The organism is Geodermatophilus sp. SYSU D01119 (genome assembly GCF_054049975.1).
In genome coordinates this window covers 1-40,518 of record NZ_JBJGYL010000036.1, presented here as the reverse complement: position 1 = coordinate 40,518, position 40,518 = coordinate 1, and the positions used below count along the sequence as shown (strand labels likewise).

At 76.7% G+C, this 40,518-nt stretch carries 38 protein-coding genes and 1 pseudogene; 15 read left to right on the top strand and 24 right to left on the bottom strand.

From position 1 onward, the window contains the following. Nucleotides 1–299: 299 nt before the first annotated feature. The 12 genes from tyrS to pheS form a co-directional block, all read right to left on the bottom strand. The gene (tyrS, locus tag ACI79X_RS21155) at nt 300–1,580 is read right to left on the bottom strand and encodes a tyrosine--tRNA ligase (RefSeq protein WP_457027388.1); all 1,281 of its coding nucleotides are present in this window, start codon (nt 1,578–1,580) and stop codon (nt 300–302) included. Between the two features lie 4 nt (nt 1,581–1,584). Further along, nucleotides 1,585–2,205 carry a DNA-3-methyladenine glycosylase gene (locus tag ACI79X_RS21150; RefSeq protein ID WP_457027387.1) on the bottom strand — a complete coding sequence of 207 codons (621 nt, stop codon included), beginning with the start codon at nt 2,203–2,205 and terminating at the stop codon, nt 1,585–1,587. Between the two features lie 14 nt (nt 2,206–2,219). Next, nucleotides 2,220–3,665, bottom strand: coding sequence for an argininosuccinate lyase (argH, locus tag ACI79X_RS21145; RefSeq protein WP_457027386.1), 1,446 nt, complete (start codon nt 3,663–3,665; stop codon nt 2,220–2,222). Beyond that, nucleotides 3,662–4,228 carry an arginine repressor gene (locus ACI79X_RS21140; RefSeq protein ID WP_457027385.1) on the bottom strand — a complete coding sequence of 189 codons (567 nt, stop codon included), beginning with the start codon at nt 4,226–4,228 and terminating at the stop codon, nt 3,662–3,664. The genes argH and ACI79X_RS21140 overlap by 4 nt, the downstream gene beginning before the upstream one ends. 13 nt (nt 4,229–4,241) lie before the next feature. Further along, nucleotides 4,242–5,189: an ornithine carbamoyltransferase gene (gene argF, locus ACI79X_RS21135; RefSeq protein WP_457027384.1), complete on the bottom strand. Its 948-nt coding sequence runs from the start codon at nt 5,187–5,189 to the stop codon at nt 4,242–4,244. Further along, a complete protein-coding gene (locus ACI79X_RS21130) occupies nt 5,186–6,376 on the bottom strand; it encodes an acetylornithine transaminase (RefSeq protein WP_457027383.1) in 1,191 nt (396 codons plus the stop codon). Before ACI79X_RS21130 ends, argF begins: the two co-directional genes overlap by 4 nt. After that, the gene (gene argB, locus ACI79X_RS21125) at nt 6,373–7,374 is read right to left on the bottom strand and encodes an acetylglutamate kinase (protein ID WP_457027382.1); all 1,002 of its coding nucleotides are present in this window, start codon (nt 7,372–7,374) and stop codon (nt 6,373–6,375) included. The genes ACI79X_RS21130 and argB overlap by 4 nt, the downstream gene beginning before the upstream one ends. Next, nucleotides 7,371–8,549: a bifunctional glutamate N-acetyltransferase/amino-acid acetyltransferase ArgJ gene (gene argJ, locus ACI79X_RS21120; protein WP_457027381.1), complete on the bottom strand. Its 1,179-nt coding sequence runs from the start codon at nt 8,547–8,549 to the stop codon at nt 7,371–7,373. The genes argB and argJ overlap by 4 nt, the downstream gene beginning before the upstream one ends. Continuing rightward, the gene (gene argC, locus ACI79X_RS21115; RefSeq protein WP_457027380.1) at nt 8,546–9,586 is read right to left on the bottom strand and encodes an N-acetyl-gamma-glutamyl-phosphate reductase; all 1,041 of its coding nucleotides are present in this window, start codon (nt 9,584–9,586) and stop codon (nt 8,546–8,548) included. Before argC ends, argJ begins: the two co-directional genes overlap by 4 nt. A 184-nt stretch (nt 9,587–9,770) precedes the next feature. Then, a complete protein-coding gene (locus ACI79X_RS21110; protein WP_457027379.1) occupies nt 9,771–10,586 on the bottom strand; it encodes an SDR family NAD(P)-dependent oxidoreductase in 816 nt (271 codons plus the stop codon). Next, a complete protein-coding gene (gene pheT / locus ACI79X_RS21105; RefSeq protein ID WP_457027378.1) occupies nt 10,586–13,063 on the bottom strand; it encodes a phenylalanine--tRNA ligase subunit beta in 2,478 nt (825 codons plus the stop codon). Before pheT ends, ACI79X_RS21110 begins: the two co-directional genes overlap by 1 nt. Continuing rightward, entirely contained in the window at nt 13,063–14,130 is a 1,068-nt protein-coding gene (gene pheS, locus ACI79X_RS21100; RefSeq protein ID WP_457027377.1) for a phenylalanine--tRNA ligase subunit alpha, read from the bottom strand. The genes pheT and pheS overlap by 1 nt, the downstream gene beginning before the upstream one ends. A 203-nt stretch (nt 14,131–14,333) precedes the next feature. On the opposite strand from pheS, the gene ACI79X_RS21095 reads away from it, so the two are divergent. The 3 genes and pseudogenes from ACI79X_RS21095 to ACI79X_RS21085 all read left to right on the top strand — a co-directional run bounded on the left by ACI79X_RS21095 (nt 14,334) and on the right by ACI79X_RS21085 (nt 17,613). Further along, nucleotides 14,334–15,176, top strand: coding sequence for an EamA family transporter (locus ACI79X_RS21095; RefSeq protein ID WP_457027376.1), 843 nt, complete (start codon nt 14,334–14,336; stop codon nt 15,174–15,176). Between the two features lie 30 nt (nt 15,177–15,206). Next, nucleotides 15,207–16,928: pseudogene (locus ACI79X_RS21090) on the top strand (EAL domain-containing protein); the annotation flags it as partial. Between the two features lie 58 nt (nt 16,929–16,986). After that, nucleotides 16,987–17,613, top strand: a complete 627-nt coding sequence (locus ACI79X_RS21085; RefSeq protein WP_457027390.1) for a diguanylate cyclase domain-containing protein — start codon at nt 16,987–16,989, stop codon at nt 17,611–17,613. Between the two features lie 437 nt (nt 17,614–18,050). On the opposite strand, the gene ACI79X_RS21080 is transcribed toward ACI79X_RS21085, so the two are convergent. The 7 genes from ACI79X_RS21080 to ACI79X_RS21050 all read right to left on the bottom strand — a co-directional run bounded on the left by ACI79X_RS21080 (nt 18,051) and on the right by ACI79X_RS21050 (nt 22,180). Then, a complete protein-coding gene (locus tag ACI79X_RS21080; RefSeq protein ID WP_457027375.1) occupies nt 18,051–18,233 on the bottom strand; it encodes a hypothetical protein in 183 nt (60 codons plus the stop codon). A 410-nt stretch (nt 18,234–18,643) separates the two neighbouring features. Further along, nucleotides 18,644–19,003: a mycothiol transferase gene (locus ACI79X_RS21075; protein ID WP_457027389.1), complete on the bottom strand. Its 360-nt coding sequence runs from the start codon at nt 19,001–19,003 to the stop codon at nt 18,644–18,646. A gap of 75 nt (nt 19,004–19,078) precedes the next feature. Continuing rightward, nucleotides 19,079–19,879, bottom strand: coding sequence for a TrmH family RNA methyltransferase (locus ACI79X_RS21070; RefSeq protein WP_457027374.1), 801 nt, complete (start codon nt 19,877–19,879; stop codon nt 19,079–19,081). Between the two features lie 169 nt (nt 19,880–20,048). Then, nucleotides 20,049–20,435 carry a 50S ribosomal protein L20 gene (gene rplT / locus ACI79X_RS21065; RefSeq protein ID WP_093579784.1) on the bottom strand — a complete coding sequence of 129 codons (387 nt, stop codon included), beginning with the start codon at nt 20,433–20,435 and terminating at the stop codon, nt 20,049–20,051. A 35-nt stretch (nt 20,436–20,470) separates the two neighbouring features. Further along, nucleotides 20,471–20,665, bottom strand: coding sequence for a 50S ribosomal protein L35 (gene rpmI / locus ACI79X_RS21060; RefSeq protein WP_457027373.1), 195 nt, complete (start codon nt 20,663–20,665; stop codon nt 20,471–20,473). 100 nt (nt 20,666–20,765) lie between these two features. Beyond that, the gene (gene infC, locus ACI79X_RS21055; RefSeq protein ID WP_457027372.1) at nt 20,766–21,368 is read right to left on the bottom strand and encodes a translation initiation factor IF-3; all 603 of its coding nucleotides are present in this window, start codon (nt 21,366–21,368) and stop codon (nt 20,766–20,768) included. Between the two features lie 290 nt (nt 21,369–21,658). After that, nucleotides 21,659–22,180, bottom strand: coding sequence for a PH domain-containing protein (locus ACI79X_RS21050; protein ID WP_457027371.1), 522 nt, complete (start codon nt 22,178–22,180; stop codon nt 21,659–21,661). 70 nt (nt 22,181–22,250) lie between these two features. Between ACI79X_RS21050 and ACI79X_RS21045 the strand changes: the two genes are divergently transcribed. The 4 genes from ACI79X_RS21045 (at nt 22,251) to ACI79X_RS21030 (ending at nt 26,802) form a co-directional block, all read left to right on the top strand. Then, the gene (locus ACI79X_RS21045; RefSeq protein WP_457027370.1) at nt 22,251–23,300 is read left to right on the top strand and encodes an MBL fold metallo-hydrolase; all 1,050 of its coding nucleotides are present in this window, start codon (nt 22,251–22,253) and stop codon (nt 23,298–23,300) included. A gap of 93 nt (nt 23,301–23,393) precedes the next feature. After that, a complete protein-coding gene (locus ACI79X_RS21040; RefSeq protein WP_457027369.1) occupies nt 23,394–24,125 on the top strand; it encodes a GAF domain-containing protein in 732 nt (243 codons plus the stop codon). Between the two features lie 17 nt (nt 24,126–24,142). Further along, nucleotides 24,143–25,582 carry a PP2C family protein-serine/threonine phosphatase gene (locus tag ACI79X_RS21035; RefSeq protein ID WP_457027368.1) on the top strand — a complete coding sequence of 480 codons (1,440 nt, stop codon included), beginning with the start codon at nt 24,143–24,145 and terminating at the stop codon, nt 25,580–25,582. Nucleotides 25,583–25,629: 47 nt separating this feature from the next. Then, complete coding sequence (locus ACI79X_RS21030) at nt 25,630–26,802, top strand: uroporphyrinogen-III synthase (protein ID WP_457027367.1); 1,173 nt, start codon at nt 25,630–25,632, stop codon at nt 26,800–26,802. A 66-nt stretch (nt 26,803–26,868) separates the two neighbouring features. Here the strand turns inward: ACI79X_RS21030 and ACI79X_RS21025 are convergent, their stop codons facing one another. Beyond that, nucleotides 26,869–28,254, bottom strand: a complete 1,386-nt coding sequence (locus ACI79X_RS21025) for a nitrate/nitrite transporter (RefSeq protein WP_457027366.1) — start codon at nt 28,252–28,254, stop codon at nt 26,869–26,871. A gap of 147 nt (nt 28,255–28,401) precedes the next feature. Between ACI79X_RS21025 and ACI79X_RS21020 the strand changes: the two genes are divergently transcribed. The 5 genes from ACI79X_RS21020 to ACI79X_RS21000 all read left to right on the top strand — a co-directional run bounded on the left by ACI79X_RS21020 (nt 28,402) and on the right by ACI79X_RS21000 (nt 31,878). Then, nucleotides 28,402–29,193: a hypothetical protein gene (locus tag ACI79X_RS21020; RefSeq protein WP_457027365.1), complete on the top strand. Its 792-nt coding sequence runs from the start codon at nt 28,402–28,404 to the stop codon at nt 29,191–29,193. A gap of 38 nt (nt 29,194–29,231) precedes the next feature. Beyond that, nucleotides 29,232–29,441: a hypothetical protein gene (locus tag ACI79X_RS21015; protein WP_457027364.1), complete on the top strand. Its 210-nt coding sequence runs from the start codon at nt 29,232–29,234 to the stop codon at nt 29,439–29,441. Between the two features lie 87 nt (nt 29,442–29,528). Next, nucleotides 29,529–30,053: a SigE family RNA polymerase sigma factor gene (locus tag ACI79X_RS21010; RefSeq protein WP_457027363.1), complete on the top strand. Its 525-nt coding sequence runs from the start codon at nt 29,529–29,531 to the stop codon at nt 30,051–30,053. After that, complete coding sequence (locus tag ACI79X_RS21005) at nt 30,041–31,450, top strand: hypothetical protein (protein ID WP_457027362.1); 1,410 nt, start codon at nt 30,041–30,043, stop codon at nt 31,448–31,450. The genes ACI79X_RS21010 and ACI79X_RS21005 overlap by 13 nt, the downstream gene beginning before the upstream one ends. Further along, complete coding sequence (locus ACI79X_RS21000) at nt 31,447–31,878, top strand: hypothetical protein (protein WP_457027361.1); 432 nt, start codon at nt 31,447–31,449, stop codon at nt 31,876–31,878. The genes ACI79X_RS21005 and ACI79X_RS21000 overlap by 4 nt, the downstream gene beginning before the upstream one ends. Nucleotides 31,879–31,882: 4 nt before the next feature. Here ACI79X_RS21000 and ACI79X_RS20995 read toward each other — a convergent pair whose 3' ends face one another. Beyond that, on the bottom strand, nt 31,883–32,671 hold the full coding sequence (locus ACI79X_RS20995) for an AraC family transcriptional regulator (RefSeq protein ID WP_457027360.1): 789 nt from the start codon (nt 32,669–32,671) through the stop codon (nt 31,883–31,885). 49 nt (nt 32,672–32,720) lie between these two features. On the opposite strand from ACI79X_RS20995, the gene ACI79X_RS20990 reads away from it, so the two are divergent. Then, a complete protein-coding gene (locus tag ACI79X_RS20990) occupies nt 32,721–33,188 on the top strand; it encodes a DUF2000 family protein (RefSeq protein WP_457027359.1) in 468 nt (155 codons plus the stop codon). A 170-nt stretch (nt 33,189–33,358) separates the two neighbouring features. Here ACI79X_RS20990 and ACI79X_RS20985 read toward each other — a convergent pair whose 3' ends face one another. The 3 genes from ACI79X_RS20985 to ACI79X_RS20975 are packed head-to-tail and all read right to left on the bottom strand — an operon-like array spanning nt 33,359 to nt 38,891. Beyond that, a complete protein-coding gene (locus ACI79X_RS20985; protein ID WP_457027358.1) occupies nt 33,359–33,766 on the bottom strand; it encodes a Rieske (2Fe-2S) protein in 408 nt (135 codons plus the stop codon). After that, nucleotides 33,763–36,291 (bottom strand): nitrite reductase large subunit NirB, encoded by a 2,529-nt coding sequence (gene nirB, locus ACI79X_RS20980; protein ID WP_457027357.1) that lies wholly within the window; start codon nt 36,289–36,291, stop codon nt 33,763–33,765. Before nirB ends, ACI79X_RS20985 begins: the two co-directional genes overlap by 4 nt. After that, nucleotides 36,291–38,891, bottom strand: coding sequence for a molybdopterin oxidoreductase family protein (locus tag ACI79X_RS20975; protein WP_457027356.1), 2,601 nt, complete (start codon nt 38,889–38,891; stop codon nt 36,291–36,293). Before ACI79X_RS20975 ends, nirB begins: the two co-directional genes overlap by 1 nt. A gap of 145 nt (nt 38,892–39,036) precedes the next feature. Here ACI79X_RS20975 and ACI79X_RS20970 point away from each other — a divergent pair, with 145 nt between their 5' ends. Both ACI79X_RS20970 and ACI79X_RS20965 read left to right on the top strand, forming a co-directional pair. Continuing rightward, nucleotides 39,037–39,843 carry a TetR/AcrR family transcriptional regulator gene (locus tag ACI79X_RS20970; protein ID WP_457027355.1) on the top strand — a complete coding sequence of 269 codons (807 nt, stop codon included), beginning with the start codon at nt 39,037–39,039 and terminating at the stop codon, nt 39,841–39,843. Nucleotides 39,844–39,942: 99 nt separating this feature from the next. Then, nucleotides 39,943–40,518 (top strand): PRC-barrel domain-containing protein (locus ACI79X_RS20965; RefSeq protein ID WP_457027354.1); only part of this gene is annotated, 576 nt, incomplete at its 3' end.

Here is a 40,518-nt window from a genome sequence, read left to right as displayed (position 1 = left end):
CCAGACCACCAAAGGCCCGGGACGGGGTATTACTTGGCACTGACTTTCGGCACGCTGTTGAGTTCTCAAGGAGCGGACGCACACCAACTCGACCCTTCCGGGCTCCGTCAGCAGCGGCTTGTCCTACTGTACGCCCGCAACGGGGGCTCCTACCGGGGCCTCTCCGCTGCCCTCCCGGGCCGTGCGGCGCGCAGAGAGAAAGTTACGTGGCTGTCGGACCCGTGTCAAACCCGGGACGCGGTGACGCCGGACACCGTTCCGGAACCGGCGTGTCACACGCCGTTCACACGGGCGTCGGGCTAGGGCGTCGCCCGCTGCACGCCGGCCACGGACCGCTTGCCGCGCCGCAGCACCAGCCATCCCCCGGGCAGCCACGCGTCCTCCGCGGGGACGGCGTCGGCGTCGGTGACGCGCTCGTTGTTCAGGTAGGCGCCGCCCTCCTTCACCGTGCGCCGGGCCTCGGACAGGCTCCCGACGAGGCCGGTCTGCTGGAGCAGCTGGGCGACGGTCGGCGTCCCGCCGTCGACGGTGACGCTGCCGGCCTCCCGCAGGGCGGCGGCGAGCGTCTCGGGCCCGAGCGCGGCGAGGTCGTCGCGGCCGAACAGCGCCCGCCCGGCTGCCTCGGCCTGGCGCAGCTCCTCTGGTCCGTGCACCAGGGCGGTGAGCTCCTCGGCCAGCGCCCGCTGCGCCGCCCGGGAGGCCGGCCGCTCGGTGCTCTCGGCGACGATCGCGGCCACCTCCTCGGCCGGGCGCTCGGAGAACTGCGGCAGCCAGGTGAGCGCGTCGGCGTCGTCGGCGTTGAGCCAGAACTGGAAGAACGCGTACGGCGAGGTGAGCGACGGGTCCAGCCAGACCGTGCCGCCCTCGCTCTTGCCGAACTTCTGCCCGTCGGACTTGGTGACCAGCTGGGTGGAGAGGGCGTGCACGCCGACCCCCTCCACACGCCGCACCAGGTCGATGCCGGCGGTGAGGTTGCCCCACTGGTCGGAGCCACCGGTCTGCAGCGTCACCCCGTGCCGGCGGTAGAGCTGCAGGAAGTCGTGGGCCTGCAGGATCTGGTAGCTGAACTCGGTGTAGCTGATCCCGGCCTCGGAGTTCAGCCGGGCCGACACCGCCTCCTTGGCGAGCATCCGGCCCACCCGGAAGTGCTTGCCGAGATCGCGCAGCAGGTCGATCGCCGACAGCGGCTCGGTCCAGGTCAGGTTGTCGACGTACACCGGCGCGGGCAGTCCCTCGCGCTCGGCGGGCAGCTCGAGGAACGGCGCGAGCTGCCGGCGGATGCTGTCGACCCAGCCGGCCACGGTCGCGCGGTCGTTGAGCTGGCGCTCCGCCGTGGGCCGGGGGTCGCCGATCAGCCCGGTGGCGCCGCCGACGAGGACGACCGGCCGGTGCCCCGCCCGCTGCAGCGCCCGCAGGACCATGACCTGCACCAGGTGGCCGACGTGCAGGCTGGGTGCCGTGGGGTCGAACCCGCAGTAGTAGGTGACCGGCCCCTCGGCGAGGTGCGCGGACAACGCGGCCTCGTCGGTGGTCTGGGCGATGAGCCCGCGGCGCTTCAGCTCGGGGAGGACGTCGGTCACGGGTTCAATCCTGCCCGGCGCCCCGCGGACGCCGACGTCCGCCCGGGCGGAACGCGCTGACCGACGGCGCCCCGGTCTCCCAGAACCGCCACGGCAGCTCGGTCGCCCGGCTGATCCCGACCCGGGGGCCCGCGGACACCCCGGACGGCGGCTCCCCCGCGTGCAGGCGCACCGGGGAGGCGGGGTCGAGGACGTCGGCGCCGCCGTCGCCCGGCCCGATCGCCAGCGCGGCGGTGAGCCGGGCGGGACCGCGGGCCAGGTCCCGGGGGACACGGGCGGACGGACGGCGGGTCGCGGCCAGCGACTCCCCCACCACGACCTCACCGGCGCGCATCAGCACCGCCGACCCACGCCCGGCCGGGCCGACGACGACGTTCGCGCACCAGTGCACGCCGTAGCTGAAGTACACGTACAGCCGCCCGGGCGGGCCGAACATGATCGCCGCGCGCGGCGTCGGGCCGCGGTGGGCGTGCGAGGCGGGGTCCTCCCCCTCCCCCGAGTACGCCTCCACCTCGGTGAGCCGGACGGCGACGGTGCCCTCGGGCCGGTCGGTGACCACCCAGCAGCCGAGCAGGGCCGGGGCGACCTCGTCGACCGGCCCGAGCAGCTCGTCGGCGGTGAGCAACCGCCCCGGCGAGGTCAGAGCGCGGCCGCCACGGGCGAGCCGGCCGACCAGCGGCCGTGCGCGGCGGCGACGTCCTTCAGCGCCGCGAGCTGGCCGGCGACCCGCTCGGGCGCCGTCCCCCCGCGGGTGCTGCGGGCCTCCAGCGCCCCCCGCACCGACAGCACCGAGCGCACCTCCGGGGTGAGCCGCTCGTCGATGCCGGCGAGCTGGTCGTCGTCGAGCTCGTCGAGCTCGACCCCCGCCTCCTCGCAGAAGGCCACCATCGCGCCGGAGATCTCGTGCGCCGAGCGGAACGGGACGCCGTTGCGCACCAGCCACTCGGCGACGTCGGTGGCCAGCGCGAAGCCCTGCGGGGCGGCGGCCTCGAGCACCTCCGGGCGCAGGGTCAGGGTGGCGACCATCCCGGTGACCGCCGGCAGCAGGAGCAGCAGCTGCTCGAGGGAGTCGAAGACCGGCTCCTTGTCCTCCTGCAGGTCCCGGTCGTAGGCCAGGGGCAGGCCCTTGAGCATGGTCAGCAGGCCGGTGAGGTTGCCGACGAACCGGCCGGACTTGCCGCGCGCGAGCTCGGCGATGTCGGGGTTCTTCTTCTGCGGCATGATCGACGACCCGGTGGCCCAGGCGTCGTCGAGGCGGGCCCAGCCGAACTCGGTGGACGTCCAGAGGACGACCTCCTCCCCCAGCCGGGACAGGTGGACGCCGATCAGCGCGGCGGCGAAGCAGAACTCGGCGGCGAAGTCGCGGTCGCTGACGGCGTCGATCGAGTTGTCGGCGGCCCGGTCGAAGCCGAGCTCCGCGGCGACGGCGTCGGGGTCCAGCGGCAGCGACGAGCCGGCCAGCGCGCCCGAGCCCAGCGGGCTGACGGCGGCGCGGCGGTCCCAGTCCTGCAGCCGGTCGACGTCGCGGGCGACGGCGTGCGCGTGGGCGAGCAGCTGGTGGGCGATGAGCACCGGCTGGGCGTGCTGGAGGTGGGTCATGCCGGGGGCCGGCACGTCCTGGTACCGCTCGGCCAGCCCGAGCAGGGCGTACTCCAGCGAGGAGAGCTCCCCGACCAGGGCCCGGACGTTGTGCCGCAGGTACAGGCGCAGGTCGGTGGCGACCTGGTCGTTGCGGGAGCGGCCGGCGCGCAGCTTCCCGCCGAGGGTGCCGAGCTTGGCGATCAGGCCGCGCTCGAGCGCCTCGTGCACGTCCTCGTCGGCCTCGACCGGGGCGAAGGTGCCGGCGGCGACCTCGGCCGAGAGCTCGGTGAGCGCGCCGAGCATCTGCTCGAGCTCGTCGTCGGCGAGCAGGCCCGCGCGGTGCAGCACCCGGGCGTGCGCGCGGGAGCCGGCCAGGTCGTAGGGGGCCAGCCGCCAGTCGACGTCGGTGGACTTCGACAGCGCCGCCATCGCCGGGGAGGGGCCGCCGCCGAAGCGGCCGCCCCAGAGCCGGGTCTGCGAGGCGGGGGCGGTCGGGTCGGTCACGGGGTCGGTCCTCCGGGGGGCTCAGGGACGGGGGCGTCGTCGGTCAGGTCGCTGTGCAGCTCGGGGTAGACGGCGGGCGTCCGCGCGGCCATGGCGCGCAGCCGCTCGGCCAGCGCCGGGCCGCCGTCGGGGTCGCGGGAGACGACCAGCAGCGTGTCGTCCCCGGCGATGGTGCCCAGCACGTCGGGCAGACCCACCTTGTCCAGCGCGGAGGCGAGGAACTGGGCGGCCCCGGGCGGGGTGCGCAGGACGGCGAGGTTGGCGCTGCCGTCGGCGCTGGTGAGCAGGTCGGCCAGCAGCCGGGTGAGCCGGGCGGGCGCGGCCTGGGCCGGGCGCAGCGGCGCGTTCTCCGGGGGCAGCACGTAGGACGCCGGGGCGCCGTCGGTGCCGCGCAGCTTGACCGCGCCGAGCTCCTCCAGGTCACGGGACAGGGTGGCCTGGGTGACCTCGATGCCGCCGGCCGCCAGCAGCGCCGCCAGCTGGGTCTGCGAGGTGACCGGCTGGGCGGTGATCAGCTCGGCGATGCGCGCCTGGCGGGCCGAGCGGGTCAGCGCCCCGGTCACGCGCGGGCCCCGCTCACCCGGATCGCTCCAGCAGCCACAGCAGCAGCGCCTTCTGCGCGTGCAGCCGGTTCTCCGCCTCGTCCCACACCGCGCTGCGCGGGCCGTCGATCACGTCGGCGGCGATCTCCTTGCCCCGGTAGGCGGGCAGGCAGTGCAGGACGACGACGTCCTCGGCCGCGCGGTCGACCGCCTCCTGGTCCAGGGCGTAGGGCAGGAACGGCGCGACGCGGGCGTCGTACTCGTCCTCCTGGCCCATCGACACCCAGGTGTCGGTGACCAGGACGTCGGCGCCGTCGGCGGCGGCCGCGGCGTCGGCGGTCCACTGCACCGAGCCGCCGGTCCCGGCGGCGATCTCCGCGGCCCGCTTCAGCACGTCGGGCGCCGGCTGGAACTGCTCGGGCGAGCCGATCCGCACGTGCATGCCGGCGGTGGCGCCGCCGAGCAGGTAGGAGTGCGCCATGTTGTTGGCGCCGTCGCCGAGGTAGGTGAGCGACCGGCCCGCGAGCGACCCCTTGCGCTCGATGACCGTCTGCAGGTCGGCGAGGATCTGGCAGGGGTGGAAGTCGTCGGTGAGCGCGTTGACCACCGGCACGCGGCTGGTGGCGGCCATGGTCTCCAGCCGGTCCTGGCCGAAGGTGCGCCACACGATCGCCGACGCCTGCCGGTCGAGCACGCGGGTGGTGTCCTCCACCGGCTCGCCGCGGCCGAGCTGGCTGGCCCCGGCGTCGATGACCAGCGGGTAGCCGCCGAGCTCGGCGACGCCGACGGAGAACGACACCCGGGTGCGGGTGGAGGGCTTGTCGAACAGCACGGCGACCGCGCGGGGCACGCCGTTGGCCGCCCGCAGCGGGGTGGGCGCGGCGTCGGTGTGCCGGGTGCGCTTGAGCTCGGCGGCGAGGGCCAGGACCTCGGCCTGCTCGCCGGGGGTGAGGTCGTCGTCGCGGGTGAGGTGCCGGATCACGAGTCGGTCTCCTGGAGGGCGGCGTCGAGGGCCGCGGGGAGGGCGGCGACGAACGCGTCGACCTGGGCGTCGGTGACGACCAGGGAGGGCGCGAGCCGCAGCACGCCGGGGGCGACGGCGTTGGTGAGGAAGCCGGCGGCGCGCAGCTGCGCCTCCAGCGCGGCGGCGACGGGGGCGGTGAGGACGACGCCGAGCAGCGCGCCCCTCCCCCGCACGCCCGAGACGCCGGCGTGCCCGAGGCCCTCGACGCCGGCGGTGAACCGGTGCTCGAGCTCCTTGGCCCGCTCGAGCAGGCCCTCGTCGCGGACGGTGTCGAGCACGGCGAGTGCGGCGGCGCAGGCGATCGGGTTGCCGCCGAACGTCGAGCCGTGCGAGCCCGCGGTCATGAGCTCGGCGGCGTCGCCGAAGGCGAGCGTGGCGCCCAGCGGCAGCCCGCCGCCGATCGCCTTGGCCAGCGTGACGACGTCGGGCTGCAGGCCGTCGGCCTGGTGGGCGAACCAGTGGCCGGTGCGGCCGGTGCCGGTCTGCACCTCGTCGACAGCGAACAGCGCGCCGGCGTCGGCGGCGGTGCGGGCGGCCGCGGCGAGGTAGCCGGCCGGCGGGGGCTGCACGCCGCCCTCGCCGAGCATCGGCTCCAGCAGGACCATCGCCGTCTGCCCGCCGACCACGCCGTCCAGCGCGGCGGCGTCGCCGTAGGGGACGTACCGGACGCCGCCGGGCAGCGGGGCGAACGCGGCGGCCTTGGACGGCTGGCCGGTGAGCGCCAGCGCGCCCATCGTGCGGCCGTGGAAGGCGCCCTCGGCGGTGACCACCTCGGGCCGCCCGGTGAGCCGGCTGATCTTGAACGCGGCCTCGTTGGCCTCGGCGCCGGAGTTGCAGAAGAACACCCGCCCGGGCCGCCCGGCCAGCTCCAGCAGCCGCTCGGCGAGGGTGACGCCGGGCTCGTGCATCGCCAGGTTGGACACGTGCCCGAGGGTCTGCGCCTGGCGGGTGATCGCCTCGGTGACCCTCGGGTGGGCGTGGCCGAGGATCGTCGTCGCGATGCCGCCGAGCAGGTCGGTGTACTCGCGGCCGTCGACGTCCCGGACGACCGAGCCCTCGCCGCGCGCGAGCGCGACCGGGGGCGTGCGGTAGTTGCCCATCATCACGGCCGACCAGCGGGTGGCCAGCTCCTCCGTGTGGGTCATGCCGGCTCCTCTCCGCTCAGGCTGTGGGCGGGGACGACCATCGTCCCGGTGCCCTCGGTGGTGAACATCTCCAGCAGCAGGGCGTGCGGGGTGCGGCCGTCGACGACGGTCGCCCGCTTCACCCCGCCCTCGACCGCCCGCAGGCAGGCGGCCATCTTCGGGATCATCCCGGCGTCGAGGTCCGGGAGGATCTCCGCGAGCTCGGCGGCGTCGATCTGCTGCACGAGCGAGTCGCGGTCGGGCCAGTCGGCGTAGAGGCCCTCGACGTCGGTGAGGACGACGAGCTTCACCGCGCCCAGCGCCACGGCCAGCGCCGCGGCGGCGGTGTCGGCGTTGACGTTGTGCACCACGCCGTCGCGGTCGGGGGCCACGGTGGCCACCACCGGGATCTTCCCGGCGGCGAGCAGCGCGGTGACCGGCGCCGGGTCGACGGCGGCGACGTCGCCGACCAGGCCGACGTCGACCGGCTCGCCGTCGACGACGGCCGTCGTCCGCTCGGCGGTGAACAGGCCGCCGTCCTCCCCGGACAGGCCGACCGCGAGCGGGCCGTGGCCGTTGATGAGCCCGACGACCTCCGGGCCGACCTGGCCGGTGAGCACCATGCGGACCACCTCGACGGTCTCCGGGGTGGTCACCCGCAGGCCGCCGCGGAACTCGCTGGCGATGCCGAGCCGCGACAGCATCCCGGTGATCTGCGGGCCGCCGCCGTGGACGACGACGGGCAGGATGCCGCAGGTCCGCAGGAACACCATGTCCTCGGCGAAGGCGCGGCGGCAGTCCTCGTCGACCATCGCGTGGCCGCCGTACTTGATCACCACGACGTTGCCGTGGAACTCGCGCAGCCACGGCAGCGCACCGGTGAGGACGGCGACCTTGCGGGCGTCGCCCTCGGGGTCGTAGGTGCGCATCACCCGGGTGGTGCCGATGCGCCGGCGCGGCGGCGGGGGCGTCTCGTCGACCCGGACGTCGGGCGGGCTCGGGTCCTGTGCGGTGCTCATGTGGAGTACGCCGAGTTCTCGTGCACGTAGGCGATGGACAGGTCGTTGGTCCAGATCGTGGCCTGCTCGGTGCCGGCCCGGAGGTCGACGTCGATGGTGACGGCCCGGCCGGTGAGGTCGACGCCCTCGCGCGGGTCGCCGATGGCACCACCGCGGCAGACGGTGACGCCGTTGATCGTCACGTCGACGGCGTCGGGCTCGAAGGCGGCGTCGGTGGTGCCGATGGCGGCGAGCACCCGGCCCCAGTTGGGGTCGTTGCCGAACAGCGCGGTCTTGAGCAGGTTGTTGCGGGCGCAGGCCCGGCCCGCGGTGAGCGCGTCCCGCACGCTGGCCGCGTTGCGCACGGTGATCGCGATGTCCTTGGTGGAGCCCTCGGCGTCGGCGAGCAGCTGCATGGCCAGGTCGGTGGCCGCGGCGGTGAGCGCCTCGGCCACCTCCTCCGCCGACGGCGTGACGCCGCTGGCGCCGTTGGCCATCGCGATCACGGTGTCGTTGGTGGACAGGCAGCCGTCGGAGTCGACCCGCTCGAAGCTCACGCCCGTGGCCCCCGCGAGCGCCTCCTGCAGCACGGCCGGGTCGACGGCGGCGTCGGTGGTGAGGACGACGAGCATCGTGGCCAGGCTCGGCGCGAGCATCCCTGCACCCTTGGCCATGCCGCCGACCGACCAGCCACCTGCGGGGCTGCTGCGCTGCTGCACCGTCGTCTTCGGCACCGAATCGGTGGTCATGATCGCGCGGGCAGCGTCGGGGCCGCCGCCGTCGGACAGCGCCCCCGCGGCGGCGGTGACGCCGGGCAGCAGCCGGTCCATGGGCAGCCGGACGCCGATCAGCCCGGTGGAGGCGACCGCGACGTCGATCGCGCCGATGTCCAGACCAGCGCGGCCGAGCGCGGCGGCGGTGTGCTCGGCGGTGGCGTGGGTGTCGCCGAAGCCCTCGGGCCCGGTGCAGGCGTTGGCGCCGCCGGAGTTGAGGACGACCGCCCGCAGCCGGCCGCCGGAGAGGACCTGCCGGCTCCACAGCACCGGCGCGGCCGGGAAGCGGTTGGTGGTGAAGACGGCGGCCGCGGCGTCCTGCGGGCCGTCGTTGACGACCAGCGCGACGTCGGGGGCGCCGGTGCTCTTGAGCCCGGCGGCGACGCCGGCGGCCCGGAAGCCCTGAGGTGCGGTGACGCTCACGGGGCCACCCCCACCAGCGGGAGGCCCGCGGTCTCGGGCAGGCCCAGGGCGATGTTGGCGCTCTGGATCGCGCCGCCCGCGGTGCCCTTGGTGAGGTTGTCGACGGCGGCGACGACGACCAGCCGGCCGGCGTCGGGGTCGACGGCGACCTGCACCGCGACGGTGTTCGCGCCGAGCACCTGCGAAGTGGTGGGCCACTGCCCCTCGGGCAGCAGGTGCACGAACGGCTCGTCGCCGTAGGCCCGCGCGTAGGCGGCCCGCGCGGCGCCGGCGTCGGTCCCGGGCCGCAGCGGCGCCGAGCAGGTGGCCAGGATGCCCCGGCTCATCGGCACGAGCGTGGGCGTGAAGCTGATCCGGACCGGCTGCCCGGCGGCCGCGCCGAGCGTCTGCGCCATCTCCGGGGTGTGCCGGTGGACGCCGCCGACGCCGTAGGCGCTCACCGAGCCCATGACCTCGCTGCCGAGCAGGTGCGGCTTGGCCGCCTTGCCCGCGCCGGAGGTGCCGGAGGCGGCGACCACGACGACGTCGGGCTCGACGAGGCCCGCGGCCAGCGCCGGGGCCATCGCGAGGGTGACCGACGTCGGGTAGCAGCCGGGGACGGCGATCCGCCGCGCGCCGGCGAGCTTCTCCCGCTGGCCGGGCAGCTCCGGCAGGCCGTAGGGCCAGGAGCCGGAGTGCTCGCCGCCGTACCAGCGGGCCCAGGCCGCCGGGTCCTCGAGCCGGTGGTCGGCGCCGCAGTCGATGACGAGGGTGTCCTGCGGCAGCTGCGCGGCGATGGCGGCGGACTCCCCGTGCGGGAGCGCGAGGACGACGACGTCGTAGCCGGCCAGGTCCGCGGGCGCGCTCGGCCGCACCTCGAGGTCGGCGAAGGGCAGCAGGTGGGGCTGCAGTTCGCCCAGGCGTCGGCCGGCGCTCGAGTTGGCGTGCACCCCGGCCAGCCGGAGGTGCGGGTGCCCGGCCAGCAGCCGGACCACCTCACCGCCCGCGTACCCGGTGGCGCCGGTGACCCCGACCGTCCACGTCTGCCCTGTGTTCACGATGCATGACCATACAGGGGCATGCATGACCTTTCATGGCCGGGGGTCGGCAGGTCCTCCCGAGCGGGGTCGTGCTCTGCCCCGCCTCCGTGGGCAGAGCACGAGCACCGGACGGACGCAGGCTCGTGCTCTGCCCCCTGGGGAGGGGCAGAGCACGAGCGGGCCGGGACCGGGTGTGGCGGGGTCAGGCCAGAGGGTCGGCGTCGCCGTACGGGAGCAGCCGCAGCCGGCGGGCGTCGCCGGCCGGGGTGGTGGCGCGCAGGGCGTCCACGGTGTCGGCCCCGGCGCGCAGGAACCGCCCCGACCAGGCGTCCAGCTCGCCCGCGGCGATCGCCACGACGAGGTCGACGACGTCGGCCGGCCGGGTCCACTCGGTGCGGCCGGCGTGCATCGGCATGGCGCGGGTCATCGCGGTGTCGACGACGCCCGGCGCCAGGTCGAACGCGCGCACCCCGTGCGGCGCGCCGGCCAGCGCGAGGGCCTCGGTGATCCGCATCTGCGCGGACTTGCCGGCTGAGTAGGCGCTGTAGCGCGCGTCGCCGCGGGTGCCCAGGCCGCTGGCGAGCCCGACCACCCGCCCGCCGCCGGCCGCGACCATGCCCGGCAGCACCGCGCGGGCGAGCAGGAACGGCCCGCGCACCTGGCTCTCCACCACCGCCCACCACTGGTCGGGGTCGGCCTCCCACAGCGGCACCTCGGCGGCGTCGACCAGGCCCGCGTTGTTGACCAGCAGGCCGACCGGGCCGAGCTCCGCAGCCACCCGGGCGACGGCGGCGTCCACCGCGGCGGCGGCGGTGACGTCGGCGGGCACGGCCAGCGTCCGGGCCCCGGTGGCCGCGGCGACGTCGTCCATCGCCGCCCGCAGCCGCTCGCCGCCGCGGGCGAGGCCGGCGACGGCGGCGCCGCGGGCGGCCAGCCCCTCGGCGAGGTGCCGGCCGATGCCCGCGGACGCCCCCGTGACGAGCGCGACCAGCCCGGAGAGGTCGGGCCGGGCCGCCATCAGGAGTCGCCGCTGCGCAGCGTGATCCCCTGCATGGCGACGACGGCGAGGATGCCCTCGCGCACCTGGGCCACGTCGGCCGCGGTGAGCGTGCGGTCGGGGGCGCGCAGCACCAGCGAGTACGCCAGCGAGCGGGACCCGGCCGGCACCGGCGGGCCGGAGTACACGTCGAACAGGCGCACCGCCTCGAACAGCTCCCCCGCTCCCCCGCGCACCAGCGACTCGACGTGCGAGGCGGTGATCTCGTCGGGCACGACGAACGCGAGGTCGAGGAACACCGGCGGGAAGGCGGAGATCCGCGGGCCGACGGGCACCGGCCGGGCCGGCAGCGCGTCGACGTCGAGCTCCATCACCGAGGTGCGGGCCGGCAGCTCCAGCGCCGCGCACACCCGCGGGTGCAGCTCGCCGGCGTACCCGACGACGACGTCCTCGTCGCCGGCGCGGACGACCAGCTCCGCGCAGCGGCCCGGGTGCCAGGGCGCCCGCTCGCCGGGGCGGACGAAGAGCTCCACGCCCGCCGCCTCGGCCACCACCCGGGCGGCCTGCACGGCGTCGGCCCAGCCGGCCGGGCGCCCCGGACCCCACCAGCCGCGCGGCTCGCGCTGGCCGGCCAGGACGACGGCGACGTGCCACGGCTGCCCGGGCACCGCGCCGAGCAGCGCGGTGAGCGTCTCGTCGTCGGGACGGGCGTCGACGCCGGGCAGCGGCGCGGGCGCGCGGTCGCCGCCGCGGAACACCGCGCCGTGCTCGAACAGGGCGACGTCGCGCTGGCCGCGGGCCAGGTTGCGGGCGAGCGTGGCGAGCAGGCCCGGCAGCAGCGTGGTGCGCAGCGCCGGCTCCTCCTCCGACAGCGGGTTGCGCACGAGGACCACCGCCCGCCGCTCGTCGTCGGCGTCGAGCCCGAGGGCGTCGAACACCGACGGCGCGAGGAACGGGTAGGCCGGCGCCTCCACGTGGCCCGCCTCGGCCAGCGCCCGCCCGATCGCGCGGCGGCGACGCTGGGTCTCGGTGAGCCCGCGCCCGGGCGGGGCCGTGGGCAGCACCGAGGGGACGTCGTCGTAGCCGGCGAGGCGGACGACCTCCTCGACCAGGTCGGCCGGGTCGGTGAGGTCGGGCCGCCAGGACGGCGGGGTGACGGTGAGGAGCTCCCCGTCGGCCTCCACCGCGCAGCCCACGGCGCCGAGCAGCTCGACCACCTGCGCCGCGGGGTAGGGCACGCCGGAGACCCGGCCGGGCCGGTCGGCGGCCAGCGCGATCGACGGGCGCGGGCGGCGGGTGTCGACGTCGACCGGCGCGCCGACCACCCGGGCGCCGCCGTACTCGGCGAGCAGGGCCGCGGCGCGGGCCAGCGCGACGACGGTCATCTCCGGGTCGACGCCGCGCTCGAACCGGCGGGCCGCCTCGCTGGGCAGCCGGTGCCGTCGGGCGGTGCGGGCCACCCCGGTCGGCTCCCAGTGCGCCGCCTCCAGCAGGACGTTCGTCGTGCCGTCCCCGATCTCGGTGGACGCCCCGCCCATGACCGCGGCCAGCCCGATCGGGCCGGTGTCGTCGGTGATGAGCAGGTCGTCGTCGGACAGCACGCGGTCGGCGCCGTCGAGGGTGGTCAGCCGCTCGCCCTCGCGGGCGCGGCGGACGACGATCGGGCCGGTCACCGCGTCGCGGTCGAAGGCGTGCATCGGCTGGCCGAGCTCGAGCATCACGTAGTTGGTGACGTCGACGGCCAGCGAGATCGACCGGATGCCGGACTGGGCCAGCCGCCGGCGCATCCACCACGGGCTCGGCGCGGTCGGGTCGAGGCCCTCCAGCGCGACCATGGAGAACCGGTCGCAGCGCTCGGCGTCGGCGACGGTGACCTCCCACGCCGGCTCGCCGGACCAGCTCGGGTCCTCGGCCGCGCCCGGGTCGCGCCAGCCGACCGCGAGGCCCGTGCCCATCTCGCGGGCGATGCCGCGCATGGACAGGCAGTAGCCGCGGTCGGGGGTGACGGCGAGCTCGATGACGACGTCGTCGAGGCCGACGACCGCGCGGGCGTCGGCGCCGGGCTCGAAGCCGTCGCCGAGCACGAGGATCCCGGCGTGGTCCTCGCCGATGCCGAGCTCGCGGACCGAGCAGATCATCCCGTCGGAGACGTGGTCGTAGGTCTTCCGGGCGGCGATCTCGAACCCGCCGGGCAGCACCGCGCCGGGCAGCGCGACGACGACGGTGTCGCCCACGGCGAAGTTCCGGGCGCCGCAGACGATGCCGCGCGGCTCCGACTCCCCGACGTCGACCTGGCACCACCGGATCGGCTTCTTGAAGCCCGTGAGCTCCTCGATCCCCAGCACCCGGCCGACCACCAGCGGGCCGGTGACCTCGGCCGGGGTGTGGACGTCCTCGACCTCCAGGCCCAGCCGGACGAAGGCGGCGTCGAGCTCCTCGACGGTCGTCCCGGCGGGGACGTCGACGTACTCGGCCAGCCAGCCGACGGGGACCCGCATCAGAGCTCCACTCCGAACGCCTTGGTGAACCGGACGTCGCCCTCGACGATGTCGCGCATGTCGCCGACACCCGAGCGGAACTGCAGCGCCCGCTCGATGCCGACGCCGAAGGCGAAGCCGCTGAACTCCTCGGGGTCGACCCCGCAGGCCACGAGCACCCGGGGGTTGACCATCCCGCAGCCACCCCACTCGACCCAGCGCGGGCCGTCGCGGTGCTCGGGGAACCAGACGTCGAACTCCGCCGAGGGCTCGGTGAACGGGAAGTAGCTCGGCCGCCAGCGGGTGATCGCCTCCGGGCCGAACAGCGACCGCGCCAGGTGGTCGAGCGTGCCGCGCAGGTGCGCCATGGTCAGGCCGCGGTCGACGGCGAGGCCCTCCACCTGGTGGAACACCGGGGTGTGCGTCGCGTCGAGCTCGTCGGTGCGGTACACCCGCCCGGGCGCGACGACGTACACCGGCGGCGTGCGCGAGAGCAGCGTGCGCGCCTGCACCGGGCTCGTGTGGGTGCGCAGCACCAGCCCGGAGTCCTCCGGCGCGACGAACAGGGTGTCCATCATCGTGCGGGCCGGGTGGTCGCGGCCGATGTTCAGCGCGTCGAAGTTCAGCCACTCGGCCTCGAGCTCGGGGCCCTCGGCGACCTCGTAGCCCATGCCGACGAAGACGTCGGCGATGCGCTCCTGCAGCGTGGTCAGCGGGTGGCGGGCGCCGCGCGGGGCGCGGTCCCAGGGCAGGGTGACGTCGACCCGCTCCTCGGCCAGCACCCGCGCGTCGCGCTCGGCCTCGAGCTCCGCGCGGCGGGCGTCGAAGGCCTCGGTGACGGCGACGCGCGCGGCGTTGACCCGCTTGCCGGCGTCGGCGCGGGCGGCCGGCGGCAGCGCGCCGAGCTCGCGGCGGGCCAGCGGCACGGGCGCCCGGTCACCGAGGTGGGCCGGGCGGGCGGCGGCCAGCGCGTCGAGGTCGCCCGCGGCCGCGAAGGCCTCGTGGGCCGCCGCGACGGCGGCGTCGAGGGCCTCGGCGGAGAGGGCCGCGACCTGCTTGGGGTCGTAGGGGTCGTTGGCGCCGGACACGGGAGGCCATTCTGCCCGGCGTCCCTCCCCCGCCGCGCCCCGGTTCCCGGCCGGACCCGGTCCCCTCCGGCGAGATCTGCACACTCGGGGTGTTCCGGGGCCTGGGAGTCCCGAGTGTGCAGATCCCGCGGAGGAGCCGGCTGCGAGGATCGGGCGGCACCGGGTGGCACCGGACGGGGACGGGACACGGGGAGGCGCACCGGATGGCGACGCTGCTGGCGCTGGCCTCGGCCGTCGTCTACGGGATGGCCGACTTCGCCGGCGGCATGGCCAGCCGGCGGGTGGCCGCGGCCACCGTCGTCGCGCTGTCGCAGGCGGCGGGCCTGCTCACCGTGGCGCTGCTGCTGCCGTGGCTCGGCGGCGACCCGGAGCCGGCCGACCTGCTGTGGGGCGCCGTGGCCGGGATCGCCGGCGGCGCCGGGCTCGTCCTGTTCTACCGGGCGCTGGCCACCGGCGTGATGAGCGTCGTGGCGCCGGTGACCGCGGTGTCGGCCGCCGCGCTGCCCGTGCTCGGCGGGCTGCTCCTCGGCGAGCGGCTGGGGCCGGTGGCGGTCACCGGCATCGTCCTGGCGCTGGTCGCGGTGGTGCTGGTGTCCGCGGAGGGCGGGCTGGCCTCGCTGCGCTCGGCCCGGCTGTCGGCCGTGGCCCCCGCGCTGGCCGCCGGCGCCGGGTTCGGCCTGTTCTTCGTCGTGCTCGACCGCACCGGCGACGACGCCGGGCTCACCCCGCTGGCCGCCGCCCGCGTGGTGTCGGTGCTGCTCGTCGGCGGGCTGGCGCTGGCCGGCGGGTCGGGGCTGCGGGTGCCGCGGCGGGTGCTGCCGGTGGTGCTGCTGGCCGGGGTCGGCGACATGGCGGCCAACGCGCTGTTCCTCGTGGCCACCCAGGCCGGCGGGCAGCTGGCGATCACCGGCGTGCTGGCCTCGCTGTACCCGGTGAGCACGGTGGTGCTGGCGCAGGTGCTGCTGCGCGAGCGGCTGGTCGGCGCCCAGCGGGCCGGCCTGGCGGCCGCGGCCGCGGCCGTCGTCCTCATCGCCCTCCCCTCCTGACCCTCTGGGGGGAGGCCCCGGGACCCCCGGGTGTCGGGAGGGGACCCGCCTGCCGACAACGCCCCCGTGACCCTCCTCCCGCAGGCACCGGTGCCCGCCGGCGACACGGTGCTCGACACGGTGCTCGACACGGTGCTCGACGACGCCATCCGCGGCGTCCACAGCGTCTTCCAGCCGATCGTGGAGCTCGACACCGGCCGGGTGGTCGCCTACGAGGCGCTCGCCCGCGGCCCGGTCGGCCCGCTCGAACGGCCCGACGCCCTCTTCGCCGCCGCCCGCGCCGCCGGCCGGCTGGCCGAGCTCGACGAGGCGTGCCGCGCCGCCGCCTTCCGCGGTGCCGTCGACGCCGCCCTGGTCGCCCCGCTGACGGTGTTCGTCAACGTCGAGCCCGAGGTGCTCGGCACCGCCCCGCTGGCCGACCTGCTCGCCATCGCCGAGCGCGCGCCCGGCCACGTCCGGGTCGTCATGGAGATCACCGAGCGGGCCATCGCCGCCCGCCCGGCCGAGCTGCTGCGCACGGTCGAGCGGGTCCGCGAGCTCGGCTGGTCGATCGCCGTCGACGACGTCGGCGCGGAGTCGATGTCGCTGGCGTTCCTGCCGCTGCTGCGACCCGACGTCGTCAAGCTCGACCTGCGCCTGGTGCAGGAGCGCCCGGGTCCGGAGATCGCCGAGATCATGAACGCGGTCAACGCCTACGCCGAGCGCAGCGGCGCCGTCGTGCTGGCCGAGGGCATCGAGCACGAGGGCCACCTGCGCACCGCCCGCGGCCTCGGCGCCACCCTCGGCCAGGGCTGGCTGTTCGGCCGTCCCGGCCCGGGCGCCGCGCCGGGCCTGACCGTCGGCGAGCTGGTGCTGCCCGGCGCCGGCACCCCGGCCGGCGCCCTCGGCGCGGCGTCGCCGTTCGCCTGCCTCCCCGACGGGACGCCGCTGCGGCGGGCGCCCAAGGCGCTGCTCATCGAGCTGTCCAAGCAGCTGGAGCGGGAGGCGATGCGGCTCGGCGAGACCTGCGTCGTCGCCTCCACCTTCCAGGAGGCGCGGCACTTCACCGTCTCCACCACCCAGCGCTACCGCGACCTGGTCGCCCGCACCGGCTTCGTCTGCGCCCTCGGCGAGGACCTGCCCGTCGAGCCGCTGCCGGGCCTGCGCGGCGCCCATCTCGGCCCCGCCGACCCGGTGCGCGGCGAGTGGGACGTGGCGGTGCTGTCCCCGCACTTCAGCGCCGCCCTGCTCGCCCGCGACCTCGGCGAGGACGGCCCGGACCTCGAGCGCACCTTCGAGTACGCGCTGACCTACGACCGCGACACCGTCTCGGCCGCGGCGCAGTCGCTGCTGTCGCGGGTGGCCCCGCGGGTCGGCCCCGAGGCAGGGCTGCCCACTCCGCCGGCCGCGCACGTCCCGGCCGCACCCGTGAGCCGGCCCGCCGGCGGTCTCGCCGTCGGCACCACCAACGCCGAGGTGCTGCTGCGCCGGGCGCTGGAGGCCACGCCCAGCGGCGTGACCGTGGTGGACATGCGGCTGCCCGACCAGCCGATCGTCTACGCCAACGCCGCGTTCCGGGAGCTCGCCGGGCTGGCCGCGGAGGACATCCTCGGCCGCAACTGCCGGCAGCTGCAGAGCCCCGACGCCGACCCCGCCGCCGTCGCGCGGATCCGGGCCGCCGTCGCCGCGGGCGAGTCCTGCCGGGAGACGGTGCTCAACGTGCGCGGCCCCGGGCGGGAGCCGTGGTGGAACGAGCTGCACCTCGCGCCGGTGCACGACGCCGACGGCACCGTCGTCCAGTACATCGGCGTCCAGGTCGACGTGAGCGCGCGTGGAGGCCGAGCGGGCGCTGGTGCGCGAGCGCGACCGCACGTCCGCGGCGCTGGCCCGCATCCAGGAGCTCGCCTACACCGACCCGCTCACCGGCCTGCCCAACCGGCGGCGCCTGGAGGAGCAGGTGGAGGCCGCGATCTGGGAGGCCCGCGCCCGCGGCGACTCCCTCGGCCTGCTGTTCGTCGACCTCGACGGGTTCAAGGCGGTCAACGACGCCCTCGGCCACGCCGCCGGGGACGAGCTGCTGCAGGTGGTGGCCGGCCGGCTGCGCGACCGGGTCCGCCGGCGCGACCTGCTGGCCCGGCTCGGCGGCGACGAGTTCCTCGTCGCGCTGCCCGACCTGCACCCGGAGACCGCGGCCGCCGAGGCGGCGCGGGTGGCCGACGAGCTGGTCGCCTCCATCCGCCGCCCGGTCCCGCTCATGGGCACCGAGGTGACGGTGGGCGCGAGCATCGGGGTGAGCGTCTGCCCGGCCGACGGCGTCGTGTTCGCCGACCTGCTGCACCGGGCCGACCTGCGGATGTACGAGCGCAAGGCCGCCTCGCGCGGTGCGGCCGCCCGCGCCGCCACCGCACGGGCCGCGGCCGCGGCGGTGCCACCGCCGGCGGCGCCCGTGCTCGGCTGACCGGGGAGGGTCCGGCCGGGCGGGGGACGGAGGGGGACGGCGCGGTCGCGCCGTCCCCCTCCGCGCGTTCGGATGGCGCCCGTGCCCGCTCCCCGGCGCCGCCCGCCGACCCCCCTCCTGGCGGGCGCTGGCGCTGCTCGCGCTGCTGGCCGTGCTGCCCGGGTACGCCGCCGACCTCGTCTCCACCTGGAGGGCCGGCACGACGGTCGGCGTCGGCTGGCCGCTGGTGGTGCTGGTCGCCGCGGTCGTGGTGGCCCGGCGCCGGGCGGCCGGGGACCCCGCCGCCCGGGACGTGCCCCGCGGTGAGGTGCGGTTGTCGCCGGCGATGTCGCCCGAGGTCGTGATCTCGGCGTCGCCACGCCGTACTCGCTGCACCTGCAGCTGCGGACGAGCCTGACGCTCGTCGACGCCGTCGTGCTGGTGACGGTCTTCGTGCCCTACGCCCGCCGGCTCGCCCAGGCCCCCGCCGAGGAGCCGGACCTGATCGGCACCTCGCGCTGGATGGGCGAGCAGCCCAGGCGCCGCCGGCGCACCTGGGTGGGCGGGGTGTTCGCCGTCGCGGCGCTGGTGGTCCTCGCCTGCGCGGAGCACTTCACCGAGTCGCTGGTGGAGACCGGCACGACGCTCGCCGTCGACGAGTTCCTGCTCGTGCAGTGGGTGGCGCGCTGGCCAGCGAGGCGCCCGAGCTCGTCGTCGCCTGCCTCCACGCCGCGCGGCTGCGCGCCTCGGACTCCCTCGGCACCCTGCTGTCGAGCAAGGTCAACCAGTGGACGCTGCTGGTGGGCACCATCCCGCTGGTCCTCGCGCTGAGCTCGACGTCGATCTCCGGCCTGCCGCTGGACACCCAGCAGCGCACCGAGCTGCTGCTCACCGCCGCCCGGTCGCTGTTCGCCGTCTCCCTGCTGGTGTGCCTGCGGCTGACCGCCGTCGGCGCGGCGACGCTGTTCGTGCCCTTCGCCGTGCAGTTCGCCGGCAGCATCGTGCTGTCCCCCGGCGCCGACCGGGTGCTGGTCCTCGTGCTCTCCGGCGTCTACGTGGCGCTCGCGCCGGCCCGGTCGGCGCTGCGCGCCCGCACCACCCGCCGGCTGGCGCGCGACGGCACGGTGACCCCGTACGCGGAGCTCGAGCCGGCCCGACCCGGCCTGCGGCTCAGCGGAAGGCCGCCGCGGCCTCCTCGACCCTCGCGATCGTCTGCGTGCACCCACAGGTCGTCGTCCCCGGCGTCGGGGTCGTCCCAGACCATCGGCTCGGGGAACGGCCGGCCCATGACGCCACCGAGGTAGCCGGCCTGCACGCAGGCGAGGTGCTCGAGCAGGCCGAGCAGGTCGGTGCCGGTGGCCGTCAGCGGCCGGCGCACGTCGTACCCCGAGAGCCCCTCGAGCTTCCACAGCAGCGCCTCGCGGGCGGAGGTCAGGGAGCGCAGGAGGGTGGCCTCGGCCGCGTCGTCGTCCGCGCGGGCAGCGTCTCAGCCCTGCGCGAGCTGCGTGGAGTAGAGGCAGATCGCCGCGGCGGCGGCCAGGTTGAGGCTCTCGGCGCGGCCGCGCATCGGGATCCGCACCCGGGCGTCGGCGGCCGCGGCCAGCTCCGGCGGCACCCCGCGCGCCTCGTTGCCGAACAGCCACAGCACCGGCCCGGCGAGGACGTCGCCCAGCCCGTCGAGGGAGGCCTCTCCCCCGCCGTCGGCGGCGAGCACGGTGACACCGCGGGCGCGCAGGTCGCCGACCAGCGGCAGCAGCGGCGCACCGCGGACGACGTCGAGGTGGAACAGGCTGCCCGCGCTGGAGCGGACGGCCTTGCCGCCGTAGGGGTCGGCGGACCCGGCGCCGAAGACCACCGCGCCCGCGCCGCAGGCGTCGGCGGTGCGCAGCACGGTGCCGGCGTTGCCCGGGTCGGCGAGGCCGGCGAGGGCCACCGCCAGCGACGGCGGCTCGGCCGCCAGCCGCCCCGCGGGCAGGTCGCGCAGGGCGCAGACGGCGACCAGGCCCTGCGGCGTCACCGTCTCCGACAGGCCGGCGGCCGCCTTCTCGGTGACCAGCCGGACCGGGACGGCGGTGGCGACGAGGAGGTCGCGGTGCGCGGCGGCGGCGGCCTCGGTGGCGAAGACCTCGCGGACGGCGGCCGGGTCGGTCCCGGCCAGCGCGAGCGCCTCGCTGACGGCCTGCCGGCCCTCGGCGAGGAAGGCGCCGGCCTCGTCGCGGCCGGCCCGGCGGGTCAGCTTCCGCGCGGCGGCCACCCGCCCCGAGCGCTCGGTCAGCAGCTCGCTCACGTCGTCGTCCTCCCCTCCCGTTCCGCGAGATCCGCACACTCGGGGCTTCTCGCACCCGGAGAGCCCCGAGTGTGCAGATCTCGCGGGATCCACTCCGACCCCGGACACGCCGACGCCGCCGGCGCCGGCCCCGGTGGGCCGGACGCCGGCGGCGTCGGGAGGCGGAACGTCAGGCGGCCTGCTCGCCACCCGCCGGAGCGGCGGCGACGGCGGCGCGGGCGGTCTCCACCAGTGCGGCGAAGGCGGCCGGCTCGTTCACCGCGAGCTCGGCGAGCACGCGGCGGTCGAGCTCGATGCCGGCCAGCTTCAGGCCCTGCATGAACCGGTTGTAGGTCATGTCGTTCTGACGCGCGGCGGCGTTGATGCGGGTGATCCACAGCTTGCGGAAGTCACCCTTGCGCACCTTGCGGTCGCGGTAGTTGTAGGTGGCCGAGTGGAGGATCTGCTCCTTGGCCTTGCGGTACAGGCGCGAACGCTGACCGCGGTAGCCGCTGGCGGCCTCGAGGGTCGTCCGGCGCTTCTTCTGGGCGTTGACCGCCCGCTTCACGCGTGCCACGTGAGTACTCCTTGATCGTTACGGGAGGCGGGGGCTCAGATGCCCAGCAGCTTCTTGACGGTCTTGGTGTCGGCCGGGCTCAGGACCTGGTCCTTCTCCAGCCGGCGCTTGCGCCGCGAGGACTTGTGCTCGAACTTGTGCTGGTTGTTGGCCTGCTCGCGCATGATCTTGCCGGTGCCCGTCACGCGCACCCGCTTGGCGGTGCCCTTGTGGGTCTTCTGCTTCGGCATGTCCTCGTCGTCCTGTTCGTGGGTGTCGGCGCCGCGCGGCAGCACGGGGCTGCCGCGACGGCGCCGGCCGTCTCGGTGGTGCGGTCCTGCGGTGCGCCGGTCAGGCCGTCGGGGTCTGACCCTCGGCGGCCCGCTCGGCCTTGGCCTGACGGCGGGCGCCGTCGGTCGCGGCCTGGTTCCGGTGCGGGGCGATCACCATGACCATGTTGCGGCCGTCCTGCTTCGGGTTGGACTCGACGACGCCCAGTTCGGACACGTCGCCGGCCAGCCGCTGCAGCAGGCGGTAGCCCATCTCCGGGCGCGACTGCTCGCGACCGCGGAACATCACGGTGATCTTGACCTTGTCGCCCGCCTTGAGGAAGCGCTCGACGTGGCCCTTCTTGGTCTCGTAGTCGTGCGGGTCGATCTTGAGGCGCAGCCGCATCTCCTTGATGACGGTGAGCGCCTGGTTCCGCCGGGCCTCGCGGGCCTTCTGGGCGGACTCGTACTTGAACTTCCCGTAGTCCATCAGCTTGACGACCGGCGGCCGGGCCATGGGCGCGACCTCGACGAGGTCGAGCTCGGAGTCCTGCGCCAGGCGCAGCGCCTCGCCGATCGGCACGATGCCGACCTGCTCGCCCTCCGGTCCGACCAGGCGGACCTCGGGGACGCGGATACGGTCGTTGATACGGGGCTCGGTGATGGCCTCTCCTCTGCAGTTCACACGGGAGGAGCCGCCCTCCGGGACCGGAGACGACGAGGGCCCCGTGAGCTGTGCGCTCACAGGGCCCGTCTCGCCGGTACCGCCCCGGCCCACGGGTGGGCCGGGTACGTCGCGGGACGCCGGCCGGGGCGGGCCGGCGTCTCGCGAACCGGGGACCTGGGCGCCTCGGCGGCGCCAGGTGGGAGCGGGCTCCTCTTGGGTCAGCGGCCCGGGGCGGGGCCGCTGGAGTGGTTCACGCGCCTCGTGTAGCGGGGAGGCACGCACATGCTACAGCGTCCGGGGGCCCCGGGTCATTCCCGGGCCTCCCACTCGTAGAGCAGGGGGCCCGGGTCGGGCCTCGGGTGCGCGGCGCGGTGGGCGGCCAGCAGCGCCCGCAGGCCGTCGACGGCGTCGAGCGCGCGCTGCCGGTCGACGGCCTGCACGGCGAGGACGGCGACCTCGTCGTCGTTGGTGAGCTCGAGGCTCGCCCACGAGGAGTCCCGGTCGAAGCGCACCGCCCGCACCCGGTCCCAGCCCAGCTCGTGCTTCACCAGCACGTTGCGGACCCGCACGCCGTCGGTGTCGGCGTCGACCCGGGACGCGCCGACCAGCATCACGCCGCCGCCGACGAACAGGCCCAGGCCGACGATGGCCACCTGGTCGACCAGGCCGAAGGTGACCACGCCGGTCGAGGACTCGGTGAGCAGCACCGCGACGACGACCATCACGGCCACGACGACGACGGCGGCGGCGGCGCAGATCAGCCGCAGGCGGCGCGGCGTGGCGGACACGGGGACGGCGGGCGGCGTCGGCGGCGTCGGCACGGCTCCCATCCTCCCAGCCCGGCGGCCGGGGTCGGTGGCAGAGTGCCGGCATGCAGAGGACCGGCGCGGGGGGACCGGCGTGGAGGTGACCGGGGCCGCGCAGCAGGCGGCGTGGCGGCAGCGCACGGTGCCGGGCGTCGAGCGGGTGCGCCCGGGGCTGTGGTCGGTGCCGGTGCCGCTGGCCGGGCCGCTGCGCTGGGTCAACGCCTACGTCCTCGAGCTGGCCGGCGGCGGGCTGGGGCTGGTCGACACCGGCTGGGACGCCGACGACAGCTGGGCGGCGCTGTGCGCGGGCCTGTCCGGCATCGGGGCCGGCGTCGCCGACGTGCGCGGCGTGCTGGTCACCCACATGCACTTCGACCACGTCGGCCTGGCCGCCCGGGTGCGCGAGGCCTCCGGAGCCTGGATCGCGATGCACCCGGCCGACGCGCGCGGCCTGGCCACGCTGACCGGCCGGGCGCCGGAGCTGTCCACCGAGACCGAGGTGGCCTTCCTGGTCGGCCTGGGCGCGCCGGAGGCCGACGCGCGCGCCGACGCCGGCACGCCGGAGCAGCGCGCGCAGTGGCACCGGCTGGCCCGCCCCGACCGGCTGCTGGAGGACGGCGACCGCGCCGACCTGCCGGGCTGGTCGCTGCGCGCGGTGCACACGCCGGGGCACACCGCCGGGCACCTGTGCTTCGCCGACGAGGACACCGGCCTGCTCTTCGCCGGCGACCACGTCCTCCCCCGCATCAGCCCCAACATCTCCACCCACGCCGGCGGCCCGGCCGACCCGCTGCGCGACTACCTCGCCTCGCTGGAGGCGGTCGGCGCGCGGGAGCCCACCGAGGTGCTGCCCGGCCACGAGTGGCGGTTCCGCGGCCTCGGCGAGCGCACCCGCGAGCTGCGCGCGCACCACGAGCGCCGGCTGGCCGAGCTGCTGGCCGCCGTCCGCGCACATCCGGGCAGCACGCCGTGGGACCTCGCCGCGCAGCTCACCTGGTCGCGCCCGTGGTCGGAGTACGCGCGGCGGATGCGCATCTTCGCCGTCACCGAGACCGACGCGCACCTGCGGCTGCTGGCCAGCCGCGGGCTGGTGGTCGGCGACGGCGGCGCGGTGCCCACCTGGACGGCGGCGGCCCTGCGCTGAGCCGCGGCCCCGCCGCGGCACTAGCCTCGGGGGGCGGACCACGTCCACCCAGAGCCGGTGCCGGGGTGGCCGCACTCCTGACGAGGTGCACCCATGCGCCCTGACGCGTCCCGGCACCTCCCGCTGGCCGACGAACTGTCGGTCGTCTTCGCCCGCATGTCGGGCCTGCTGCTGTCCGAGGAGACCGTCGAGACCTCGCTGGAGCTGCTCAGCGCGCTCGTCCTCGAGACCGTCCCGGGGGCGGCCGGCGCCGGGGTGTCGATCGTCGACGAGCTGGGCCGCCGCTCGGCGGGCGCCACCGACCGCCGGGTCGAGCAGGCCGACGCCCTCCAGTACGAGCTCGACGAGGGGCCGTGCCTGGCCGCGGTCGCCGGCCGGCAGCTCGTGCGGGTCCCCGACCTGGCCACCGAGACCCGCTGGCCCCGCTGGGCGGCCGGGGCGGCGCGGCTGGGCCTGTCCGCGGCACTGAGCGCCCCGCTGGTCGCCGGGGAGCGCACGCTGGGCGCGCTCAAGGTCTACGCCGACGCCCCCGGCGTCCTCGACGCGCACACCGAGCGCCTGGTGACCATGGCCGCCGCGCAGGCGGCGATCCCGGTGGCCAACGTGCAGCACCGGGAACGGGCCCGCCGGACCAGCGACGAGCTCCGCCAGGCGCTCGCCGTCCGCGACCTCGTCAGCACGGCCAAGGGCGTGCTGATGGCCCGGCACGGGATCAGCGAGGAGGCCGCCCTCGGGATGCTGGTCGCCCGCTCCGGCGGCGAGGCCGGGACCCTCCGGCAGGCCGCGCGCACCGTGGTCGACTCCGCCGTCCGCCGGCGCCGCTGATGGAGCGGTCCGGCCCCGTGCCGCCGTCCGAGCAGCTGGCGGCGCTGCGCGCGGCCAAGGCCATGGCGGGTCTCGACGACGAGCAGCTGTGGGTGCGGTACTTCGCGCTCGGCGGGAACGCCGACCTCATGGCCGTCGAGGCCCACCTCGGCGGCGTGCTCCCGCTGCCGCCCGTCGACGGCGACCTCCTGGCGCTCGCGGTCAACGAGCGGCTCGACGAGCTCGTCACCGCCCGGCGGGTCCCCTACACCCGCCCGCAGTACCGCCACCGTCCGACCACCGGCCCGCTCGCCGCCCTGCTCCAGCTGCTGGACACCGCGAGCACCGCCTCCCCCGACCGGCTGCCCGCCCTCACCGCCGACGCCGGCCGGATGCTGGGCGTGGACGTCCTCGTGCACGTCGTCGACGACCAGCAGCGCCGGCTGTGGCGGCTGCCGTGCGACGGCGAGCCCGCCGGGGAGCCGATCGCCGTCGAGGGGACGCTGCCCGGGCGCGTCTTCCAGACGGGCACCCCGCTGCCGTCGGAGGGGCACGGCGTCCCGCGGCTGTGGGTCCCGCTGGTCGACGGCGCGGACCGGCTGGGCGTCCTGGAGGTGCGGGTCGGCAGCGCGGCCGAGCTCGAGGACCCGGGCCTGCGCGCCCAGTGCCGCTGGCTGTCCACCCTGGTCGGCCACCTGATCACCTCGATGGGCCCCTACGGCGACGCGCTGGAGCGCGCCCGGCGCACGGTGCGGCGGTCGGCGTCGGCCGAGCTGATCTGGCAGCAGCTGCCGCCGCTCACCGCGGCCTCGGAGCAGTTCGTGCTCGCCGGGCTGCTGGAGCCGGCCGAGGACGTCGGCGGGGACGCCTTCGACTACTCCCTGTCCCGCCAGACGGTCTCGATGGCGGTCTTCGACGCGATGGGCCACGGCCTGCCCGCGGGGCTCATCGCCGCCGGCGCGCTGGCGGCCTACCGCAGCGTGCGCCGCGACGGCCGCAGCGTCTTCGAGCAGGCCCTCGCCGTCGACGAGGTGGTCGCCGCGACGTTCCCCGGCAGCTCCTTCGTCACCGGCGTCCTGGCCGAGCTGGACACCGCCTCGGGCCGGCTGCGCTACGTCAACGCCGGCCACCCCCCGCCCCTGCTGCTGCGCGGTGGCCGGGTGGTCAAGGAGCTCCGCGGCGGGCGGCGGGTGCCCTTCGGGATCGAGGCCGACGGGGTCACCGTCGGCGAGGAGGTGCTCGAGCCCGGGGACTGGCTGGCCGTCCACACCGACGGGGTCACCGAGGCCCGGGACGCCTCGGGGGCCTGGTTCGGCGAGGAGCGGCTCGTCGAGTTCCTGACCCGGGCGGCCGCCGCGGGGCACCCGCCGCCGGAGACGGCCCGCCGGCTGATGCGGGCCCTGCTCGAGCACCAGGGCGGCGTGCTGCAGGACGACGCCACCGTGCTGCTCGCCTGCTGGGACGCCGGCCGTCCCTGACCGGGTCCCGACACACGCCCGCAACGCCGACCCGCCACCATGGTGCGGTGACCGCTCCCCAGCCCGACCCGGCTCCCGCGGACCCCCCGTCCGCGGACGCCCCGCCCGCGGACGCCCCGCCGGCCGGTGCACCGGCCCCGCTGGCCGGGTACACCGTGGCCGTCACCGCCGCCCGGCGGCGCGAGGAGCTCGGCGCCCTGCTCGACCGCCGCGGCGCCCGGGTGGTCTACGCGCCGGCCATCCGGATCGTGCCGCTGGCCGACGACGCCGAGCTGGTCGCGGCCACCGAGGCGGTGCTGGCCGCGCCGGTCGACCTGGTCGTGGCGACCACCGGCGTCGGGTTCCGCGGCTGGCTGGAGGCCGCCGAGGCGTGGGACCTGCCGCTGGTGGAGCACCTGCGCACCGCCCGGGTGCTCGCCCGCGGCCCCAAGGCGCGCGGCGCGATCCGCGGCGGCGGGCTGGTCGACGCGTGGTCGCCGGCGTCGGAGTCCTCGGCCGAGGTGCTCGAGCACCTGCTGTCCGGCGCGGAGGGCCCGCTGGAGGGCCGCCGCGTCGCCGTCCAGCTGCACGGCGACCCGCTGCCGGAGTTCGTCGACGCGCTGCGCGCCACCGGCGCCGAGGTGCTGACCGTGCCGGTGTACCGGTGGGTGCTGCCCGAGGACGTCGGCCCCCTGCGCCGGCTGGTGGGCACGGTGGCCGCCCGCGGGGTGGACGCCGTCACCTTCACCAGCGCCCCGGCCGCGGCCAGCCTGCTGTCGGTGGCCGCGGAGACGGGACAGCACGACGCCGTGGTGGCCGCGCTGAACAGCGGGGTGCTGCCGGTCGCCGTCGGGCCGGTGACCGCCGGCCCGCTGGAGGCGGCCGGGATCGCCACCGTGCAGCCGGAGCGCTCGCGGCTCGGCGCGCTGGCCCGGGAGGTGGTGGCCCGGCTGCCCGAGCGCGACCCGGTGCTCGACGTCGGCGGCGCCCGCCTGCAGGTGCGCGGGTTCGCCGCGGTGCTCGACGACCGGCTGGTGGAGCTGCCGCCGGGGTCGATGGCGGTGCTGCGGGCGCTGGCGGTGCGGCCGGGCGCCGTCGTCGCCAAGGCCGACCTGGTGCGCGGACTGCCCGGCGGCGGCGACGGGCACGCGGTGGAGATGGCGGTGACCCGGCTGCGCGCGGCGCTCGGACCCGGCCTGGTGGAGACCGTCGTCAAGCGCGGCTACCGGCTCGCGGTGTGACGCGAGATCTGCGCACTCGGGGCTCCTCGCAGCGCGAGAGCCCCGAGTGCGCAGATCTCGCGGAGCTCAGACCCCCGCCATGCGCGAGGTCGGGCGCAGGTAGACCGCCCAGGTGACCAGCACGCAGACGGCGTAGAAGCCGATGAACACCAGGTAGGCGGCGTCGCCGCTGCCGGTGGTGAGGAACGACTGGCGGAACGCGAGGTTCACCAGCACCCCGCCGAACGCCCCCACCGCGCCGGCGATCCCGATGAGCGCCCCGGACATCCGCAGCGCGTGCCGGTCGGCGGCGGCCGGGTCGCCGCCCGCGGCCACCGCCTGCTGCGCCTGCCTGCGGAACACCGCCGGGATCATCTTGTAGGTCGACCCGTTGCCCATGCCGCTGAGCACGAACAGCAGCACGAAGCCGACGACGAACAGCGGCAGCGACCCGACCCGGCTGGCGGTGAACACCACGGCGGCGCCGGCGGCCATCGCGATGAAGGTCCAGAACGTGATCCGGGCGCCGCCGAAGCGGTCGGCCAGCGAGCCGCCGAAGGGGCGCACGAGGCTGCCGAGCAGCGGGCCCAGCCAGGTCAGCGACGCCGCGGCCAGCGGGGTGGCGAAGTCGGCGGCGAACTGGTTCTGCAGCACCTGGCCGAAGGCGAAGCCGAAGCCGATGAACGAGCCGAACGTGCCGATGTAGAGGAACGCCATCACGTAGGTGTGCGGCTCGCGGGTGGCCTCGCGCATGGCCCGCGGCTGGTTGCGCGCCGTCGTCAGGTTGTCCATGAGCAGGGCCGCGCCGACGGCGGCGACCACGATGAGCGGCACGTAGACCAGCAGCACGATCCGCGGGTGCTCGACCCCGGCGGTAGCCAGCACGAGCAGGCCGACCAGCTGCACGACCGGGACGCCGAGGTTGCCGCCGCCGGCGTTGAGGCCGAGCGCCCAGCCCTTGAGCCGGTCGGGGTAGAAGGCGTTGATGTTGGCCATGGAGCTCGCGAAGTTGCCGCCGCCGACGCCGGCGAGGCAGGACACCACCAGCAGCGTCGAGTAGGAGACACCCGGCTCGAGGACGACGGCGGTGGCGACGGTCGGCACGAGCAGCAGCGCGGCGCTGACGATCGTCCAGTTGCGGCCGCCGAACGTGGCGACGGCGAAGGTGTAGGGCAGCCGCACGAACGCGCCGAGCGCCGTGGGCAGCGTGGTGAGCAGGAACTTGCCGGCCGGGTCGATGCCGAACACCGGCTCGGGCAGGAAGAGCACGAGCACCGACCACAGGCTCCAGATCGAGAAGCCGACGTGCTCGGAGAACACCGAGAAGAACAGGTTGCGGCGGGCGACCCGCTTGCCGGTCGTCTCCCAGAACTGCGGGTCCTCGGGGCGCCAGTCGTCGATCCAGCGCCCGCCGCGGGGCGGGCTCGGCGGCGCGGGGGCGGCGGGTGGCGCGGTGCGCGTGGGGGCGGCCATGGGCGGGAGCGTCGCGGCCCGCGGTTTCCCCGCCGTCGCCGCCGGGGAGAACTCCTGTTCCGATCTGCTCACCGCCCCTGCCCCGCTGTGGTGAGGCGGCCGCCGTCGGGGCGGCGCGGGGTGCCCGCCTCGGCCATGATCGACGGCGTGGAGCAGCAGACGGGGACGCCGGGACGCGGGCTGGTGGAGGCCGGCGAGCTGGTGGCCGGGTCGATGGCGCGCGGCGCCGCCGGGCTGCTGTTCGACCCCGCGTCGGCGCGGGTGCGCCTGGACGCCGGGCTCGCCGCGTGGCTCCGCCGCACCGCGAGCGCCGCCGACGCCGAGCCGCCGTCCCCGGTGTCGACCCGCGGCCGCTGCCGCGCCGGCGCCGCGCTGGCCTTCGCCACCGAGCTGTCGGTGACCCGCGCCGCGCAGGGCCGCACCGTGCGCACCGACGGCTTCCTCGTCCCGGGCCCGGGCGAGCGCGCGCCGGCCGACGAGGTGGGCGAGGCGGTCGTGCTCGCCGCCCGCGCCACCGCCGAGGAGTGGCGGGTGCGCCACCTGGGCTACCTGCTCGCCGAGGCCGCCGTCTCCCCCGACCTCGACCCCGCCGTCGTCGCCCTCGGGCTGCGGCTGGCCACCGGGCTCACCGGCCGGCAGTGGGTGCTGCTGGCCGCCGTCGGCCGGCGCGAGCGCATCCCGCTGCCGATGACGCCGGTGCCGCGGGACCCGCGGGGCTGGACGGCCTGGGGCGCCCTGGAGGACCTCACCGACCTGCAGCGCGACGGCCTGCTCGACCCGCCGCCGGCCACCCCGCGCCCCGGCGGCGCGGCGCTGCCCCGTCTGCGCCCGGCCGACCTGCGGCTCACCCGCCGCGGCGTGCTGGTGCACCGGCTGCTGGCGCTGGACTTCGTCCGGGACCAGGCGGTCGCCGACGCACTCGCCGACCTGGCCGGCTGACCTGGCCGGCTGACCCGGCGCGCTCCTGGGCTCGGGCCGTGACCGTCGTCCTCGTCGTGCTCACGGTGCTCGTCGTCGCGGGCCTGGTGCTGCTGCTCGGCGGCCAGCGCGGTGGCGCCCCGTGGACGAGCGCCGACCCGCCGGGCCGCGGCGGCGACCCGCACCGGGTCGACCCGACGCACGCCGACGGGCGGGCCGCGGTGAACCGCAACAGCTGGATGCTCGGCGGCGGGGGCAGCGGCGGCTGATCGTGACCGTCCCGTGACCTGCCGCTGTGGGTCTGCCGGGGGCCCCACCGCGTGTAGAGGGTGACGGCGACCGGCGGGAGGCACGGGGTGGACCAGCGGGGATCCGGGGACACGTGCTTCGAGTCCTTCGTGTCCCGCGAGCAGGCGGGGCTCCTCCGCCTGGCCGTGCTCCTGACCGGGGACCGCGGCCACGCCGAGGACCTCGTGCAGACGGCGTTGCTGCGCACCTACCGGCACTGGGACCGCGTGGCCGGCCGCGGCGACCCGACGGCGTACGTGCGCCGGGCCGTGGTCACCGCGCACACCAGCTGGCGGCGCCGGCTGTCGACCGGCGAGCAGGTGGTCGAGAGCGTGCCCGACCGGGCCGGCCCGGCCGACGTGCCCGACGGCGACGAGGAGCTGCGCGCGGCGCTGCGCACCCTGCCGCCGCGGATGCGCGCCGCCGTCGTCCTGCGCTACTACGCCGACCTCTCCGAGCAGCAGGCCGCGCAGGCCATGGGCTGCTCGGCGAGCGCCGTGAACACCCAGACGACCCGAGGGCTGGCCCGGCTGCGCGCGCTGCTCACCCCGCCCGTGCCCGTGCCCGGGGAGGGCTCCCGATGGACGACCTGACCGACCGGCTGACCCGGCTCGCCGAGCGCACCGCTCCCCCGCCGCGGGAGGACCTCGCCGCCGCGGTGGTGCTGCGGCACCGGCGCGACCGGCGGCGCCGCACCGGGATCGCCGCGGTCGCCGTCGCGGTGGCGGCCGTGGTGGTGGCGGTGCCGGTCGTGGTGCGCGGCGGGGACGACCCCGTCCCGGCCACGGGCGTGGCCGCCCCGGGCGGGACCGCGGCCGGCGTGCTGGACGAGCCGACCCGCGGCTCGCTGGCCGGGGACGCCGCGTTCGTCGACGGCGTCCGGCGGCTGCCCTGGTCGGGCGAGGACGCCGGCGTGACCGAGCCCGCCCTGGACGGCCGGCACGTCGTCTTCGCGGGCGAGGTCGCCGGCCAGCGGTGGGCCCTGGTCGCCGCCCCGAACGGCACGCAGCCCGCGCCCCTCGTGCCCGACCCCGAGCTGGAGACCGACCTCGGCGCGCGCGGCGGGACCGTCGTCGCCTGGTTCACCGGCCCCGCCGGCGCGGCGCCGGAGCAGATGACGGTGCACGGCGTGCCGCGCGCGGTCGACCCGTCGGCGCCGCTGGCCTCCACCGACCCGGGGACCGGCGCGGTGGTGGTGGTGACCGCGCCGGGCGACGCGGTGAGCGTCTCCGAGCGGCCGGAGGTCGCCGCCGACGGCACCGTCTCCCGCACGTGGGCCCGGGTCGACGCCCCCGACGGCGTCGCGGTGGTCGACCGCGGGCCGTCCGCGCTGCCCTCCGACGCCGCCTTCCGCTACCGCGTGGAGCGCGACGGCACCGTGGTGGTCACCTCCCCGCCGGACACCCCCGGGACCGACGCGCCGCCGGCCGACCTCGACGTCACCTGGGCCCGCCCGCAGCCGCCGGCCGCGCCCGGCGACGAGATGCTCCGGGCCGAGATGGACGCCCTGCTCGCGCGCACCGGGCTCGCCTCGGACGACGTCGCCTTCACCGTGCGGTGGGCCGGTGACGTGCCCGCGCCCACCGTCGGCACCGCCCGCGTCGCCGTCTTCACCGCGACCCTCCCGTCGGGCGCGGTGTACGTCGGGTCGACGGCCGGCGTGGCCGTCGACCGGACCGGCAGCGCCGGCTGGACCTGCGGCTCGGAGCTGCGGCCCGCCGGCGACCGCGTGGTGGCCGCGGTGTGCCGGGTGACCGACGCGAGCGCCGACTCGCCGGTGCTGGCCACCCTGGTCGTGGTGGCCCCGCCCGGGGCGGCGTCGGCGCGGCTGCTCGACACGGCCGGCGGCGTGCTCGGCGAGGTGCCGCTCGACGGCGGCGTCGCGGCGGTCGGGTCCCCGCCGGACGGGCTGGCCTCGGTGGAGACCCTCGACGCGGCGGGCGCGGTGCTGGAGCGCGCCGAGCCGCTCGGGGAGGCGTCGCTCGAGTGAGGGCGCCGCTGCTGCTGGCCGCCGTCCTGCTCGCCGGGTGCGCGGGGGCGCCGGGCGGCCCGGGCGGCCCGGGGGGCGTCGTCTGCCCCGCGATCGGCTGGACCAACGGGCTGCGCGTGGAGCTCACCGGCGACTGGGGCGAGCCCGCCCCCGCGGCGGTGCGGGTGGCCTGCGCGGGCGGGTGCGGGCAGGTGGTCCGCGAGGACGCCGACCCGGTGCCCCGCGCCGGGGGAACGGTCGCGCTGACCGGCACGACCGCCGGCGTCCCGGTGGACATGACGACGCCGGACTCGGCCGCCGTCGCCGTGCTCGCCGCCGACGGCACCGTCCTGGCGCAGGCCGAGCGCGACCTCGACTGGGTGCGGGTCGGCGGCAGCGCGGCGTGCGGTGGGCCGATGGAGGCGGTCGTCGCGGTGGCCGCGCCGTGAGCGCTCAGGCCGAGCGGGCGTAGGCGGCGGGCGTCGTCGCCAGCATCCGGCGGAAGTGCCGGGTCAGGTGCGCCTGGTCGTGGAAGCCGACGGCCTGGGCGACGTCGGCGGCGGGCATCCCGGCGAGCAGCAGCCGCCGGGCGCGGTCGACCCGCCGCCCGGTCAGGTAGCGGTGCGGCGGGAGGCCGTGCCGGCGGGTGAAGGCGCGGACCAGGTGGGTGGCCGAGACGCCGAGGTCGGCGGCGGCCGCCTCCAGCGGCAGGCCCTCGACCAGCCGGGCGTCGAGCAGGTCGCGCAGCCGGTCGGCGACCCGGTCGTCGCGCACCGGGTCCGGCGCGGCGACGGCGCGGTCGAGGTGCTGCGCCAGCCGCTCGACGACGAAGGCCAGCCGGCTCGCGGCCTCGAGGTCCTCGGTCGCCGGCGTGAGCGCGGCGTGCAGCCGCGACACCCGGTCGCGCAGCACCGGGTCGGCGAACGCCGGCCGGTCGACGGCGCGGCCCACGCGCTCCTCCCCCAGCGTCGCCGGCTCCAGGTAGAGCACCCGCTTGCGGAAGCCGCCGGGGAACTGCGACCGGCCGTCGTGCGGGACCCCGGGCGGCAGCAGGGTGACCGCGGCCGCCGACGCGCCGTGCGGGTGCCGGTCGAGGTCGTAGCGGACGGCACCGTCGTCGACCAGCAGCAGCGTCCAGGCGTCGTGGGTGTGCGGTGGGTAGACGTGGTCGGTGAACCGGGCGTGGAAGACCTCGGTGAGCCCGGGGACCGCCGGCCGCCAGGCGACGACGTCGGCTGCCACGTCAGGAACGTACAAGAACGCCGCCGCCTGCCGGACCGACGCTGGGGGCATGGAGACCACCGCCGTCGAGGGGACCACCGCCGTCGAGGAGACCGTGGACGTCGGCCCGCCGTGGCCGACCAAGATCGCCGTCGTGCTGCGGGAGGGGCTGCTGCCGTGGCAGGAGCTCAACGTGACCGCGTTCCTGTCCAGCGCGGTGGCCGCCGCGGTGCCCGAGCTCATCGGCCGCCCCTACGAGGACGCCGACGGCACCGGCTACCTGGCGATGTTCCGCCAGCCGGTGCTGGTGCTCACCGCGTCGGGCGAGGTGCTCGCGCGCGTGCGCACCCGGGCGCTGGAGCGCGGGCTGCCGACGTCGGTGTTCACCGCCGACCTGTTCGCCACCGGCGGGGACGCGGAGAACCGGGCCGCGGTGCGGGCCGTGCGCGGCGCCGAGCTCGACCTGGTCGGGCTGGCGCTGCACGGGCCGAGGAACGCCGTCGACAAGGTCACCAAGGGCGCGCGCATGCACGCCTGAGCGCGGCAGGATGCGGGCGGGACCGACGTCGCGGAGCCCGCGCGGCCCGGGTGTGCGCTCACACGGCCGACGCGCGGGGCGGTGACCCCGGGAGCCGCACACCCGCCGTCGACCTGTGCACGCAGCGCGGTCCCGGACCCCCGCGGACCGCGCTGCGTGCACGGAACGGCTCAGACCTCGACGACGAGCAGGCCGTCGGTCTCGCGCACCGGGTACAGCGTCAGCGGGCCGGCGCCGCCGGTCGAGGTGCCGTCGGTCCAGCGGAACCCGTAGAGGTGCAGCGGGCAGACGAGCACGTCGGGGTCGGTCTGCCCGTCGGCCAGCGGTCCGCCGGCGTGCGGGCAGGCGGCCTGGGTGGCGTGCAGCGAGCCGTCGCGGAGCCGGAAGACAGCGACCTGCACGCCACCGGCGACGAACGCCCGCCCCTCCCCCGGCGGCACGTCCTCCGCCCGGCCGACGACGTGCGCGCGACCGCCGGCGGGGGCGGCCGGGCCGGGAACGGCGACGTCGGTGGCCGGCGACCCGAGCCCGGTGCCGGGCGTGGTGGGGGCGGCGACCTCCAGGTGCGGCGCGCTCACCGGACCGGCACCTGCGGCAGCGGGACCAGCGGCAGCGACGTCGCGAACTGGCCGGGTGTGGCGGGCGTCCGCCCGTCCTGTCCCCACGGGTCGCGGTAAGCGTCGACCGAGCGCTGCATCGCGGCGTCGAGGTCGGCGCAGATCCCCTCGGCGTCCTCGAGCAGCACGCGCCGCAGGTGCTCCAGCCCCACCCGCGGCACGAAGTCGTAGGTGCGCTCCAGCCAGTTGGCGTTCTCCCGGTAGTACTGCAGGAACCGGCCGGTCAGCTCGAGCACCGCCTCCGGGGAGTCGACGGTGGCGAGCAGGTCGCCCTTGCGCACCGTGGCCCCGGCCGCGCCGCCGACGTACACCTCCCACTTGCCGTTGCCGACCGCCACGACGCCGACGTCCTTCACGTAGGCCTCGGCGCAGTTGCGCGGGCACCCGACGACGGCGAGCTTCATCTTCGCCGGGCTCTCGATGCCCTGGAACCGCGTCTCCAGGTCGACGCCGAGCTGGGTGGAGTCGCCGAGACCGAAGCGGCAGAAGTCGCTGCCCACGCAGGTCTTCACCGTGCGCATGCTCTTGCCGTAGGCGTACCCCGACGGCATCCCGAGGTCCTCCCAGACCGCCGGCAGGTCCTCCTTGCGGACGCCGAGCAGGTCGATGCGCTGGCCGCCGGTGACCTTGACCATCGGCACCTCGTACTTCTCGGCCACCTCGGCGATGCGCCGCAGCTGCGCGGGCGTCGTCACCCCGCCCTTCATCTGCGGGACGACGGAGAAGGTGCCGTCGCGCTGGATGTTGGCGTGCACGCGGTCGTTGACGAACTCGGCGTCCTTCTCCCGCACGAAGTCGCTGCCCCACACCATCTTGAGCAGCGAGGTGAGGCCCATCTTCGAGCGGGCGTCCTCCTTGCCGCCGGGGGCGAGCGCGGCGAAGACGGCCGAGACGCTGCGCAGGTCCTGCTCGCGGATCGCGGCCACGAGCGCCGGCTTGGCCAGCGGGATGCCGGGGACGTACCAGGACGCGGCCGGGTCCTCGGCCACCTCGCCGTCGGCGGCCCACTCCACGACCTGCTTCACCAGCGACTTGCACGACCCGCAGCCCTTGCCGGCGCGGGTGCGGTCCATGACCGCGCCGACGCTGCCGCAGCCGTCGGCCACGGCCCCGCAGATCGCGCCCTTGGTGACGCCGTTGCAGTTGCAGACCTGCGACTCGGCCGGCATGTCGGCGACGCCGACCTCCTCCTTGCCGTCGGAGAGGTCGACGAGCAGCCGGATGCGCTCCTCGGGCAGCGCGGTGCCGCGGTCGAAGGCCTGGGTCAGGTAGGCGACCTTGCGGGTGTCGCCGAGCAGCGTCGCGCCGACCAGCCGGTCGTCGCGGATCACCACCGACATGTGCACCCCGCGCCGCGGCTCGGAGATGACGAGGAACTCGTCGGAGTCCCGCTCCGGCGCGTTCACGCCCATGGTGGCGACGTCGACGCCGGCCACCTTGAGCTTCGTCGCCGTCCGGCTGCCGTGGTACTCCGCCGTCGGGTCGGTGCCGGTGAGGACGTCGGCGAGCACCGTCGCGTGCTCCCAGGCGGGGGCCACGAGCCCGTAGACCGAGCCGCGGTGCTGGGCGCACTCGCCGATCGCGTAGACGTCGGGGTCGTCGGTGCGCAGCTGGTCGTCGACGACGATCCCGCGCTCCACCTCCAGGCCGGAGCGGACGGCGACGTCGGTGTGCGGGCGGACGCCGGCGGCGACGACGAGCAGGTCGCAGTCGATCCGCCGCCCGTCCTTCAGCACCACGCCCTCGACGGCGTCGGTGCCGAGCACCTCGGTGGCCAGCACGTCGAGGTGCACGGTGATGCCGAGCGCCTCGACGCTCCGCTTGAGGATGGCGCCGGCCTCGGCGTCGAGCTGGGCGTTCATGAGGTGCGGCATCGCGTGCACCAGCTCGACGGCCAGCCCGTGGCCCTGCAGCGCGCGGGCGGCCTCCAGGCCGAGCAGCCCGCCGCCCATGACGACCGCGCGCCGGCAGCGCCGGGTGGCGGCGAGCATGTCGCGCGTCTCGTCGATGGTGCGGAAGCCGTACACGCCGGGCAGCAGGCCGCCGTCCGCGCGGCGGACCCCGGCCATCGGCGGGATGAAGCTGCCGCTGCCGGTGGCCAGCACCAGGTGGTCGTAGGGGGTGGCGGTGCCGTCGCCGGCGTAGACGAGCTTCGCGGCGGTGTCGATCCGCTCCACCCGGACGCCGGCGCGCAGCGTGACGTCGTTGTCGGCGTACCAGTCGTGGCTGTTGAGGACGATGTCGTCCTCGTGCGTCTCGCCGGCCAGGACCGGGCTGAGCATGATCCGGTTGTAGTTGCCGTGCGGCTCGTCGCCGAACACGGTGATCCGGAACTGCTCGCCGCCGCCGCGCTCGAGCACCTCCTCGACGAACCGGGCGCCGGCCATGCCGTTGCCGACGACGACCAGCCGCGCGCGGGCGTCGAGCCCGTCGTCCACCGCGATCGTGGTCAGCCCCTCGGGCCGGCCGCCGAGCACCGCCGTCATCACACCTCCACCAGGCCCAGGTCGACGACGAGCTCGCCGGTCACGCCCTCGGGCGCGGCGGCGTGCAGCTCCACGACGGTGCCGCCGGGCAGGTCCTCGACCACCCGCAGCGGCACGTGCACGTCGCCCTTGGCGCCGATGGGGAACCAGCGCATCGGCTCGCCGTCGCGCACGAGCAGCACGTAGACCAGCTCGCCGGTGGAGTTGCCGCCGCGGAAGTACAGCGCCTGGGCGGTGGCGCCGGCGGGCACCTGGTAGCGCAGGGCGGGGTCGACCGGGCCGGGCTTGGCCAGGCCCTCCCCGGTCAGCGGGAACACGCCCTGCAGGAATCGGGGGCTGCTTCTCACGGGATGGCTCCTCCTCGGGCTCCGGGACGGGGGCCGCGGTGCGGGCGGGACGGGACGGGCGTGCGGGCGGGGTGCGGGCTGGGTGGCCGCGTCCGGCGCCGGGAGGCGCTCGGCGGGGCCGCCGACCCGGGTGACGGCGACCGCGCAGACCTTGAAGGCCGGCATCCGGCTGACCGGGTCGAGCGCTGGGTCGGTGAGCGCGTTGGCGCTGGAGCCGCCGCCCCAGTGGAACGGCGCGAAGACCGTGTCGGGGCGGATGGCGTCGGCGACGGCGGCGGCGAAGCGCGCCCGGCCGCGGCGGGTGGCCAGCTCGACGACGTCGTCGTGGGCGATGCCGAGGCGGCGGGCGAGGTCGGGGTGCAGCTCGGCCCGGGGCATCGGCGCGACCAGCTGCAGGCTGCGCGTGCGGCGGGTCTGGGTGCCCGACTGGTACTGGGCGAGCACCCGGCCGGTGGTGAGCACGTACGGGTAGTCGTCGTCGGGCTGCTCGTGCGCCTCGACGTGGTGCACCGGGACGAACCGGGCGCGGCCGTCGGGGGTGGCGAAGCGCTCGGTGAACAGCCGCGGGGTGCCCGGGTGGGCCGGCCCGTCGTCCGGGGCGCCGGGGCACGGCCAGAAGACGCCCTGCTCGGCGTCGATCCGGTCGTAGGTGATGCCCGAGTAGTCGGCCGCTCCCCCGGCGCTGGCCCGGCCGAGCTCGGCGAAGACGGTCTCCGGGTCGGCGGAGAAGCCGCGGGCGCCCAGCCGCTGCGCCAGCTCGGCGAGCAGCGCCAGGTCGTCGCGGACGCCGTCGGGCGGGTCCAGCGCCCGCCGCCGGCGGATGACCCGGCCCTCGAGGTTGGTCATCGTCCCGGACTCCTCGGCCCACATGGCGCTGGGCAGGACGACGTCGGCGAGCTCGGCGGTCTCGGAGAGGAAGAAGTCGCTGACGGCGAGGAAGTCGAGGTCACGCAGGCGGCTCACGACCCGGCGGGCGTCGGGCGCGGAGACGGCGACGTTGGAGGCGAGCACCAGCAGCGTGCGCACCCCGCCGTCGGTGCCGAGCGCGTCGAGCAGCTCGAAGGCGCTCCTGCCCGGCACCGGCAGGTCGTCGGGGTCGACGCCCCAGACGGCGGCGACGTGCGCGCGGTCGGCCGGGTCGGCCAGCTTCCGGTAGCCGGGCAGCTGGTCGGCCTTCTGCCCGTGCTCGCGGCCGCCCTGCCCGTTGCCCTGGCCGGTGAGGGTGCCCCAGCCGCTGCCGGGCCGGCCGGGCAGGCCGAGGGCCAGCGCGAGGTCCAGCCACGCGGTCGCGGTGTCGGTGCCCGAGCGGTGCTGCTCGGCGCCGCGGGCGGTGAGCACGACCGCGTTCTCCGCGCGGGCGAGGGCGGTGACGGTGCGCCGCAGCTGCGCGACGGGCACGCCGGTGATCCGCTCGACCCGGTCGGGCCAGTAGGAGGCCACCGCGTCGCGCACGGCCTCGAATCCGGTCGTGCGCGCGGCCACGTACGCCTCGTCGACCAGACCCTCGGCGATCGCCAGGTGCAGCAGACCATTGGCCAGCGCCAGGTCGGTGCCCGGCAGCGGCTGCAGGTGCAGCCCGGCGTGCCGCGCGGTCGCCGTCCGGCGGGGATCGACGACGACGTGCAGCGCGCCCCGCTCCCGCCCGGCGTCGAGGTACTGCATGGCCGGCGGCATGGTGTCGGCCGGGTTGCTGCCCACCAGGACGACGACGTCGGCGCCGGCGAGGTCGGCCAGCGGGAACGGCAGCCCGCGGTCGAGGCCGAGCCCGCGCACGGCCGCGCCGGCGGCCGAGGACATGCAGAAGCGGCCGTTGTAGTCGATGGCGCTGGTGCCCAGCGCGACCCGCGCGAACTTGCCGAACTGGTAGGCCTGCTCGTTGGTCAGCGAGCCGCCGCCGAAGCAGCCGACGGCGTCGCGGCCGTGCTCGGCCTGGGTGCGCCGGACCGCGGCGACGACGCGGTCCAGTGCCTCGTCCCAGGTCGACTCGACCAGCGGGCTCGTGCGGTCGCCGGGAACGGCGCGCACCAGCGGGCGGGTGAGCCGCTCGGGGTGGTCGAGCAGCTCCGGCGCGGACCAGCCCTTGGCGCACAGCCCGCCGCGGTTGGTCGGGAAGTCCAGCGGCACGAGGGTCGCAGGCCGGTCGCCGGCGGTCACCGCCATCCCGCACTGCAGCGAGCAGTACGGGCAGTGCGTCTCGGTCGTCCGCGTGCGGGGACCGGCCGGGACGGCGCTCGGGACGGGGGCTGCGGGCACGTCCAGGAGCGTCGCGGAGGGCGGTTTCCCCGTGGCGGCAGCGACGTCAACCGTGCGTTCCGGAGACCTCACCGGCGGTGCCCGGTCGCGGTGCGGCCCGGGACGGAGGGGAGGATCGGGGTGCCGCCGACGCGAGGAGGGAACCGTGCCCGGCTCCGACGACACGATCCCGATGCGACGTCACGACCCCGACTCGCCCGAGGCCCGGGCCGGCGCGGCGGCCGTGGTCCCCGCGGGGCCGCCCACCTCCGGGCGCGCGCCGCTCGACCGCCGCCGCATCCTCGGCGCGGCGATCGCGTTCATCGACCGGCACGGGCTGGCGGCGCTCACCATGCGCCGGCTGGGTGCGGAGCTCGGGGTCGAGGCGATGGCGCTCTACCGCTACGTGCCCGGGCGGGAGCAGCTCCTCGACGGCGTCGTGGAGACCGTCATCGACGAGCTCTACGGCGACCCGGACGTGCACCTGGAGGCCGCCGGCGGCTGGCAGGACTACCTGCAGCGGCTGGCGCACGGGGTGCGGCGGATCGCGCTGGCCCACCCGGACGTCTTCCCGCTGGTGGCCACCCGCCCGCCGGCCGCGCCGTGGGTGCGCCCGCCGCTGCGCAGCCTGCGCTGGGTGGAGTCGTTCCTCACCGCCCTGACCGCCAGCGGCTTCTCCGCCGAGGCCGCCGTCGCCGCCTACCGGGCCTACTCCAGCTTCCTGCTCGGGCACCTGTTGTTGGAGGTGTCCCAGAAGGGGGTACCCATCAACGCGGAGGACGAGCCGGAGGGCGTGCCGGACACCGGCACCGACCTCTCGCAGTACCCGCTGGTGGTGGAGCTGGAGGACCTGCTCTCGCGCGACGAGTCGGCCGCGGAGTTCGAGGAGGCCCTGGAGAACCTGCTGGAGCGGCTCGAGAGCGTCCGCCGGCTGGGCCGGGTCCCCGGCGACGAGAACGGGTTTACGTCGTAAAGCCGCGGGGCATCCCCAGGGTGGCCCGCTGACCCCCGGCGCACCGCCGCGAGCGGGAGCGGGCCGTACCCCGAACCCCTTCCGCGAGGAGCAGCACCCGTGATCTCAGAGCAGCAGATCAGCGACGTCATCGGCAGCACGGCCGTCGGCCCCGACGGCAAGCACGGCACCGTCGGCGAGGTCTACCTCGACGACGAGACCGGCCGCCCGGAGTGGGCCACCATCCGCACCGGCCTGTTCGGCACCAAGGAGGCGTTCGTGCCCCTGGCGGACGCCACCGTCTCCGGCAGCGAGCTGCGCCTGCCCTACGACAAGGACCGGGTGAAGAACGCCCCGCACGTCGACGTCGCCGGCGGGCACCTGTCCCCGCAGGAGGAGCAGGAGCTCTACCGCTACTACGGCCTCGGCACCTCCGGCACCACGACCGGCCAGGGCACGACGACCGGCCAGGCGACGACCGGCCAGGCGATGACCACCGGCACCACCACGCAGACCACCACCGGGACCACCGGCCGGGACCGCGACGGCGACGGCGTCTACGACGACGTCCGCGGCGCGGTGGGCCACGACACCTCGGGCCCCACCACCGACAACGCGATGACCCGCTCCGAGGAGCACCTCAACGTGGGCACCCAGCGGGTCGAGGCCGGCCGCGCCCGCCTGCGCAAGTACGTC

What these genes read in the sequence shown, in the direction of transcription:
- ACI79X_RS21025 (WP_457027366.1), bottom strand. Translation starts at nt 28,254, where the DNA reads ATGGCCGCCCCCACGCGCACCGCGCCACCCGCCGCCCCCGCGCCGCCG.
- ACI79X_RS20990 (WP_457027359.1), top strand. Translation starts at nt 32,721, where the DNA reads ATGGAGACCACCGCCGTCGAGGGGACCACCGCCGTCGAGGAGACCGTG.
- nirB (WP_457027357.1), bottom strand. Translation starts at nt 36,291, where the DNA reads ATGACGGCGGTGCTCGGCGGCCGGCCCGAGGGGCTGACCACGATCGCG.
- ACI79X_RS21130 (WP_457027383.1), bottom strand. Translation starts at nt 6,376, where the DNA reads ATGACCCACACGGAGGAGCTGGCCACCCGCTGGTCGGCCGTGATGATG.
- ACI79X_RS21050 (WP_457027371.1), bottom strand. Translation starts at nt 22,180, where the DNA reads ATGGGAGCCGTGCCGACGCCGCCGACGCCGCCCGCCGTCCCCGTGTCC.
- ACI79X_RS21110 (WP_457027379.1), bottom strand. Translation starts at nt 10,586, where the DNA reads ATGGCGGCCCGGCCCGACCTCTCCGGGCTGGTCGCGCTCGTCACGGGG.
- rpmI (WP_457027373.1), bottom strand. Translation starts at nt 20,665, where the DNA reads ATGCCGAAGCAGAAGACCCACAAGGGCACCGCCAAGCGGGTGCGCGTG.
- ACI79X_RS21005 (WP_457027362.1), top strand. Translation starts at nt 30,041, where the DNA reads ATGGACGACCTGACCGACCGGCTGACCCGGCTCGCCGAGCGCACCGCT.
- ACI79X_RS21040 (WP_457027369.1), top strand. Translation starts at nt 23,394, where the DNA reads ATGCGCCCTGACGCGTCCCGGCACCTCCCGCTGGCCGACGAACTGTCG.
- ACI79X_RS21095 (WP_457027376.1), top strand. Translation starts at nt 14,334, where the DNA reads ATGGCGACGCTGCTGGCGCTGGCCTCGGCCGTCGTCTACGGGATGGCC.
- argB (WP_457027382.1), bottom strand. Translation starts at nt 7,374, where the DNA reads ATGAGCACCGCACAGGACCCGAGCCCGCCCGACGTCCGGGTCGACGAG.
- pheT (WP_457027378.1), bottom strand. Translation starts at nt 13,063, where the DNA reads ATGCGGGTCCCCGTCGGCTGGCTGGCCGAGTACGTCGACGTCCCCGCC.